This is a genomic window from Paraglaciecola sp. MB-3u-78, assembly GCF_002835935.1.
Lineage (GTDB): Bacteria > Pseudomonadota > Gammaproteobacteria > Enterobacterales > Alteromonadaceae > Paraglaciecola.
In genome coordinates this window covers 57,672-115,342 of sequence record NZ_PJCF01000005.1, presented here as the reverse complement: position 1 = coordinate 115,342, position 57,671 = coordinate 57,672, and the positions used below count along the sequence as shown (strand labels likewise).

50 protein-coding genes and 1 pseudogene (1 of these 51 only partly in view) are annotated in these 57,671 nt (G+C 42.1%); 28 read left to right on the top strand and 23 right to left on the bottom strand.

The window, feature by feature from the left end; translation table 11 throughout:
* Nucleotides 1–636: the end of a glucose-6-phosphate isomerase gene (gene pgi, locus CXF95_RS11545; RefSeq protein WP_101198854.1), read on the top strand. It extends 1,008 nt beyond the left edge of the window; the window shows 636 of its 1,644 coding nt (coding positions 1,009–1,644); its start codon lies off the left edge, out of view; the stop codon is at nt 634–636.
* A gap of 412 nt (nt 637–1,048) precedes the next feature.
* The gene (locus tag CXF95_RS11540; protein ID WP_101198853.1) at nt 1,049–1,219 is read left to right on the top strand and encodes a DUF3545 family protein; all 171 of its coding nucleotides are present in this window, start codon (nt 1,049–1,051) and stop codon (nt 1,217–1,219) included.
* A gap of 448 nt (nt 1,220–1,667) precedes the next feature.
* Here the strand turns inward: CXF95_RS11540 and CXF95_RS11530 are convergent, their stop codons facing one another.
* The 5 genes from CXF95_RS11530 to thrA all read right to left on the bottom strand — a co-directional run bounded on the left by CXF95_RS11530 (nt 1,668) and on the right by thrA (nt 8,936).
* Nucleotides 1,668–3,305 (bottom strand): FMN-binding glutamate synthase family protein, encoded by a 1,638-nt coding sequence (locus CXF95_RS11530; protein ID WP_101198851.1) that lies wholly within the window; start codon nt 3,303–3,305, stop codon nt 1,668–1,670.
* A 135-nt stretch (nt 3,306–3,440) separates the two neighbouring features.
* Entirely contained in the window at nt 3,441–4,100 is a 660-nt protein-coding gene (gene ung / locus CXF95_RS11525) for a uracil-DNA glycosylase (protein WP_101198850.1), read from the bottom strand.
* Nucleotides 4,101–4,109: 9 nt separating this feature from the next.
* Nucleotides 4,110–5,393 (bottom strand): threonine synthase, encoded by a 1,284-nt coding sequence (thrC, locus tag CXF95_RS11520; protein ID WP_101198849.1) that lies wholly within the window; start codon nt 5,391–5,393, stop codon nt 4,110–4,112.
* Between the two features lie 85 nt (nt 5,394–5,478).
* Nucleotides 5,479–6,474, bottom strand: a complete 996-nt coding sequence (gene thrB / locus CXF95_RS11515; protein ID WP_101198848.1) for a homoserine kinase — start codon at nt 6,472–6,474, stop codon at nt 5,479–5,481.
* The gene (thrA, locus tag CXF95_RS11510) at nt 6,474–8,936 is read right to left on the bottom strand and encodes a bifunctional aspartate kinase/homoserine dehydrogenase I (protein ID WP_101198847.1); all 2,463 of its coding nucleotides are present in this window, start codon (nt 8,934–8,936) and stop codon (nt 6,474–6,476) included. Before thrA ends, thrB begins: the two co-directional genes overlap by 1 nt.
* Before the next feature lie 399 nt (nt 8,937–9,335).
* Between thrA and CXF95_RS30550 the strand changes: the two genes are divergently transcribed.
* A complete protein-coding gene (locus CXF95_RS30550; protein WP_232787796.1) occupies nt 9,336–9,524 on the top strand; it encodes a hypothetical protein in 189 nt (62 codons plus the stop codon).
* 133 nt (nt 9,525–9,657) lie between these two features.
* On the opposite strand, the gene soxR is transcribed toward CXF95_RS30550, so the two are convergent.
* Together soxR and CXF95_RS11495 are read right to left on the bottom strand one after the other, a co-directional pair.
* Nucleotides 9,658–10,098: a redox-sensitive transcriptional activator SoxR gene (soxR, locus tag CXF95_RS11500; protein ID WP_101198846.1), complete on the bottom strand. Its 441-nt coding sequence runs from the start codon at nt 10,096–10,098 to the stop codon at nt 9,658–9,660.
* A 249-nt stretch (nt 10,099–10,347) separates the two neighbouring features.
* The gene (locus CXF95_RS11495; RefSeq protein WP_101198845.1) at nt 10,348–10,734 is read right to left on the bottom strand and encodes an MAPEG family protein; all 387 of its coding nucleotides are present in this window, start codon (nt 10,732–10,734) and stop codon (nt 10,348–10,350) included.
* A 55-nt stretch (nt 10,735–10,789) separates the two neighbouring features.
* Between CXF95_RS11495 and CXF95_RS11490 the strand changes: the two genes are divergently transcribed.
* From CXF95_RS11490 to nspC, 5 genes are all read left to right on the top strand, one after another.
* Nucleotides 10,790–11,707: a 1-aminocyclopropane-1-carboxylate deaminase/D-cysteine desulfhydrase gene (locus CXF95_RS11490; protein ID WP_101198844.1), complete on the top strand. Its 918-nt coding sequence runs from the start codon at nt 10,790–10,792 to the stop codon at nt 11,705–11,707.
* 175 nt (nt 11,708–11,882) lie between these two features.
* Nucleotides 11,883–12,512: a nicotinamide riboside transporter PnuC gene (gene pnuC, locus CXF95_RS11485; RefSeq protein WP_101198843.1), complete on the top strand. Its 630-nt coding sequence runs from the start codon at nt 11,883–11,885 to the stop codon at nt 12,510–12,512.
* Complete coding sequence (locus tag CXF95_RS11480; RefSeq protein ID WP_101198842.1) at nt 12,509–13,051, top strand: AAA family ATPase; 543 nt, start codon at nt 12,509–12,511, stop codon at nt 13,049–13,051. The genes pnuC and CXF95_RS11480 overlap by 4 nt, the downstream gene beginning before the upstream one ends.
* A 123-nt stretch (nt 13,052–13,174) precedes the next feature.
* Complete coding sequence (locus tag CXF95_RS11475; RefSeq protein WP_101198841.1) at nt 13,175–14,377, top strand: saccharopine dehydrogenase family protein; 1,203 nt, start codon at nt 13,175–13,177, stop codon at nt 14,375–14,377.
* Between the two features lie 219 nt (nt 14,378–14,596).
* Nucleotides 14,597–15,736: a carboxynorspermidine decarboxylase gene (gene nspC, locus CXF95_RS11470; protein ID WP_101198840.1), complete on the top strand. Its 1,140-nt coding sequence runs from the start codon at nt 14,597–14,599 to the stop codon at nt 15,734–15,736.
* A 145-nt stretch (nt 15,737–15,881) separates the two neighbouring features.
* On the opposite strand, the gene istB is transcribed toward nspC, so the two are convergent.
* Nucleotides 15,882–16,646, bottom strand: coding sequence for an IS21-like element helper ATPase IstB (istB, locus tag CXF95_RS11465; RefSeq protein ID WP_101198245.1), 765 nt, complete (start codon nt 16,644–16,646; stop codon nt 15,882–15,884).
* Nucleotides 16,647–16,665: 19 nt separating this feature from the next.
* A complete protein-coding gene (gene istA, locus CXF95_RS11460) occupies nt 16,666–18,210 on the bottom strand; it encodes an IS21 family transposase (protein ID WP_101198246.1) in 1,545 nt (514 codons plus the stop codon).
* A 270-nt stretch (nt 18,211–18,480) separates the two neighbouring features.
* On the opposite strand from istA, the gene CXF95_RS29590 reads away from it, so the two are divergent.
* The 3 genes from CXF95_RS29590 (at nt 18,481) to CXF95_RS11445 (ending at nt 20,814) form a co-directional block, all read left to right on the top strand.
* Nucleotides 18,481–18,903, top strand: a complete 423-nt coding sequence (locus tag CXF95_RS29590; protein WP_157828134.1) for a hypothetical protein — start codon at nt 18,481–18,483, stop codon at nt 18,901–18,903.
* Nucleotides 18,900–19,100, top strand: coding sequence for a helix-turn-helix transcriptional regulator (locus tag CXF95_RS11450; RefSeq protein WP_101198838.1), 201 nt, complete (start codon nt 18,900–18,902; stop codon nt 19,098–19,100). Before CXF95_RS29590 ends, CXF95_RS11450 begins: the two co-directional genes overlap by 4 nt.
* A gap of 193 nt (nt 19,101–19,293) precedes the next feature.
* On the top strand, nt 19,294–20,814 hold the full coding sequence (locus CXF95_RS11445; RefSeq protein ID WP_232787795.1) for a Na+/H+ antiporter NhaC family protein: 1,521 nt from the start codon (nt 19,294–19,296) through the stop codon (nt 20,812–20,814).
* A 61-nt stretch (nt 20,815–20,875) separates the two neighbouring features.
* On the opposite strand, the gene CXF95_RS11440 is transcribed toward CXF95_RS11445, so the two are convergent.
* The 6 genes from CXF95_RS11440 to CXF95_RS11420 form a co-directional block, all read right to left on the bottom strand.
* Nucleotides 20,876–22,174 carry a ribonuclease J gene (locus tag CXF95_RS11440; protein WP_101198837.1) on the bottom strand — a complete coding sequence of 433 codons (1,299 nt, stop codon included), beginning with the start codon at nt 22,172–22,174 and terminating at the stop codon, nt 20,876–20,878.
* A gap of 144 nt (nt 22,175–22,318) precedes the next feature.
* Nucleotides 22,319–22,798, bottom strand: a complete 480-nt coding sequence (locus tag CXF95_RS11435; RefSeq protein WP_101198836.1) for a thioredoxin — start codon at nt 22,796–22,798, stop codon at nt 22,319–22,321.
* A gap of 101 nt (nt 22,799–22,899) precedes the next feature.
* Entirely contained in the window at nt 22,900–23,118 is a 219-nt protein-coding gene (locus CXF95_RS11430) for a VOC family protein (RefSeq protein ID WP_101198835.1), read from the bottom strand.
* A 20-nt stretch (nt 23,119–23,138) separates the two neighbouring features.
* The gene (locus CXF95_RS11425) at nt 23,139–23,960 is read right to left on the bottom strand and encodes an MBL fold metallo-hydrolase (protein ID WP_101198834.1); all 822 of its coding nucleotides are present in this window, start codon (nt 23,958–23,960) and stop codon (nt 23,139–23,141) included.
* Entirely contained in the window at nt 23,960–24,082 is a 123-nt protein-coding gene (locus CXF95_RS31135) for a hypothetical protein (RefSeq protein WP_255418914.1), read from the bottom strand. The genes CXF95_RS11425 and CXF95_RS31135 overlap by 1 nt, the downstream gene beginning before the upstream one ends.
* Before the next feature lie 330 nt (nt 24,083–24,412).
* Entirely contained in the window at nt 24,413–25,951 is a 1,539-nt protein-coding gene (locus tag CXF95_RS11420; RefSeq protein ID WP_157828133.1) for a PDZ domain-containing protein, read from the bottom strand.
* A gap of 358 nt (nt 25,952–26,309) precedes the next feature.
* Here CXF95_RS11420 and CXF95_RS11415 point away from each other — a divergent pair, with 358 nt between their 5' ends.
* From CXF95_RS11415 to CXF95_RS11405, 3 genes are all read left to right on the top strand, one after another.
* Nucleotides 26,310–27,788 (top strand): hypothetical protein, encoded by a 1,479-nt coding sequence (locus CXF95_RS11415; RefSeq protein WP_101198832.1) that lies wholly within the window; start codon nt 26,310–26,312, stop codon nt 27,786–27,788.
* 199 nt (nt 27,789–27,987) lie between these two features.
* Nucleotides 27,988–29,100: an efflux RND transporter periplasmic adaptor subunit gene (locus CXF95_RS11410; protein WP_101198831.1), complete on the top strand. Its 1,113-nt coding sequence runs from the start codon at nt 27,988–27,990 to the stop codon at nt 29,098–29,100.
* Between the two features lie 14 nt (nt 29,101–29,114).
* Nucleotides 29,115–32,282 (top strand): efflux RND transporter permease subunit, encoded by a 3,168-nt coding sequence (locus tag CXF95_RS11405; protein WP_101198830.1) that lies wholly within the window; start codon nt 29,115–29,117, stop codon nt 32,280–32,282.
* Between the two features lie 73 nt (nt 32,283–32,355).
* Here the strand turns inward: CXF95_RS11405 and CXF95_RS29585 are convergent.
* From CXF95_RS29585 to CXF95_RS11385, 5 genes and pseudogenes are all read right to left on the bottom strand, one after another.
* A pseudogene (locus CXF95_RS29585) lies at nt 32,356–32,496 on the bottom strand (hypothetical protein); the annotation flags it as partial.
* A 25-nt stretch (nt 32,497–32,521) separates the two neighbouring features.
* Nucleotides 32,522–34,138: an IS66 family transposase gene (locus tag CXF95_RS11400; RefSeq protein ID WP_101197785.1), complete on the bottom strand. Its 1,617-nt coding sequence runs from the start codon at nt 34,136–34,138 to the stop codon at nt 32,522–32,524.
* 35 nt (nt 34,139–34,173) lie between these two features.
* Entirely contained in the window at nt 34,174–34,539 is a 366-nt protein-coding gene (gene tnpB / locus CXF95_RS11395) for an IS66 family insertion sequence element accessory protein TnpB (protein ID WP_101197784.1), read from the bottom strand.
* On the bottom strand, nt 34,536–34,838 hold the full coding sequence (locus CXF95_RS11390) for a hypothetical protein (RefSeq protein WP_101197783.1): 303 nt from the start codon (nt 34,836–34,838) through the stop codon (nt 34,536–34,538). Before CXF95_RS11390 ends, tnpB begins: the two co-directional genes overlap by 4 nt.
* 31 nt (nt 34,839–34,869) lie before the next feature.
* Nucleotides 34,870–35,418, bottom strand: a complete 549-nt coding sequence (locus CXF95_RS11385) for an OmpA family protein (protein WP_232787794.1) — start codon at nt 35,416–35,418, stop codon at nt 34,870–34,872.
* Between the two features lie 813 nt (nt 35,419–36,231).
* Here CXF95_RS11385 and CXF95_RS31130 point away from each other — a divergent pair.
* The 8 genes from CXF95_RS31130 (at nt 36,232) to CXF95_RS11350 (ending at nt 46,296) form a co-directional block, all read left to right on the top strand.
* The gene (locus CXF95_RS31130) at nt 36,232–36,366 is read left to right on the top strand and encodes a hypothetical protein (RefSeq protein WP_255418913.1); all 135 of its coding nucleotides are present in this window, start codon (nt 36,232–36,234) and stop codon (nt 36,364–36,366) included.
* 359 nt (nt 36,367–36,725) lie between these two features.
* Complete coding sequence (locus CXF95_RS11380; protein WP_157828151.1) at nt 36,726–37,583, top strand: glycosyltransferase family 9 protein; 858 nt, start codon at nt 36,726–36,728, stop codon at nt 37,581–37,583.
* 314 nt (nt 37,584–37,897) lie between these two features.
* Nucleotides 37,898–39,097 carry an efflux RND transporter periplasmic adaptor subunit gene (locus CXF95_RS11375; protein ID WP_157828131.1) on the top strand — a complete coding sequence of 400 codons (1,200 nt, stop codon included), beginning with the start codon at nt 37,898–37,900 and terminating at the stop codon, nt 39,095–39,097.
* Nucleotides 39,098–39,120: 23 nt separating this feature from the next.
* Entirely contained in the window at nt 39,121–39,840 is a 720-nt protein-coding gene (locus tag CXF95_RS11370) for an ABC transporter ATP-binding protein (RefSeq protein WP_101198827.1), read from the top strand.
* A 12-nt stretch (nt 39,841–39,852) separates the two neighbouring features.
* Nucleotides 39,853–42,270, top strand: coding sequence for an ADOP family duplicated permease (locus CXF95_RS11365; protein ID WP_101198826.1), 2,418 nt, complete (start codon nt 39,853–39,855; stop codon nt 42,268–42,270).
* An 84-nt stretch (nt 42,271–42,354) separates the two neighbouring features.
* Nucleotides 42,355–43,380 carry an IS630 family transposase gene (locus CXF95_RS11360; protein ID WP_198556590.1) on the top strand — a complete coding sequence of 342 codons (1,026 nt, stop codon included), beginning with the start codon at nt 42,355–42,357 and terminating at the stop codon, nt 43,378–43,380.
* Nucleotides 43,381–43,575: 195 nt separating this feature from the next.
* Nucleotides 43,576–44,931, top strand: a complete 1,356-nt coding sequence (locus CXF95_RS11355) for a sigma-54 dependent transcriptional regulator (protein ID WP_101198824.1) — start codon at nt 43,576–43,578, stop codon at nt 44,929–44,931.
* A 30-nt stretch (nt 44,932–44,961) separates the two neighbouring features.
* A complete protein-coding gene (locus tag CXF95_RS11350) occupies nt 44,962–46,296 on the top strand; it encodes a PAS domain-containing sensor histidine kinase (RefSeq protein ID WP_101198823.1) in 1,335 nt (444 codons plus the stop codon).
* Nucleotides 46,297–46,598: 302 nt separating this feature from the next.
* Here the strand turns inward: CXF95_RS11350 and CXF95_RS11340 are convergent, their stop codons facing one another.
* Both CXF95_RS11340 and CXF95_RS11335 read right to left on the bottom strand, forming a co-directional pair.
* Nucleotides 46,599–46,853 (bottom strand): type II toxin-antitoxin system Phd/YefM family antitoxin, encoded by a 255-nt coding sequence (locus CXF95_RS11340; RefSeq protein ID WP_101198821.1) that lies wholly within the window; start codon nt 46,851–46,853, stop codon nt 46,599–46,601.
* Between the two features lie 326 nt (nt 46,854–47,179).
* Nucleotides 47,180–48,595, bottom strand: a complete 1,416-nt coding sequence (locus CXF95_RS11335) for a PLP-dependent aminotransferase family protein (protein ID WP_101198820.1) — start codon at nt 48,593–48,595, stop codon at nt 47,180–47,182.
* A gap of 473 nt (nt 48,596–49,068) precedes the next feature.
* On the opposite strand from CXF95_RS11335, the gene CXF95_RS11330 reads away from it, so the two are divergent.
* The 4 genes from CXF95_RS11330 (at nt 49,069) to CXF95_RS11315 (ending at nt 54,456) form a co-directional block, all read left to right on the top strand.
* A complete protein-coding gene (locus CXF95_RS11330; RefSeq protein ID WP_101198819.1) occupies nt 49,069–49,659 on the top strand; it encodes a carboxymuconolactone decarboxylase family protein in 591 nt (196 codons plus the stop codon).
* 82 nt (nt 49,660–49,741) lie between these two features.
* Nucleotides 49,742–50,062, top strand: a complete 321-nt coding sequence (trxA, locus tag CXF95_RS11325; protein WP_101198818.1) for a thioredoxin — start codon at nt 49,742–49,744, stop codon at nt 50,060–50,062.
* A gap of 207 nt (nt 50,063–50,269) precedes the next feature.
* The gene (locus CXF95_RS11320) at nt 50,270–51,490 is read left to right on the top strand and encodes an aromatic amino acid transporter (RefSeq protein WP_101199275.1); all 1,221 of its coding nucleotides are present in this window, start codon (nt 50,270–50,272) and stop codon (nt 51,488–51,490) included.
* 512 nt (nt 51,491–52,002) lie between these two features.
* A complete protein-coding gene (locus CXF95_RS11315) occupies nt 52,003–54,456 on the top strand; it encodes a TonB-dependent receptor plug domain-containing protein (protein WP_369809313.1) in 2,454 nt (817 codons plus the stop codon).
* Nucleotides 54,457–54,703: 247 nt separating this feature from the next.
* On the opposite strand, the gene CXF95_RS11310 is transcribed toward CXF95_RS11315, so the two are convergent.
* Complete coding sequence (locus tag CXF95_RS11310) at nt 54,704–55,615, bottom strand: LysR family transcriptional regulator (protein WP_101198816.1); 912 nt, start codon at nt 55,613–55,615, stop codon at nt 54,704–54,706.
* Between the two features lie 145 nt (nt 55,616–55,760).
* Here CXF95_RS11310 and CXF95_RS11305 point away from each other — a divergent pair, with 145 nt between their 5' ends.
* The gene (locus tag CXF95_RS11305; RefSeq protein ID WP_101198815.1) at nt 55,761–56,447 is read left to right on the top strand and encodes a type 1 glutamine amidotransferase domain-containing protein; all 687 of its coding nucleotides are present in this window, start codon (nt 55,761–55,763) and stop codon (nt 56,445–56,447) included.
* 32 nt (nt 56,448–56,479) lie between these two features.
* Entirely contained in the window at nt 56,480–57,637 is a 1,158-nt protein-coding gene (locus tag CXF95_RS11300; protein ID WP_101198814.1) for an iron-containing alcohol dehydrogenase, read from the top strand.
* Nucleotides 57,638–57,671 lie beyond the last annotated feature (34 nt).

The following is a 57,671-nucleotide window of genomic DNA, read 5'->3' as shown; positions in this document are numbered from 1 at the left end:
TATCACTATTTACGTGGTTTCCCCGCTTATGTGCAACAGCTAGATATGGAAAGTAACGGTAAACGTATCGCCGGTAGTAATACGCAGGTAGATTATGCAACAGGACCAATTATATGGGGCAGTGAAGGAACTAATGGTCAACATTCGTTCCATCAACTGATCCACCAAGGAACGGTGTTAGTGCCAGCTGACTTTATGTTACCCCTGAAAGTTCCGAATCAAGATGCTACTCACCATGCCATGTTGGCCTCCAACTGTTTTGGTCAAACCCAAGCCTTAATGCAAGGTAAAACCTTCGAAGAATGTAAAACTGATTTAGCTTCAAAAGGTTTAGACGAGGGCACGCTTGAATCACTTGCTACCCATAAAACTATGCCCGGTAACAAACCAAGTAATACTTTATTATTCAAACAAGTTGATCCTAAAACCTTAGGTGCGTTGGTTGCGATGTACGAGCATAAAGTCTTTGTACAAGGTGCCATATGGGGTGTGAACTCATTCGATCAATGGGGCGTGGAACTAGGTAAAGAACTGGGTAATAAAGTGCTTGATAAATTGGTCAATACTGAAGCTAACTTGAACTTTGATGCATCAACCAATCAGTTGATTGGTAAATTTAGACAAGCGAACGGATAAACTCAGCTACGAGCTACGAGCTACGAGCTACGAGCTACGAGCTACGAGCTACGAGCTACGAGCTACGAGCTACGAGCTACGAGCTACGAGCTACGAGCTACGAGCTACGAGCTACGCAGGTATTGTTGTACTGTAACTTGTATTGTCAACCAAAAAGGGTGTCATTTTAATCAAATGACGCCCTTTTTTTATCTTTTTTTTAAAGCTAGAAGCTCCCTGCTCGAAGCTCGTAACTGCTCTTTCCTTGTCACTAAATATTCACTGTTTGTTAATAAGAGGGACAAATACTTATACTATTCTAACGTTCTGTATGGTACATAGTCTATAAGCTATTGTTTTATGTCGATAATCACAAAAGCTTGAAGGGTATTGTTGTAATCACTGCGCTATAAAAATAAGGAAGGAGAGCAAAATGGATAAGTCCGAATTATTGTCTACCTTAGATTCAGAAACCAAGTCGTCTAAAAACAAAGCAAATAAACGCAAATGGCGAGAGATTGAAGCCATCCACGACAGACAACGACTCAAACAAGAATTACGAGAGTTGGGAATGTCACCAGAAGATGATTTAGAATTTTTGTAAATGTAAATGCCCTGAAAATTCAGGGCTTTTTTATATGTGTATTCAAGGCAAATCTAAGTATCAATTGATTTGTAAGCTAGCTTCGAGCTTCGAGCTTCGAGCTTCGCAAAAATAATAAGTCTTTAAGTTAGTTGTATATCAACTGGATTTTTTCGTTTTCACTTCCAAATTTAAAAAATAAAGATCTTAAACCACCGAGGTCACAGAGCGCTTCGCTGCACAGAGGAACAGATTTCAGACTGGTTTTGTCTTTTCCTCTGTGTCCTCCTTTTCCTCTGTGGTAATAAGCTTTTGATTTTGCTTCGAGATTTACAAAAATGACCTTATGAATAATTATCCGGTTAATCAATAACGGCAGCATTTTTCATATTGTTTTTAGCTTTTTCCTAAAACTCGAAGCTCGTAACAAATAACGCTTCTTGACCAATTTATCTAACCTGATCTCTGGTTAACTAGCTACTTTTTCTAACCCAGAGTGCCCCTCGACTATATACTGCTTAGGCATAAAACTATCAGTTGATGACTCTTTCATCTCTTGGCCAAAAATATCTGGCTGACAGCTTTCTTGCAATAAACAACCCTCTGTTAAATTGAGATAAATTTCATCATAACGTTTAATGTCGGTTTGACTGACCCTTCTGTAGATGTGAGAACGATTTAACTGGTTTGGGTTCGATAAGCCAGCAGAAGAAACCAGATCAAAAGAAGCGTACACTGTCTCTTTGTGAAAGCGGGCAATACGTGTCGCTTTATCGCCCACAACCAATCCAGAAGCTAAAACGGGATCTTGGGTAGCAATGCCTGTGGGGCACTCATTAGTGTGGCACACCAAGGACTGAACACAGCCAAGCGCAACCATCATGCCCCTAGCGCTATTACACATATCGGCACCCAAAGCTAAATTTTTAACTAAGTGGAAACCGGTAAATGTCTTTCCGCTTGCAATCACTTTAATTTCTTTTTTTAGACCAAAGCCAATGAGTACGTCAACCACAAAGACCAGCGCCTCCCGCAGCGGCATGCCAACTGAATTAGAATATTCTAATGGCGCAGCACCTGTGCCACCTTCCCCACCGTCAACCGTTATAAAGTCAGGTTGGATATTCGTTTCGATCATTGCCTTACACAAAGCAATAAACTCACTTTTTCGGCCGATACATAATTTAAAACCTATTGGTTTGCCACCAGACAAATCCCTAAGCTGCTTAATAAAATGCATCATTTCCAACGGAGTAGAAAACGCCGAATGAACCGGTGGTGAGTCAACCTGAGTGCCCGGCTCTACCTGTCTGATATTGGCTATCTCGATAGTATTTTTATGTGCGGGTAAAATACCACCATGACCAGGCTTCGCACCTTGTGATAACTTGATTTCAATCATCTTGATATTATCTTTTAAGGCCGTTTTAGCAAAACTCTCAGAATCGAAACCTCCTTGTTTAGTTCGACAACCAAAGTATCCAGTCCCTATCTGCCAAACTAAATCACCGCCATGTTTTAGATGTGCAGGACTAACGCTACCCTCACCGGTATTATGGAAAAAGCCGCCTTTTTTTGCGCCTTTGTTCAACGCCTCTATCGCATTACTACTCAACGAGCCATAACTCATCGCCGATATATTAAACACACTTGCAGAATAAGGTTGTAAACAAGCTGGCCCCCCTACTTGTATTCGTTGACTTGGTGTCTCTTTATCTGCATGAATAGCGGCTAATGAGTGGCCAATCCATTCATATCCTACGGCTTGGGTATCGAGCTTAGTTCCATAAGGCACTGCATCCTGGGCACCTTTAGCACGCTGATAAATAACGGATCTGAACATTCTGTTAATCGGTACTCCATCAGTTTCAGACTCAAAAAAGTACTGACGTAAAAAAGGGCGCATAAATTCCATGATCCAGCGCCCTCGACCAACGACAGGAAAATTTCGCCATAGAGCATGTTTAGTTTGATACATGTCGTATAGGCCGATGAAAGAAATCGGAATGAGTAATAGGCTGAACCAGATAATAGTAGGCCATTTAAAACTCAGCAATAACATCACTACCCAAGCAGTGATGTTAAGGATGACAAAATTGTTTCTCATTGTATGACCTTTTTGTGGTGACTAAGAAAATGCTCTTTAGCGTTGTTATAAGAGAACTGGGTTGATAGCACTATCTTACAATAGAATGTGATGGTGATAAAAAGTTGCGCAATAATCAATTAGCTGAATAGAAAGTTATAGCTGCCAATTAATGGGACTTTTACCTTGCTGTTTTAAAAGGTCGTTGCTGTCAGAGAAATGTTTACAGCCCAAAAAACCTCGATACGCGGATAGTGGCGAAGGGTGCGGAGCACTAAGCACATGATGTTTTTGTGTATCTATCACTTCACCTTTTTTCTGAGCATGACTACCCCACAGTAAAAACACCAGACCATGACAATGTTCACTTAGTCGTTGAATAACAGCATCAGTAAATCGTTCCCAACCTATCTTTGCATGAGAGTGAGCTTGCCCTTGTTCCACTGTGAGCACAGTATTCAGTAGCAGCACTCCTTGCTCTGCCCAACTTTGTAAACAGCCATGTGGCGGTATAGTCAATCCGGATATGTCAGAGGCTAATTCTTTATATATGTTAACTAATGAAGGGGGCGTTTTAACATTGGGTAATACCGAAAAACATAAACCGTGGGCTTGATTAGGGCCGTGATAAGGATCTTGGCCTAATATCACCACTTTTACTGTATCCAGCTCAGTTAAATTGAAGGCATTAAACACATCTTCACTAGGTGGATAAATCGTTTTTCCAGCAGCCCTCTCACTTTCAACAAATTTCATCATTTTTTGAAAGTAAGGCTGCTGTTTTTCTTGATCTAAAATATCTGCCCAAGTGCTCATTAGAACTATTTAGCCCAACAAACTGAACAAGTGCGCTTTTAACACTTGGTAATCACAAGCTAATTCAACTGATAGTCCCTCTTTACCTGCACAATCTGCGAGAGGTTTTGGCAAACTGATGGGTTGGCCTAAAACATTTTCTACCGTTTCACGAAATTTAGCTGGGTGAGCGGTACCTAAGAAAATACCTGTCTGACCTTCTTCCATTTTTCTGACTAATGCTTTGTAACCAATAGCGGCATGGGGTTCACTTACGTAACCTAATTGTGCTAATTGACGCATTGCCACTTGCGTGTACTCTTCATCTACTGTGGCGCCCGAAATATCAGATTTGTCGACCAAACCATTCTCAATCATGGCTTCAATTCGCGGCCAATTGTTTGGTTGACTCACATCCATCGCATTAGACAAAGTGGCAATGGTGTCTTTAGGCTCCCATTCGCCGGTTTTTAAATATCGTGGCACAGTGTCGTTTAAGTTGGTGGCGGCGACAAAATGTTTGACGGGTAAACCCATCACTTTAGCAATAAGACCTGCGGTCAAATTACCAAAATTACCACTGGGTACTGAAATCACTAAGTCTGCACGTTCAGTTGGAGTAAGCTGTGACACTGCTTCAAAGTAATAACACACTTGCGCGGCTAATCGGCTTATATTAATAGAATTTGCAGAGTTTAGATGCAATCCGTCACGTACTTCAGGGTCATCAAAGGCGCTTTTTACCAGTTGCTGACAGGCATCAAAATCGTCTTCAATCGCCACGGTATGGATATTGCCACCAAGAGTGGTGAATAACTTCTCTTGGAGCTGGCTGATTTTTCCTTTTGGATACAAAATCACCACATTGATATTTTCGATGCCATAAAACGCATGGGCAACAGCGGCACCGGTATCTCCCGATGTAGCAGTTAAAATAGTGATCGGCTGACCATCTGAGATTTCAACTAAACACTGAGCCATAAAACGGCCGCCAAAATCTTTGAACGCTAATGTAGGTCCATGGAAAAGCTCTAAAGCATACACATTGTCGGTAACCTTAGCCAGAGGAGCGCCAAACACAAAAGCTCGCTCAACTATGCCTGCAAGCATTTCGCGCGGTAGTTCATCACCAATTAAGGTGGCTAAAACTTCTATACTGCGCTCAACAAAAGGCATAGCCAGGATTGACTCAATGTCATCAAACTTGGGTAATTGTTTAGGGAAAAACAACCCTTGGTTTTTGCCTAAACCTTTTTTTACTGCTTCTGCAAACGTGACTTGCTCAGAGGCATCTTTTAAATTTACAAGTTCCACTTTATGACCTTTTTAATACTTAAGTGTTGCACTAGTAACAGGGGGGTTGGCCTTATGTTAGTAGCTCCGATGAAAGCTATCGCTTTCAAGAATGGCTTATAGATGCGCCACTCGTGTCTAACTGACAAATATGACTAAAACCTGTGTCATTTTGAATATAATTATCGGCTAGCCATTGATTAATAATTTTAGCATTTTGTATATTATCGCACACTGCAAATACTGTTGGTCCAGAGCCTGAAATACCAAAAGCCAGCGCGCCATGTTGTTCTGCGAATTCACGAGACTCGTCAAACCTTGGCAATAATGATTTGCGATAAGGTTCGGCAATCACATCTATCATCATGGCCGCGGCGAGTTTTTCATCCTTTCGGTACAAGGCATCAGTAAATACGGCTAACTGTCGACCAAACTGAATGGTATCAGCCATGGAAACCTGTTTCGGTAAAATATTCCGCGCGGCGGCTGTCGACACACTCATACCAGAATAGCAGGACACCCAATACCAGTTTTCAAACATGGGCAATTGCAATGCTACTTGTTCTTTATGCTCGGCCATTAAGGTTAAACCACCGAGGAAGCATGGCGCAACATTATCATAATGTACACTACCGCTTATTTGCCCTTCCAGTTCACCCATCACTAACAATAATGCATTGTCTGTGAAAGGGGCCTTACCAAAATACTCAGTAAAAAACTGATTCAGGCCATGTAATGCTGCCACAATCGAGCTCGCGCTTGAACCTAAACCACTACCAATAGGTAAATGTTTATGCAGTGTCATTTTAAGTGCGGGAATAGCACTTTTTTGATGACCTTGCTGTTCTAACTCTGCAATAAAGTGCTGATAACAAAGGGTGACAATATTGCTGTTTGGATCAGTTGGCAATTTGTCAGCATAACGTCCTTTGACGTGCAAACTAAACTGCTCTGCCACTTCGATATCGACTTCATCACCTAACAAACTTCCGTCTATTGGTTTTAAAGCCGCGCCAAGTAAGTCAAAACCTAAGCTGACGTTACCGATAGAAGCGGGCGCATAGGCTCTTAGGGTCGATTTTTTGATTTTAGCGTCTGACATTAGATAGATTGCTTCCAGGGCATAGTGCGCATGACATCTGCGAATACACCTGCGGCAGTCACCGCAGCACCGGCGCCGTAACCTCGAATAACATAAGGAATAGGTTGGTAATAGTGACTATGAATGGCCAAGGCATTTTCGCCCTCTTTTACCATATACAGGGGATGAGACTCATTCACAGCTTCGATACTGACCACACATTTACCATGATCAATCGAGCCTACATACCGCAATACTTTACCTTCATTCTTCGCGGCGGCTACTTTTTGAACGTAGTAACTATCTAATTCAGGCAAACGCGCCATAAAATTTTCAATACTGCCACTGGCATCAAAATAGGATGGTAATACTGGCTCTATGGTGATGTCAGATAGTTCAAGGGTTAGACCTGATTCACGGGCCATAATCAGAAGTTTTCTGGCTACATCCATACCACTCAAATCATCACGAGGGTCAGGCTCAGTAAAACCATTCTTTTTAGCAATTTCGGTTGCCTCTGACAGACTCAAACCTTCATCTAACTTACCAAACACAAAGGATAATGAACCAGACAATATGCCCTCAAAGCGAACTAATTCGTCGCCGGCATAAAACAAGTTTTGTAAATTATCGATAACCGGTAAACCCGCACCTACTGTGGTTTCGTACAAAAATTGACGATTAGTTTTTTGAGCTGTTTCTCTTAAAAGCTTATAAAACTCAGTACTGGCGGTGTTGGCTTTTTTGTTTGGTGTGACAACATGAAAGCCATCTAACATCATCTGAGGATATTGATCAGCAATATTAGCGCTACTAGTACAGTCGATAACAACAGGGTTAACCAAGCTGTTGTCGTGTACAAAAGCTTTCAAATTATCGATAGAGAATTGTTTATCACTTTTATCTAAGTCTTCCTGCCAAGGTGCACTCAAATCAATGCCGTTTGATTGAAGCAATAATTTTTTACTATTGGCAATACCGTACACTTTTAAACTAATATTTTTTTCAAGCAAAGCAGTTTGTTGGCGAGCAATTTGGGCTAACAACTCTTTTCCAACACTACCGCAGCCTACTAAAAAAGCATCGATAGCATGTAGGTTAGAGAAAAAATTCTGATGCACAACTTTAACCGCTTTCTTAGCTTTGCTGGCTTCGATGACAGTGGAGATGGAGCGTTCAGAAGACCCCTGAGCAATAGCCACGTTATTCACTCTTGCTTGTGCCAAGGAGCTGAAGAATTTAGCCGCCAAACCTTTAGAATGGCGCATCCCATCGCCTACCAAAGTGACAATGGCCAATTCATGACGTACTTCAATAGGGTCTAGCAAATGATTGCTTAGTTCTAAAGCAAATGAGTCTTCTAATAAATCCTGTGCGCGACTGGCATCTCTACTGTGAATACAGAAACTAATGCTGTATTCAGACGAAGACTGAGTAATCAAGCTAATAGAGATATTCGCGTTAGACATAATTTCAAACACACGGCTAGCCATACCCACCATGCCTTTCATGCCAGGACCTGCCACGTTGAACATAGTCATATCATCTAAGTGTGAGATTCCTTTTACGCTAGTCCACTTAGTACTCGCTTCGTTACTAATTAAGGTACCTGGCGCTGCTGGATTGAGTGTATTGCGAATTAAACAGGGGATATGGTGTTGAGCGATGGGGCCAATTGTTTTAGGGTGTAACACTTTCGCACCAAAATAAGACAATTCCATCGCTTCTTGATAAGTCAGCTTATCAAGTAATACGGCACCATCTACTTGGTTTGGATCAGCATTATAAACACCATCTACGTCTGTCCAAATCTCACAACACTGTGCACCAAGACAAGCAGCCAAAATAGCAGCTGAATAATCTGAACCATTTCGACCTAAGGTGACTTTTTCACCCGCCGCATTCACCGCAACAAACCCAGGCATAATTAATATTTTGTCACCTGAGATATCTACATCACTAAAGCGAGCCTTACTAGCAGATACATCGGCAATGCTGTCTAAGTAATCACCTTCAGCAACAATATATTTAACCGGATCAATAATACAATTGGCATGACCTAGACTGGTCAAGATTTCACTAAATATATTCACACTCACATATTCGCCAACGCTTAACACTCTAGCGACAACCTGCTCAGGGGCACACCGCAACAATGCAAAACCTTCTAAATGCTGATTGAGTTCATTTAAAGTATGTTGAAGAAATTCACCTAATCTAGCTTGAGAAAAATTTGGAAGGCTAATTTTCAAGTCATCCAAAATACCAAACAAAACCATATTTAATTTGGCGAACAATTCGCCGTAATCTTTGCCAGATGCTGCTTCATCACACAATAGCGACAAGGCATTGGTGACGCCCTTTGGAGCAGACAATACAACTGCCGCACCGACATCGGTGTGACATGCGATACTAATGTCTTTTACTCTCAAGTAACGCTCTGCATCAGCGAGAGACGACCCGCCAAACTTCAATACCTTCATTTTTTACTTCCTTAACTGTTTTCAACACACTATGTTTATCACGTATTTTTAGCATCCAGATAACAAAAAAGCCCGCGGTGGTTGCGGGCTTTTAATGTGTAATGCGAATGCACTAGCCAGCGAACACCTTTTCAAAGGTAATAATTATCATGCCGGTTGTGAGTGATTTTATTGTTTTCATGTACGCAATTTGCCGTATAGACATCTATAAGTCAACTAGCACTTAGAGTTGTTTTGTTATTTGATATTCCTGCACCACACAACGCGCCATTATTTGAATTTTAATAGCGACAGTTATGTGGTGATTTTCACATAGCAAACAATAAAAACGAGGCGCTCGAATTCGCCGAATTGGGTAAGAATCTTGAGCAGCAGTTGCAACCGATTTCGGTCTAAACTATGCCTGCCAAATGGGTTGTCGGTATTCGGTGTTTTACCTGTTTAGCTGGATTACTGTTTCTTTCTGTCAGTCAGCTAGACGAATTTGGCCCTGAATCAAAACTCTCAATGGCTATCGCTAAAATCGAATTTGAACAAAACTTCGTCAATCAATTACAAAAAATCACTCTTCTGTCGGGCAATCGATAATACATTTTTCAGACAACAATGGCTGTTTACAAGGCACTGAGTTAGTAGACACGCTTCTACCCAAGATAAATAGCACGGCTACTGAAAACACGATTCTCATAACAGATGCTAAAGGGTATATTGCGAAACGTAATCAGTTTCTATCTAAAATAACCGGCCCTGGACCTTCTCCTTCAAGCACATCATCAGGGTTATAGATAGGACAACTTTGCATAGATAAGCAGCCACAACCTATACAACCATCGAGTGAATCTCGAAGCTTAGTCAACGCAGTAATTTGCTGATCCAGTTGTTGCTGCCAACGCATTGACAATTGCGCCCAGTCCTTTTTATCTGGAGTCCGACCATTTGGCATATCTAAGAAGGTTTGATGGATGCTGCTCAAACTTATCCCTAACTTTTGCGCTGCTTTTATGACAGAAATTCTGCGTAATACATCTCGCTTATACCGTCTTTGATTACCTTGATTGCGCCAACTTCTAATTAATCCCTTTTGTTCATAAAAGTGCAAAGTTGACACCTTCACCCCCGAACGTCTGGCGACATAACCTACTGACAAATTGGCTTCTTCCATCCCCACCACCTCTTATTAAACAAGTATTTTAAATATAGAGAAAAAAATGCTTTACCTCAAGTTAACATGAGGTTTTAAGATTCCTCTATCGAAAACAGCAAACGTTAACCAATCGAGGTAAATATGATGAAAAACCTAATAACCACTATCAAAAATCACCTTAAAAACAGCATCGAAAAAATCCTAGAAACATACAATGGCACTATGTATTTCAAGTAATGACCTACCTTATTAATAAGCAGCAGCACACTAGGGAATAGCTAACCAAACAAGTGACAAGGAAGATATAAACCCGATGCCCCAAAATGTGCTGCGTAACACATGTTTATCAAAGTAGTAGGCAACTAGGTAAACTAATCTTGAGGCAACAAATGCAATAGCAAAATATTCTGCTAATTGCTCTGCATTATTAGTGACCAGCACTGCTAGGGCGCCAGGGGTAAACATGATTAACGCTTCAAAACAATTTTCGTGAGCCGCTTTTGCTCTAGCGCCAAAACCCGATAAAGATTTTTGTTGCTCACGGGGGTTTCGATTATCATAGCCACCAGCCTTATTCATAGCCAAAGCCAAGGGCGCTTTAGCGAGAATGGGCATTAAGGTTGCTATAAATAAACAGATTATAATGATGCTCATTGTGATTCCTTTATATTAACTGTTATTTAAATAACGAGGTTAAAACAGAAATAGATTGAATAAAAATAATTTATTATCACAGTTAACAATAGCCACCTCTTCAGCTGAATCTATTATTCAACCTGATTGGGGAGCAAAAAACGGCATAACACTAGCGGTCAAGCGGGATGATTTACTGCACCCAATCATCTCGGGCAATAAGTGGCGCAAGCTAAAGCATGCTTTAATGCCTGCTATTGCCGCCAAGACAAAACATATCATCAGTTTTGGTGGCGGGTTTTCAAATCACGTGCACGCCTTAGGTTATTGCTGCCAACAACTCAATATTCAATTTACCGCGATTATCAGAGGGGATTATTCACACAACCCTAGCCCTATGTTGCAAGATTTAATCTGTTGGAAAACCAATATCCAGTATGTTGACCGACAGACATATCAACAACGAACGAACGTTACCTACCTGCAAACAATGCAACGACAATACCCAAATGCTTTGATTATTCCTGAGGGTGGTTCGCAGTTACCTGCACTCAAAGGTGTCGCTGAAATTATTGATGAACTGCAAAATTCCTATGACTATGTGTTGGCGCCGGTTGCCAGCGGAGGCACTCTTGCTGGGTTAATCACGGGGTTAATCCAGCACGGCAAACTAACAGAATGTAAAATATTAGGCATTGGTGTGCTTAAAGGTGAAGGTTACCTAGAACAACTCGTCACAGACTTATTAGAAAAGGATACACCCTCAAAAAGCTGGCACATCAATCACGATTATCATTTTGGGGGATATGCTAAGTCTAATCATGAACTCAGACAATTTTGCCAAGACTTTTATCAACAAACAAAAATTGAAATTGAGCCGGTGTATAGTGGAAAACTATTTTTTGCATTACGAGAGCTGATTGCAAAGGGATACTTTCCACAAAAAAGTCGTATTTTAGCATTACACACAGGAGGTTTGCAGGGAGCTAGATAAGTCATCATTGCTTTATTCATCAAATATACGGTAAATTGTTTGTTATGAAGTCCCGCTACTCAAATCACTTTATATATGGCTGTTTATTGTTTATACGAATTACGTTTTCCTATCCCAGCTCAAAATCATTGTTTGTTAATCTGGTGACAGCTTTCAAAAATTTTTACCCGTTATTATGAACTGGATCGAATGGCTTGAAGGTTTTGCAGGCGCTTCACCACAGGAATGGATAGCAACCCTATCAGGCTTTATCTGTGTTTATCTTGTTATCAAACGCAATATCTGGTGTTTTGCTTTTGGTTTTGTACAAGTCAGTATTTACGCTTGGATTTTTTATGACGTGAAGCTGTATTCAGATATGGCATTACACCTATTTTACATTGGTTTTCAAATCTACGGCTGGATGTTGTGGAAAAACGCTCAAGATTCAATGGGTCATGTGATAGTTAACCAAGGTACAACCAAAGAATATGGTTTATGGGTTATCGCTATTGTTGTTAGCACAATGGTACTCGGTACCATAATGACCCAATACACAGATGCTAGCTTCCCCTATCCTGATGCCTTTACGACTTGTGCTAGCTTGGCAGCACAATGGCTGCTGTCACATAAAAAATTATTGAACTGGATGTTATGGATTGTCGTAGACATTGTTGCCATTGGAATATATTGGCAAAAAGGTTTATTCCCAACATCAGCTCTGTATGCTTGTTTTTTAATAATGGCTATTATCGGTCAATGGCAATGGTATAAACACTCAACCTCTAATCCAAATAAATCAAATAAAGGACAGCGCATTTCGTGATCAAAAAAATTGTCTTTTTAGGTGGCCCTTCCACAGGTAAAACCACCTTATGTGAAGTGTTGGCCGATGAGCTAAATAGCATAACAGTACCTGAATATGGTCGAGATTACTGGTTACAACATCAAGTCGACCGTCGATTGTCGCCCAAACAGTTGTTGCATATTGCGCAAACTCAAAACCAATGGGAAGACATTGCATCCTCTAGGGCTAACAAATATCTATTCTGTGATACCAGCGCTTTTACTACTTGGCACTTTGCCATGCATTACCACCAATCAGCATTGCCAGAGTTATCGCAGCTTGCGACTCAATGTTGGCAACGTTACGATTTAGTGGTGCTCTGTGATGATGATATCCCTTACGACGATACATGGGAGCGTTCAGGCGATGCCAATCGTCACGAATTTCAGCTATTTAATCGTCAATACCTTAAAGAACATCGCATCAAACACATACTGGTATCCGGTGACATCGCACAAAGAAAACAAACGGTGCTGAAGTCACTAGGTCTGGTATCAGTTGAAATGTGCACATATTGATACAACAAACCCCACTGGGGATTAAGCAAACTCAGCTGCGTTTTTCAATATTCAATTTGCACCACAATAAATTACTGCTAGCATTCAACTTTTATATGTAATCTTGTTTATTAGGAACTCACTATGTCTCGCGTTCTAATCATCGGTGCTGGCGGCGTTGCCGCTGTCACCATAAAAAAATGTGCTCGTTTGCCTGAATTATTTGATGAAATATACCTAGCAAGTCGCACGGTTTCAAAATGTGCAGCACTACAAAAAGAAGTCGGTTTAGACCGAGTAAAAGGCGTATTTGCTGTTGATGCCGATCATGCCAGTGAAGTGGTTGCTGTCATCAACCAAGTCAAACCTGATTTGGTGGTTAACTTGGCTCTGCCTTACCAAGACTTAGCCATAATGGATGCTTGCTTAGAAACAGGTGTGGATTACATGGACACCGCTAATTACGAACCCAAAGATGTCGCTAAATTCGAATATTCCTGGCAATGGGCTTACCAAGAAAAGTTCCAAAAAGCCGGCTTAATGGCCTTATTAGGAAGCGGTTTTGATCCCGGTGTGACCAATGTTTACACCGCTTATGCGGCCAAACATTATTTTGATGAAATTCATTATCTAGATATAGTTGACTGTAACGGCGGTGATCACGGTCAAGCCTTTGCAACTAACTTCAACCCAGAAATTAATATTCGCGAAATCACTCAGCGTGGACGTTTTTATGAAAACGGTGAATGGAAAGAAACAGATCCATTAAGCGTACGGGAAGACTTGGACTATCAAAATATCGGAGTCCGGGCTTCGTACTTGATGTTCCATGAAGAATTGGAATCACTGGTCAAACACTTCCCTACCCTTAAACGTGCACGTTTTTGGATGACCTTTGGTGACGCTTATCTGACCCACCTCAAAGTACTTGAAGGTATCGGCATGACAAGTATCGCGCCTATCGACTTCCAAGGTCAGCAAATTATACCTTTAGAGTTTTTAAAAGCGGTGTTACCTGATCCCGGTTCATTGGCTGACGGTTACACGGGGCAAACCTGTATCGGTACCTATATAACCGGCATAAAAGATGGCCAAGAAAAAACCATCTTTATCTACAATAATTGTGAACATGCTAAGTGCCATGAGGAAGTCGGTGCCCAAGCAGTGTCTTATACAACAGGTGTACCAGCCATGATAGGTGCGGCACTTATATTAAACGGTACTTGGAAAAAACCTGGCGTGTGGAATATGGAACAATTCGATCCAGACCCCTTTATGGAGATGCTAAATACTCATGGCTTGCCTTGGCATGTGATCGAATGTGACGCAAGTCCGTTTATGAGATAACAGCAGCTTTGAACCTCTAGCTGCGGGTAGCGAGCTAAAAACTCTCGTAGCTCGTAGCTCGTAGCTCGTAGCTCGTAGCTCGTAGCTCGTAGCTCGTAGCTCGTAGCTAAAATTATCAAGAGGCTTTGTCTCATTAGTAAAGCCTTTTTTCTTTAATTCCCAGATTGGCAAAGTTATCCTTATCCGCCAATTTATTTTGTGAGCAAAAGTAGCCTTTTTATGCAAGATCCTATGTTAAACCCAGCTATTCCTTCACCTTGTTATGTTTGTGAAGAGGCCAAACTCGAAGCCAATTTGCAGCTAATGCAGCACGTACAAAAAGAAAGTGGCGTAGAGATAATACTGGCCCTCAAAGGATTTTCTATGTGGTCAACCTTTGAAATGGTGGGTCAATACCTACAGGGGTCGACCGCCAGCGCGGTATGGGAAGCCAGATTAGGAAAAGAAGAAATAGGCAAACAGGTTCATGCCTATTCACCCGCCTTTAAACCTGCAGACATTGATGAGTTGGTTAACTTAGTTGACCATATTTCCTTTAATAGTTTGGGCCAGTGGCAAAGATATAAACAACAAATTCTTGATTCAAGAGTATCTGCGGGTCTGCGAGTTAACCCTGAACATCAAGAAGCCGAGACTGAGCTGTACGATCCTAGCGCCCCAGGCTCACGTCTTGGTATCCGCGCACAAGACTTACACAGTGCAGATATAAGAGGTATAGAAGGTTTACATATCCACAATTTATGTGAATCTGATTCATTTGCAACCGAACGCACTATCAAAGCGGTAGAAGAGAAATTTGCAAAATGGTTACCAAATTTAAAGTGGATTAACTTTGGTGGTGGGCACTTGATGACTCGCCAAGGGTATAACGTTAATCATTTAGTCGATACGTTAAAAGCCTTTAGAGAACGGCATCCTCATTTAACCGTGATCCTTGAACCAGGTTCGGCAGTGGCTTGGCAAACGGGCACTTTAGTAGCAGAAGTGGTAGATATAGTAGAAAACCAAGACAAAATAGCCATCTTAGATATCTCAGCCACGGCCCATATGCCTGATGTATTAGAAATGCCCTATCGGCCTGATGTTCGCGGTGCAGGCAAAGCAGGCGAGAAAGCTTATACTTATAGATTCGGTGGCAACTCCTGTTTAGCCGGTGATGCCATTGATTTATACAGCTTTGATCACGAATTACAAATAGGTGAACGGATAATATTTGAAGATATGATGCACTACACTATGGTCAAAACCACCTTCTTTAATGGCGTTGAACATCCCTCCATCGGTATTATTCGCAAAGAGGGTAATTTTGAGCTGGTGCGTAAGTTTGAGTACCAAGACTTTAAAGACAAACTGTCTTAAATGTCACGTAAAGCGTTCTTTTTGTAAAATACACTTGACATAACATATCTAGACGTTAAACTAAGTTGCGTAATAACATGAAACCGATCGGTCAATAACATTGAAGACGATCACTTTTTTGTCTTCCAGTAGAACTCAGTAAAATCTAACTTGTGTGATCGGCTTCAGTCAAGGAATTTAGTTTTTTTCGCATGGATTCGCCTTTTAATTCTAACTTAATTGCCCCGTGAACAAGCCGATCTAGGATCGCATCTGCATGCGTGGATTCCCCGATCATATCGTACCAATTTTCTATCGGTAATTGACTCGCAATCAGTGTCGATTTTGTGTCATACCTCGCATCTATTAACTCAAGTAAATCACTGCGTTGTTGCCCCGTTAATGGCTCTAATCCCCAATCGTCTAAGATCAGTAAGTTCGCTGATGTGAGTTTGTTAATAAACTTTCGATAACTGCCATCCGCTTGTGCCATAAACATCTTTTCAAGCAATTCTTTGAGCCTAAAGTAGTAAACGTTTTCTCCCTGCTGGCAGTGGTTATGGCCCAACGCACAAGCAAGGTAGGTTTTACCGCAACCTGTTGCTCCTGTGATCAGTATGTTTTGGTGAAGACGAAGCCATTCACCTTGCGCTAATGAGCGGATCTGCGTTTTGTTTAACTGCCTCGACGCACCATAATCCAACTGTGCTAATGTCCCGTTCACTCTAAATTTGGCTTGGCGGGTCAGTCGGTCAATTTTACGTTGATCTCGCTGGGTTATTTCATGGTCAAGCAATAAACATAACCGCTCTTCGAAGCTTTGTTCGACGTATAGATTGGGTTGTTCACTTTGTTGTGATAACGCATCACGTATGCCGCTTAGCTTTAGCATGACTAATTGAGTATTGATTTGTTGCGTCACTGATTGCATGTTGTTTCCTTAGGTTTTATTAGTGGTAATAATGATTGCCACGGATATTTTGATGGTCTATCTCACTTAAAAGATCCAGCTGTTTTTCCGGTAGAGGTTGGCTATCTAACCCTTTCTCTAAGATAGCTTTCACTTGGTTTACTCGCGTAACACCTGTTGCTAACGCTCGGTAGCAGGCGGCTTCAAGTCGTTTGTCTGTGAACTTTTTTCCTAAACTCAATATGCCCATACAGGCACGGTAACTTTGCTCGGGGTGTTTTTTGGTTTGCATGAGTTGAATGACAAATTGCTCGGTTGATTTTCCGAATTTTCTGGCCCAACTTTCAAATCGTTCGGGGGTCCATTGCTGCTGTTTTTGATGGGCGATGGGCATATGGATATCCAGGGTGCTGTGACCTCCCACGCGGTATGATCTTGGATGAACGGCCACTTGTACCCCTTGATGATAAAGTGTGACCAGTTGCCCCGTAGCATGTGCTTCTAGCTTTTTCTTGATCAAGGCGTGTGGCACCGAGTAGTAATGTTTTTCAATCTCGATGTGATAATCAATATGCACTTTGACCTGTTTCACTAAGGTGTAGCGATAAGGTTGTGACGGCAAAGGTTTCAGTGCGGGTTTATCTATCGCTTCAAATTGGGATAGCCTTGAGCCTGGATGCTTTTTCATTTGCCTTTGATTCAAATCGGTTAAAAGTGTCTGTATTTTTAGATTTAACTGTCGCAAGCTAAAAAAGCTTTCCTTGCGAAGTCGCGCCATTATCCAACGTTCAACGATTTGAACACCCACCTCAGCTTTCGATTTATCCTTGGGTTTATAAGGTCTGGCAGGCACGATAACGGTATCGTAATGGGCGGCGAGTTGTTGGTAGGTTGGGTTCAGATCCGGCTCGTAACGACACGCTTTTGTCACGGCACTTTTTAAGTTATCTGGGATGACCAATTCAGGTACGCCACCCAGAAATTCAAAGCATCGTGCATGACTCATCACCCAGTCTTCGAGTTTTTGGCTAAACGTAGCCTCTGCAAAGGTGTAGTTAGATGCGCCCATGACTGCCACAAAAACCTGTGCTGTGCGGCATTCACCCGTTGTTGAGTCCACAATATTCATAGTGGGTCCACAATAATCAACAAACAGTTTTTCACCTGCTTTATGGTTTTGACGCATGGACGGTTTTTGACATGTTAGCCATGTTTTATATAGACGACAGAAGTGGTTGTAGCTGTAAAAACCTTCTGGATACCGCTCACCATATTCTTCCCACAATAACTGCAATGTCATCGTTTTCGGCCTCAGCTCTTGCTGGACGACAGACCAATTAGGGATGATGTAGCCCTTGCTCTTAGGTTTGGTTTTGAAGAATGCTCGTTGAAGCGTCTCATCATTCCATTTTTCATCAAGCGGCCAACTAGTGATCCCAAGAGAGGTGGCACGAATGGCATAAATAGACACGATTGACGCTGAAACAGATAAGCTTTTGGCTATTTTTCGATGGCTGAGCAAACAGCCGTATTTGAGTCTTAAAATCTCTTTTAACTTACGCATTGAAATAGGTGCCATTGGCATAGTTATTCTCACCATCAAAAATGAAAAGAATAACGGTTAAAAACACCTACTGGACAGACAAAAAAGAGTAAAAGTTGGGCAATAACATTAAGCCGGTCACTGAATAACATTTTAACCAAAAAGTGATCGGCTTCGATGTTATTGAGTGATCGGGATGGATGTTATTAGGTGATCGGCATCAATGTTATTAGGTGATCGGGTTGGATGTTAATATGCAAACTAAGTCATAAAGTAAAGCCTATTTTACTTTATGACTTAGGAGTTTGACTTATGAGCACTGTAAAACACAGCGACACAACCTGTACACAACACAACAAATCCAAAACTTTACATCTAGGGTTATGGACCTTGGCTTGGGTAGCCAGTACTGCGTTATTGAGATTTGGCGCAGAATACATTTGGGATTATCAACCAGCCTATTCGATTACTGCCTTGATCACTCATCTCGCGTTGGGTGTGGCCATGATAATGGTGAACGTCAAACATTTAGCAAACCTTGACGAGTTGCAACGCAAAATCACTATGGATGCCATGGGCATAACCTTAGGTGTGGGTTTGATAGCTGGTATTGCCTACGAGCAATTGGAAGATATAAAACTGATAACCTTCGAGCCAGAAATTAATCACCTTATAATCCTCATGGCCATCACATACATCATCAGTATTTTAATCGGTAATAGGAAATACCAATGAAAAACCGCTTAAAAGTACTTAGAGCTGAACGCGACTGGACTCAAGCGGATTTAGCCAATGCTTTGGACGTATCAAGACAAACGGCTAATGCCATTGAAAAGGGTAAGTTTGATCCCAGTTTACCCTTGGCATTTAAAATCGGCCGGCTGTTCAATTTAAGTGTTGAAGAGATATTTATCGATGAGCAGATGACTTAACGCCACACTTAACTTAAGTCAGAAGTGTGTGAGAAAAATATATTCCTGCAGCGCACTAACAAGCAACTGAGAATGTTAATTCTATTATGGTTTACATTGGGACAATGGGTCGTTTATGCTAAGTATGTCAGCTTAGTTAAATTTGATTTAAGCACGCAAATATCCAAAGAGATACATCATAGTGCTCAACATAATGACCAATACAATGCCCCATGCTGATATCACTTCTATTATTCCTATCGCCATTACCCTAGGGTTATCACTAAGTACCCGCAACGTTGTAATTGGTTTGTTTGCAGGTGTGGTGAGTGCCGTCGTCATGCTGGTAGGCTTTAATCCTTTAGACGTTATGTCTACCTTAGTCAAAGATCATTTAGTGACCACACTCAGCAATAGCTATAATGCAGGGGTAATAGTACTGCTGGTATTTATTGGTGGATTTGTGACCTTGATGGAAAAATCAGGGGGCGGACCAGCTTTTGCGCTATCTATCGTACGCAAGATTAGTAGCACAGGCCGCGCACAACTAGCGGCTTGGTGCGGAGGGATTTTCATTTTCTACTCTGACTTAGGCACCCCGCTGATTGTTGGCCCGGTGTTTCGGCCATTATTCGATAAACTCAAAATATCACGAGAAAAACTGGCGTTTATTGTGGACTCCACGTCTTCCCCTGTCGCAATTTTAGTGCCTTTTATCGGGTGGGGCATATACATCATTAGCCTGATACAAAAAGAATTTGATGGTGCTGGGCAAGATTTATCGGCCTTGGATAGTTTTATTCAGGCCATACCTTTCCAGTTCTATGCCATTTTGGCCATCTTTATTGTACCGGTACTTATCTATACAAACCTTGATTTTGGTCCCATGGCCGAGGCAGAAAAAACAGCCAAACGGGCGACAGAGCACAGCATTAGTGAGCAAAACAAGGACGCTATACAGGCATTCAGTCACAGTAAAGCTCGGGCGTCATTTGTGTTTATTCCATTATTGATTATGGCCACAGTGCTGTGTGCAATCTTACTTCCCTTAGGTTTCCCTTTTGAAAATGTTGCTGGGTCGACCTTTCGCGCCGCATTATCCAGTGCCTACTTTTTTGCCGCCGTCAGTTTAATGTTTATGATGGCTTACTATGGCGTCAGAACGTTAACTGAAGGCATTGGCCTGTATTTGCAAGGTATGGGTAATATGATGCAAGTCGCCATAGTACTGATTTTAGCGTGGACATTCAGTGGGTTAGGCAAGGAACTCGGCACGGCCACTTATATCGCCGAGCAGGCTCAACAAGGTTTTCCCTATTGGTTATTGCCGGCAGTGGCTTTTGTGTTGTCTGGCATTATTTCTTTTAGCACTGGCTCGTCATGGGGCACCTTCGCCATTATGTTCCCTTTAATGATCCCAACTGCGTTTGCCATAGAGGCTTCCCTTGTAGTGAGCATTGGTGCAGTTTTATCTGGAGGCTTATTTGGTGACCACTGCTCACCTATTTCAGAAACCACCATACTCTCCTCCACTGGCTCAGGATGTCAGCAGTTTGAACATTTTAGAACCCAGCTGCCTTATGCTCTCACCAATGGCGCCATTGCCTTATGCTGTTTTATCTTTGCGGGATTTAATCCACAGATTTACTGGGTATTCATTGCCCTTGCAGCACAAATTTCAGTTCTTTATCTGATCGTAAACCTGCAAACATTTAGGCTGCAACAGGTTAAATAAAAGTAGCTAACCTGAAAGCAAGTTTGATCTCATCTTGCTCATCTGGCTATAAAGGGCTCCCCTAAGATTGTTGCAAAGCAATCCTGCCTGCCCTCACAGCCTGTTTAACTAACTTTACTTCTGGTGCCAACTTAAACAGGTCGCCGTTCAATCCTGTGAGACTACTGGGTACATGACTTAAACGGGCTATTTCTGCGTTGGCTTGTAAATGCTCGGCTTCTCCGTGTGTGGGAATAGCAATTTGTGGGCGCACCCATTCGTACATTTGTTTTAGTTCTTCCTGACATGGATGGCCTGAGGCATGAATAGGTAGCTCCGAGTCATCGGCCATTAGGGTTTGAATCTTGCGGGCTTTGTAGGCTTTAAGCAGGTTCTCGATTGATGTTTCATTGCCGGGTATCACAATAGAGCTGAAAATCACGAGATCCCCCTCATCCAGAGACACATTGCGATAGGTGTCTTTGGCCAATTGATTTAATGCGGCCCTTGGCTCGCCTTGACTACCTGTTGCTACCGCCAACACTTCTTGTGGTAATAAATATCCAGCATTAAAAGCATCTAGCACCGGCAAATCATCTGGCCAATGCCCTGTGGCTTTGGCGGCGCCAACAGTGTTTTGTAATGACCGACCGAACAACGCAAAGTAACGGCCTGTCTCTTTAGCTATTTTTGCTAGGGTAATCAAACGGGCAATGTTACTGCTAAAACATCCCACTACTACCCGGCCTTTTGCGTTGGCGACGGCTTGCTTTAAGCCCGTATAACATTGTTGCTCAGACACAGAATGTCCTCCGCGAGTGGCATTGGTTGAATCACAAACCATGGCTAAAATATTTTGTTTGGCCAATAGTTTAAAAGCATGGGCGTTGAAGGGTTTATCTGTCACCGGCGCTAGATCAATTTTCCAGTCCGCGGTATGAAAAACGTTGCCCGCTGAAGTTCTGATCACAAAAGCGTGGGGCTCTGGTAAGGAATGGGTAATCAACATCCATTCAACGTTAAATTCACCAATATCCACACGCTCGCCACTGTCTATTTCGATGATCGGAATGTTGTCACCTTGACCATCACGAGCAAGCTTTCGCCGCAATATTTCTGCGGTGTATTTGGTAGTGTAAACTGGGCATTTAAAGCGACGCCATAAATAAGGCAAAGCCCCGATATGATCTTCATGGGCATGGGTGATCACAATACCCGCTAGCTGCTCTTTACGCTGACTAATAAACCAGGGGTCGGCAGCCACAACGTCATGTTTATGCAGCCCACAAGTTTTTGCTTCAGCTTCGGGGCAAAGTGGACTATTAAAAGTTATGCCACAGTCCATCATCAACCACTGCCCAGCATGACCATACAGGTTCATGTTCATGCCTATTTCGCCGGTTCCACCTAGTGGAAGAAACCACAGGTCTTTATCGCTGGGTGTGAGTGATTGAATAGTTAATTCCTACTATAGATTGTTAGATGAAAAAATCGAGTACGCTACTTGCACCACAAAATGGTTCAATCACTCAGTAACAAAGCTGGCTAAATCTTCACCCAAACTCAGCATAGGTTTTTCAACAACCCGTCCCAACTCATTTTCACCTTGCATCAGGATAAAGGTTGGCGTGTATTTTAGGTCATATTGCTGATGCAAATTATTTGGCTCCTGTTTGTTGTAATTGACGCCATGTAACGACAAGCTTTCCAATTTAACACCAGACAAATCCAACAATTTCAACAGTCTCGGCACTTCACGCTCACTGTCATGGCACCATGTGCCAAGCAATACGATCAGAGACTTACCTGACAAAGATTTGACCGCTGCAATTTCTGAGGCGCTCGGTTGATATTGTTCATAATAGGAGCGAAATTGCGGATATTCTGTAAGCAGTTGGCTAGCTGAAATCTCCCCGGTAAAAGGCTCAGATTTCGCCTTCGGCTGTTCTGTCGAACCACAGCCTACCGACACAATCACCAATAGTGCCCAAAATAGCGACTTCATATTTATACCCTAGTAATTTTTGAAGGCACTAGACTACCTAAAAAGTGGATAAATAAGAATACGTTAACTTGATTAGACCTAGATAGCCTGAGCTCAGGTTATTAACTTTTCATCACATTTAACATCCATTGAATGCCAAATTTATCGGTTTTAAATTCTGCATGCATCACGTTATCTTTCTTCTCTTGTGACATATCGTCGACCCTAGCATCAGCAAATGTTTGCATAGATAGCTCTAAATCGTCAAAACAGCTTTGATAAAAATGCAATGCCTCTTGGCACTGGCCGTTAAAGTTAAGATAAGGGACCAACTGTTTCATGATGGATTTGCCTTCTATATTTAATGCTCATGAGATTCATCAAGCTTTCGAAGCTCACCGGGCTTGGAAAAATAGTCTTGACCGCTAGATTTAAGTCGATCGGGAATTTTAATGGGCACATGGATACCAATACTGTTTTTAACGTTGAGAATATTAGTCAAGATATCCCTACCCTCGGCTGAAAAATAGAACCAGTAGGGCGGCAGAGCTGCATCGCTAACACGCTTTTGCCAATGGTCTTTGTACGGCAGGAAATGATCGTCATCGGGATCAGCATCGCCCATATGCATAACAGTGGTAGATGTACCTTGGTTGTTTAACGTTACCCTAAACACTAAGTTTTCAACCTCTGCGCGACTGGGCCAACCCGCATGAGGAATGCGCACGGCGTCAATCATTAAGCCTGCCACTTCAAAGGTTTTAGGTGCCTGATTAAAGGCCAGTTTAACGCTAGTCACTTGAGTAAGTATTGGCTTCGCCCCAGTCAATGCCATAAGTTCTGTGACCGCTTGTTCAGGTGCAATTAACTGGGTAGTTGGATGTTTCAGCATATATTTCAACACCTCATCAGCGGCAAAATGATCACCATGTGCATGACTGATAACAATAGCAGTAAGCTTGTCAAAAGGAGGCGCTGCGCTAAAAATGGCCTGTTTAGTCTCTGCTGGCACCAACTGATAAGTACCAAATGCTTGATGAAAAAACGGGTCAAACAATACTTTTTTATCACCGTTTGTTATCAATACCGCTTCATTTGCCACATAAGTTATAGAGCTTTGATGTGCTAATGCTAAAGATTGACCACATATAATTGTCCATATTAAGAAAATCAATTGTTTCATTAATTATCCTTTTGGGCTGTTTTGGTATTGAACTGCTCAGTTTCGCTATACAGGTGCTGCATGTTTGTTTGCAGAGGAGTCCAAACTAGGGCCTGTTTACCTTTTTGTAGATGTGATTTCACAGATTATTCCTGAGCCACGAGAGAAGGGTCTATTACGATATTTAAAGGCCAAGGCACCAAATCAAGGCACGCTGATAAACCAAACATGAGGCTAGCACGTTTAACTGATATTTCGTATGCAGACAGTTCAGACGTGATTATAAATCTCTAACAAATAATTTTTGTTCACTTTTTTATCACTTTAACTGTGACGCACCATTGCGAGTGTCCCGTTAGAGGATTTAGTTGCGTCTGCGCCCAATAATAATTTGGTAATAATGAATGAACTCCACACGCCATATAACAGGCTGAAAAAATATAAACTTGAGTCACAATAATCTGTCGTTTGCATTACTCTACCAAGAGCTCCAATTCAAGCTCCTGCTTTTGTCGTTTGATGGTTAAAGGCAGTGATGTCCCTGCTGTAAAATTACTAAGTATGCGATATATGTCCAGTACTGATTTTACTTGACGATGGGCCAGCATCAACACTCTATCTCCTTCTTGCACACCTGCTTTCGAAAAGGGGTAACCACTATAGGCTTTAATCACTAATAACCCCTGCTGGCTGTCGCTATCAGCTTTCTTTTCAACTCGTAATCCAATTTTGTAGCGGTGTTCACCTTCCACGCCTGTTTCCAGCGCTTCCTCAAAACTTAAAGCGTCTTGATAATGTGAAAACGCCAGTTGTATTTCATGCAATTTTTCAGGGTTGTTACCTGTGTTCAGAAGGATGTTTCGATACAACTCGAATTGCTCTAAATAATAACCTCTAATAACTTGCTTCAAATCCCCATCAGATATTGACTTGTTAATGGCCTCCTCTGCCAATTTATATTGTTGATTAGCGAAGTAAAAACGGGCAGCAATGAAGTTAATACTGCGATCATTCTGACGTTCCTGTAACACTTGTTCTATCAGTTCTTGTCTAGCCTGCATATTCAAACCATAAAATTCTCCTGTAGAAATATCCTGAGTTCTATCAGCTTCAGTAAGTAACTTCCTGAGTTCCGCTTTGGAGTAGTTTGAGGCTCTTATTCGCTGCAACTCACGCTGTTTGGGTAGCAGATTGATCGAACGTCGCAGTAGCAGTAATGCCGGCTCGAATTCTCCTTTTGCTCGTAATATTCTGGCTAATTCGTGGGGGTATAAAGCGTCATTCGGATCGAGCTTTACAGCTAGGGTGATCAGTTCAATACCTTTTTCAGCGTCAAGCTCAGTGTTTACCAACCATTGTCCATATCGAAATAACACTTCAGAGTCTGAAGGGTGTATAGCGTAAGCCTGAGTAAATAAATGAGAAATAGCATCATCATCATTCCAATATTGGTCATGGGGTAACAACCTGGCAACCATAGTCAATAACTGAGTTCGATCTTCATCAGCCAAATTTGTTTGCAACAACCGATAACCGTCTAAGATCATCTCCTCAATAACCTGCTGATGTTGTGGTTGAATACTAGTGCTCCACTCGATTTCTCTAAGTAGTTCATGAGCACGTAAAATCAACAACCTGCGCTGCAGGTCGATGTCACTAGGAGCTAAAGCCAAAGCTTTAGTTAAAGCTTGTTGGGAATATTTCAGAGAATCTAAAGACTCAAAATACTTCGCTACCTGCTTATAAGAACTTAACTCTGTCCGTTGTTGCTGTTTTTGTTGCAGGTAGAAGTAACCTTCACGAATGGGATAGAACACACTCAATGCAGCAGTAAGCAAACCCACTACTCGGGCCATTTTGCTCCATTGGTTTTGCTTGCGAGATTTTTCGTCGACAAACTCATTGCAGTGTTTGCACTTTTTCGCGGTACACGAAATAAATTCTGCACAGAAAGGGCACATTTTTTTCGAAGAACTTAACTCTTCTGAGCGTGATATTGAGGTATCTGACATAGTCATTACGCACCTTTATGCAATTTACAAAAGCATAGGTCAAATACAACAAAGGTCTACTTCAGCACTTATTGTTTTGCTAGTGAAATAAAAAAGATAGGTTTTTCTACATGTAAAACAATTTTACTTATTGAACAAAAATAATGCGATTGCTCAAGTCTCTACTATTATTATGAAATCAAAAAAGTTGTTACCTACACCGTATGCCAATAAGGATAAATGATGTACTTCACAGGCAACGAACACCACCAATTTCAACAAGCATTTTATTCCCCCCGGCCCATCAATCCAGCATTTGCAAAAGTCTCGCATACTGATGCCATGGTAGCGACAAAAATCACATAAAAGGAAGCTAGAAATGAATATCGTCGATTTCCTAACCAATACTTCAGAGTGGAGTTTGGTGTTTCATAAGGTTAGCCAAAATTCGGTGGAACTTTGGGCAGGCACTTTGTTTGGCACATTACGCAAACCTAAACTTGCAAGGTTAATTGTAAGCTTAGATGGCAATGAAATCAGCACAGAAGATATCACCCTAAAACAATGGCAACGGCCATTCAGCAGGTTAAGTCAGCGTTTTTATGACACTCGTTTGGTATCCGGCCTACAAACAGGGCAGAACTACACTGTGGACTTTTATCAACGCTTAGAAGGGGATGAACATCAAGGGTTAGACCAATGGCAATTATTACGCAGTGGTACCTTTTCAACCTTACCTGCAGCGCTACCAACAAATAAAAATAAGGCCTTTACTGTGGCGCTGAGTAGTTGTTTTTACGAACACCGTGATTGTGGTCAGGCCGCTCGTGCGTTTAAAGCTTTATACGAGCGTGGCGATGAATCCGTCAAACCTGATATTAAGTTTATGGTGGGCGATCAGGTGTATTTAGATATCGGCCTAGACTCACTGTCGCCGCTAACCAACGAAGTACGTCAACGAGTAGCAGACGACTACGCCAAACATTGGCAAGCATTGGGTAGCATATTGGCCCGTGGCGGTGCTTGGATGTTGCCAGATGACCATGAATTTTGGAATGATTATCCGTTTTACGACAGCTTGTTGCCCACATTATTTATGTTAAAAATAAACAAAATTCGCAACGCTTGGAAAGGTGCTTCCCGAGATGGCGTGTTGAATGTGCAGCAAAGTAGTAAGGTTGATACTTTTGAAATTGGTGGCGACCTGTCTTTTTGTGTGGCCGATTTACGCTCCTATCGCAGTAAAACGCAATTTATCGATAAGCAAGGCTTTGATAAATTGGTTAGCTGGGCACAAGGATTAAATAAACCTGGCGTGTTAGTGATCCCACAAGTCTTGCTCGCAGAAAAAAATAAGTTGGAACGAAATCTACTGAGTTTCAAAAAACAATATGCACAACTAATTACAGCCATGGCCAGTTCTGGGCATGACATAGTGGTGATGTCGGGTGATGTGCATTTTGGACGTATCGCACAGGTGAAAATGGGCGTCCATGGGGGCAGATTGATTGAAGTAGTGTCGTCGCCTATGTCGAACTTAACCGGGTTAAATAGCTTGGCTTCGGATAAAGCCAAAACCACTCCTAAACACTTTCCCGACCCATCAGCCATCGACATTCCCGGTTTTGAACCGCAGTTAGTGCAATACGATAAAAACTTTAATGTGCATACAAAAAAAGGCTTCCCTTTTTCGGCCTACTGGAAAGCACGGACTCGGGAACATTTTATGACAGTAAGTTTTCACAAGAATACAGCAAGCGTGGGCATGTCAGTGCAGGCTTGGCGTATTCGTCAGCAAGACAGTGATAGATTACCTGTTAAAGACTTTAAACAGGCATTTACTGTTAATTTGAAGTAAGCGCGACAGTCAATTATTTCTTTTTGCGATATCGCAACACTTTTTGTTTGCGATATCTGCTTATTTAGTATGTATGATTGCAGCAAGCATAAACACATTTGGCGTTTAATCTTCTACTGAATTTTTAGCAACAACACCTTCAATTCTGTTTATATATTCTAGATTACACCTCTCTGCTCGACCATTAAAGGACACTACCATGCGTTTATCTATCTTTTTGTATTCGTTGCTATTTTTGCTAACTCTGGCAAGCGGTTGCTCAGAGCCTGTAAAACAAGCCCAGCAACAATCGGCCCCAGAAGTGGATGTCAGCCAGCCCATTCAAGCTGTGATCACTCAGTGGGATGAATACACCGGCAGATTTGCTGCGGTCAACCAAGTACAAATCAGATCGCGAGTGAGTGGATATTTACAGCAAACAAAATTTCAAGACGGCCAAGCAGTCAAAAAGGGCGATGTATTGTTTGTAATAGACCAACGTCCGTTCGAAATCGCCCTTAAAAGCGCGGGCTCTAGGTTCGAATTAGCTAAAAAAGAGCTGGAACGTGGTAAAGACTTACGTAACAAAAATTCCCTGTCACAAGAAGAAGTCGATCGCAGAACCAATGAATACGATCTCGCTTGGGCAGCCCTTGAAAGTGCCAAGCTTGAAATGGAGTTCACTGAGGTCAAATCACCTATAAATGGCGTCGTTTCAAGGGACTATGTGAATGTAGGTAACCTTGTTACCGGCGGTGCATCCGGAGCAACATTGCTTACTACAGTTGTATCAGTTGATCCCATTCACTTCTATTTTGATGCTGGAGAAAGGGATCTTTTAAAATATATACGTCTAAGTCAGTCTGACAAACGTGAAAGCTCACGAACTAAATCCAATCCAGTGCAAGTACGCTTACAAGACGAACAAGAGTTTAGCCATCTAGGTGTCATGGACTTTGTTGACAACCAGATAGACCCGGGTACAGGCACTATACAAGGCAGAGCTATTTTGGATAATCCAGGTGGTTTTATTTTACCCGGTATATTTGGTCGTATGCGTTTGTTATCCCAAGAAAATGTATCTGTAACCTTAGTACCCGATTTGATTGTTGGCACAGATCAGTCACGCAAATTTGTCTACGTGGTGACAAAGGAAAATAAAATAGAGCGCAAATTTGTTTCCTTAGGTGAATTGCACACCCAAGATTTGCGCATTATTACTGAAGGTCTACTCCCCGATGACAATATAATAGTCAACGGCATTATGCGCGCTCGACCGGGGGCTGTTGTGTCACCGAAACAAGTCGATATTGCTAGCCAATACAGCTACTAACTGGGAGTAGACCAATGAATTTCTCTCAGTTTTTTATCTCCAGACCCAAATTTGCCTCTGTTTTAGCCATAATAGTGTTGATTATTGGTAGTCTTGCATACCAAACATTGCCAATCGAGCAATACCCACAAGTTGCCCCGCCGACTATTCAAGTAACGGCATCTTATCCCGGGGCCAATGCCGAAATAGCCGCGCAAACAGTAGCCACACCTCTAGAACAGCAGATAAATGGCGTTGAGAACATGCTGTATATTTCTTCTCAATCTACCGCTGACGGCAATGTCAGTATCACTGTTACCTTTAAGCTAGGCACTGATTTAGACACCGCTCAAGTACAAGTGCAAAACCGCGTAGCCATTGCAGAACCGCGGCTACCAGAGCCTGTGCGACGTATTGGTGTCACTACTATTAAAAATTCACCTGACTTGATGTTGGTAGTGAATATGTTTTCACCCAATGGTACCTACGACCAAACCTATATCGCTAACTATGTCACCTTACAGGTCCGTGACCAATTGGCGCGTATTGAAGGTGTGGGCAATATCTTAGTCTTTGGGGCCAGCCAATATTCAATGCGTGTCTGGCTTGACCCAGACCGCGTAGCCTCAATTGGTATGACAGCAGGCGAAGTGATTAGCGCCTTACAAGGACAAAATATTCAAGTGGCCAGTGGCACACTAAATAAGTCACCTATTTCCCAAGGTCAGACAGCATTTGAATTAAGTGTACAAACCCAAGGTCGGCTAATTGAGCCGGAACAATTTAACAACGTTATTATCAAAAATACTGACGGCAGAATTGTACGCTTTAAAGACGTTGGCAGAGTCGAGTTAGGCGCAGAAAGTTATGCCACTAGAGGCTATTTGGGTGATAAAAAAGCGGTGGCGATGCCTATTTTCCAGCGTCCCGGTACTAATGCTTTAGAAACTGCAGCGACTATTCGTAGCATCATGGAGAATTTATCAGCCAATTTCCCACCGGATTTGGCCTACGATATTGCCTACAATCCCACAGAATTTATAAGTCAGTCTATCGATGCGGTTGAAATCACTATCTATGAAGCCATAGGGTTAGTGGTTTTAGTGATACTGGTATTTTTACAGAACTGGCGAGCGGCCATTATCCCTATTATCGCCATTCCTGTTTCTCTAATCGGAACGTTTGCAGTGATGAGTGCACTAGGCTTTTCACTGAACAACCTCACACTATTTGGTTTAGTGCTCGCCATAGGCATAGTGGTAGACGATGCCATAGTGGTGGTAGAAAACATGGAGCGTTTGTTAGCCCAAGGTCAAAAGCCTATGCAAGCCGCGCGAGAAACGATGCGCGAGGTAGGTGGCGCAGTAATGGCAATTGGCTTGGTGTTGGTAGCCGTATTTTTGCCAACGGCTTTTGTTGGTGGCATTTCAGGACAGTTCTATAGCCAATTTGGCATCACCATCGCAGTGGCTACCCTGATTTCCGTGGCAGTATCATTAATCCTAAGCCCTGCCCTATCAGCGGTGTTGCTTAAATCCCATAAGCCTGCAAAAGAAAAAGCCGGATGGTTAACGCGCTTAGGCAATGCTTTTAACCGTATGATGAATAGAGCGGCGGAGTTATACGGAAAGTTAACGTCCAAGCTTATACGATTAGGGGCGCTCATGTCTTTGGCCTATATCGGACTCATGGTATTAGCGGGTTATGTATTTACCTCTGTTCCCCAAGGTTTTATCCCAGCGCAAGATCAAGGCTACTTAATTGTGAGTATTCAATTGCCTGCAGGTGCTTCTTTGTCACGCACCGATGACGTAGTCAAAGACGCGGTAAGCAGGTTATTAGAAATCGATGGCATTCGAACCTCTGTGGGTTTTGCTGGTTTTTCTGGCGCTACCTTTACCAATGCTTCTAATTCTGCTGCTATATTCACAATGATGGACTACTTCGATGATCGCTCAGCCAAAGGTCTAACCTTTGAACAAATTTTAGCTGACGTACGCAGCCAAATGGCACAAATAAAAGAAGCCTTTGTAGTGGTTATTCCTCCCCCTGCAGTGCGCGGCATTGGTAATGGTGGTGGCTTTAAAATGATGATTGAAGACAGAGCTGGCCGTGGTCTTCCCGTTTTAGAAGAAGCTATGTGGCAATTGGCAGGTGCGGCGAATCAAGCACCTGCGACTGAGTCTGTTTTTAGTTTGTTTGAAACCAATACGCCGCAACTCTATGTGGATATAGACAGAGAGCGAGTAGAACGTTTAGGGGTGCCAGTATCAGAAGTATTTAGCGCCTTAGAAATATATTTGGGTAGCGCTTTTGTAAATGATTTCAGTTACTTAGGCAGAACCTTTAGGGTAACAGCACAAGCCGATGCCCCCTTTAGAATGACCCCTGATGATATTGGCCGTATACGGGTTAAAAATGTCTCCGGGGATATGGTACCACTGAGTTCAGTGGTGACCTTTAAGTACCAATCTGGCCCGTCGCGCGTACCTAGATACAATCTCTATCCAGCAGCAGACTTATTAGGTAGCACCGCACCTGGATTTAGTTCAGGCGAAGCAATAGCGAGTATGGAAAAACTCGCAGCAGAAATATTACCTGATGGCATTAGCTTTGAATGGACAGATCTAGCCTACCAACAACAAATAGCTGGGAATACAGCAATCATGGCATTTATCATGGCAGTCATCTTTGTGTATTTGTTATTGGTAGCGCTATACGAAAGTTGGACCTTACCTTTATCGGTTATTCTGATTGTACCTATGTGTTTGCTCAGCGCGATTACGGGGGTATGGGTGATGGGTATGGATAATAATATTCTGACTCAAGTAGGTCTGATCGTTTTGGTGGGCCTTGCCAGTAAAAATGCGATTTTGATTGTTGAGTTTGCCCGGCATTTAGAACAACAAGGCACACCTTTACATGAAGCTGCGGTTGAAGCGGCAAAACTCAGGCTACGACCCATTTTAATGACCTCTTTCGCCTTTATTCTTGGCGTCATCCCATTAGCAATTGCGACGGGCGCAGGAGCAGAAATGCGTCAGGCATTAGGCGTCACTGTATTTAGCGGCATGTTGGGCGTGACTTTCTTTGGCTTAATGTTTACCCCCGTTTTTTATGTGTTATGCCGGAAACTGTCAATGTTGGTCAAGGGACAACAACTTGATGAAAACGGTTGTGTACCGATAAAAACCCCCGAATAATTTGATGTTATCAACAACAAAAAAAGGGCTGTATCAAACAGCCCTTTTTTTGTGTTGTTAGGTTATTTTTTGATTAGCTGGATAAAGGTATAACACGCAGTTCAACCCGTCTATTTTTTTGACGTCCTTGGGCACTATCGTTACTCGCTACTGGTTGGCTCTCACCCATACCAAGGGTCTGTAAACGGTTGGCATCAACATTTGTTCCTTGCAAAGTAAGCGGCTAATCAACCCACGTATCAAACAGTCGTAATACTGCGCTTATAGTTCCACGGCAATAACGCTTCAAAATCTTCCACCGTTTCCGCATAGGGTATCGCTTTGAATATAGTATTGAGATATGCGTATGGCTCAATGCCATGTAACCGAGCGGTTTCAATCAAGCTGTAATGTGCGGCACTGGCGTTTGCGCCAGCAGGTGTGTCGGCGAATAACCATGCACGCCTCCCAACGGCAAAAGGGCGAATGGCGTTTTCAGCCATAATGTTACTGATGCGAAGCTGCCCATCTGTGCAATACACAGTGAGTTTATCCCACTGATTATGCAAGTAGGTCATGGCCTTGCCAGTTAAACTGTCGGTGGCCACGCGCGGTTTGTTTGCCGTGAGCCATGCCTGCAGTGTGTTTAATATCGGCATGCTCTTAGCTTGGCGAACGGCCAGTCTTTTCTCATTGCTAGCATGTTTGATGGTGCGCTCAATCCCATAGAGCTTGTTAATCAGGCTCAAGGCCATGTCGGCTTTGCTGGCTTTTATTTTTTTCCCTTTAGGTTGTGATTGCTGTGCCTCGATGAATTTGCGGCGAGCGTGATCCATACAGCCTAATTGAATGAGCTGGTTTTTGCGGCACACTTCGTTGTAACCTGCATAACCGTCGGTTTGCAGGTAGCCATGAGTAAATCCATGTAGCAAGCGCATAGGCACATGGCGAGCACGCGATGGGTCATAGTCAAACAGCACGCTTTGTTGGTCGGCTTTACCGCCGAGTGTCACCCACATAAATTTATCGCCCGTGGGCGCAAGCCCTGGCTCTTTTAATACCTGAATGCGGGTTTCATCCGCCATAATGAGTGAGCCGGCATGCTGAGTCTCCCTTAATAAGTTAATTAAGGGTTGGATTTGTTTGCCTAGCGCAATGACATAGTTGGCGAGTGTTGTTCTTGATATGCTGCCCCCGTATCGTTCGATAATCCCCTCTAATCGATAAAGCGGCATGCCATCGGCGTATTTAGCAATAATGATGTAGGTCATTAAGTTGATACTGCCCATGGCTTTGGGTACAGGGTGTTTAATGACCTCAGCCGCTTTCATGGTGGTTGTGCCTTGTTCGTCTTTAAACACCGCCTTTTCCTGCATGTACTCTAGTACCTGTACTTTGGCAGGGATAATATCTAGCTCTTCTCTGACTTTCACAAAGAAGGTATTGATTGCGCCTTCTTTTTCAGTATCTGACAAATACGCAAACACTTGGGTGCGTGGTAGGTTTTTAGCAAAGGGTTTGCGACCGGTTTTGGCTTTAGGCTCGCTTGTGGTCGGTAACTCAGGCTCAGTTTGTTCTGGCTCACTGGTCGCTTCGGCTTCGTTGAACAAGTTACCTTGCTCTGGCGGGGTTTGTTCAGAGCTGCTGCCAAAGCGTTTGCTATTAGATAAGCGTAAATACTCTTCGAGTAACTCAACGCGCTTTTTAAGTGAATCGATGACATCAGACTTCTTTTCGATGATGTCACTTTGCTCTGCAATCAGTGTTTCTTTTTCCCCAATCACCCCGTCTTTTTCAGACAGCATAGCTTGCAACCTTGACATGGTATCGGTGTCGCTAAAAGCCTTGTTTTTATGGGTGTTGGGCGGTAATTTCATGCCCGATATTATACTAAACTTGAGGCTAAAAAGCCCTAAAAAACACTGTCGAAATGCAACTTTTTATGGCCCTTCATGGCACTAATATCAAGACCATCAAGTAGCCAGTTTATTTGCTGGCCGTTGAGTGTTATCACCTCCTTTTCACACCTCGGCCAAATGAATCTATCTTCCTCTAGGCTTTTGTAATACAGCACGAAACCATTGTTTTCCCAGAACAGACATTTGATTTTAGTGCGCCGTTTATTGGTGAACACATACAAGTGACCCGAAAAAGGGTTGTGACCCAACTCACATTCGACAATGGCGCTAATGCCTCGAAATGACTTACGGAAGTCAATTGCCTGCGGATATAGATAAATATGCGTAAGCGACATGCACGGGCGCATCGCACTTGTCATGACAATGCCGCCGTTAGCTGTTTCACCACATCGATATTATTGGGCGCAATACCCGATAACGACAGGCCATTGGCGAAGTGCAGCGTTAATAATTCTGGCTTGGGTAAATACTCTGGAATAGGCAATGCAATGAAACCCGTTTTGACCGGTGCTGTTTCTTGCGTTTCTAATCTACGCTTATGGTGACTTAGTCGCTGCGGGTTTAGTTGATGCTTTTTACAATACTGCGTTTGTGTTAATGCTGAATCCTTCCATTGGCTTACGTGTTGCTGCCAAAAGATGATGGGTTGTTTTGACATGTCATTTCCTCACTTGATTTCAGTGACGAAATTATGCACCAGCGGTAATGGTAAAATAAGACCGTGGGTTTATTTGGCGCTTACCTTGCAAATAGTTGGCTACACTGTTCGCTCGTTGCATCGATAACTGCGTATTATAATTTGCGTCACCTACAGAGTCGGTGTGACCTTCAATACTCAACCTAGTTTTATCGTAACGGTTAAGGACTTTTGCAACATCTTCAAGTACCGGATAAAAACCCGTTACAAGCGCGGCACTATCATTAGCAAAAGTAATATTACCGGGGATCGATAAACGAATACTGTCTCCTTCCCGGTACACTTCGACCCCACTATCAGCGAGTTCTTCACGAAACTCTTCTTCTTGTTTGTCCATATAGCTACCTATGGCACCACCAGCTAATGCGCCTAAAGCAGCGCCCCAAACATAGCGTTTTTTATCATTGTCGCCGGTACCTTTTCCTACTAATGCTCCTATAACGGCGCCTATTCCAGCGCCTTTTTGAGTATTACTAACATTAGACGCACACCCAGATACAATAAAGGTAGATAACGCCACTGCAATCATAGTTTTTTTCATGTCTATTCCTAATTAACGAACCATCTGAATCCTATAATAATCTAAATCCTATAATAGGAGGCAGGATTTATTCCAATAAAATCAATTCAAAGAAAGAATCGATTAAGTGCAAAGTTTGCCCAAGGGCTGTGTTTTTTTCACTCGCAAGGCAGACTTCTGTAGTGATGAACGTATAGAAATCAAGCGTAAAGTAGCGAACTATAATAATTGAATCTAGTGGTAATTGACTGGCTCTAAGCATTGATTACTCAACCAGAACACTGACAATGGCTTAAGATAATAAGGACAACACCATTAGTCTTTTATTAGAGATGGGGGTGAGTTTTGTTAAGTAAAACCATAAACAGAATAAAAGCCAATATTGGTGTGGTATTCAAATAATGTTGGAAAATATTAGCCCCTTAATGAGCTAAACACAGAATCTGGCGTGCTCTATTAGTTCGATTTGTCTGGGACTGATAGTCATTTTTACTGTTCGCTAAAACGAGTCGCATTGCAAGATCACTAACCGAGGCTTGACTGGGAAGTTTGTGCCCAGACTGTGTAAAAACTAATTTTCCGCCGTTGACAATGCGTTGCTGTGTCAATGAAACAAAGGATTAACCGCAAATCACTATCAATATTCATTGTAGAGAAGGTTTTTAAGTCAAAGTTAAAGACGAAAGTTTACCCTGCCCCAAGATACTAAGTTTGCACAGTACTTCTTTAAACGGGGAGAAAAGTCTAAATCTAAAGGAGAGAGGGAGATTTTGAGTTTATTGCTGGTCCATTGCTGGACTTAAGCAGGCTTGAGCCGTGTGCTGGGAAACCCGCATGCACCGTTCTGAGGAGAGTGAGCAGCAGCAATGCTGTTTACTTATCCGACCACCCTACCGTGGTGGCACCACCGGTGACCGGTGCAGTCATGCCATCTTTGAACCGCTGAATTTTATTGCCCCCACAAAGTAGAGCACCGCCTCAGATAAGTCTGTTTGAATAAAATCACTTCATCATCATCATAATCAAAAGCAATATTCAAAACTGGTTTGCACAACAGCGCAAAGCGCTTGTCCTGAGATAAAAGAATTAAGCCCGGCATACGTTTTTGATCCCGGAATCAACATAAAAGAATGGGATTCAGCACAGAGCCCAAAAGGCTGGATTTCACAGAGAAAAGAAAACGTCAGTAATTAGATAACATCTGTTAACAGTAGCTTGAAGAAGTGGGTTCCTATTTCTCATCCCCTTTGGCAGCTAACGATTCACATAGTCAAAATCCTACAAAATCGATGCATGTTGTATAGATCCGACATCTAGTTTAATCTTAAATTCTTTCAGAACAAACCAAAATAGATGTAATCATTTTAGTCGATAAGACTTCATTAAAGTCATTACTGGCGTTATTGAAACTGACTCATCTCATGATGCCGCCTGATACAGAGCCAGCTCATATGGCAATGACCGTTGGGACACCATTCATTGGGCTGTTTGATTTAATTGAGGTAGGTGGCGCTATTATAGAACAATGTAGTACTTCTTTTATTCCCTGGATAACCGACTGTGATCTTTTGTTAGGAATGACGACAGAGTTTACAGGTATGTTTATTGAATTGATCATTATTTTTGGCGGCTTTGAGGCACTTCGTCGGCGTCGTGAATACAAAAAATATAAAAAGCTAAGAGAGAACACTCGTCAGTTATTTTCAACATATTCACGTAATATAGTCACAGAGTTAAAAAGTGGGATTGAGGTATTAGAGCAATTAAAAAGCGCAGAACATCAGCAAATTCAAAACTCTATCGCGAATAACCCTTTTCAACGAGTGCAGGAATTATATACAAACTTTAGTCGTGACTTATTTGATCGCTATCACCTGCTAGACTTAAATACCATTCACATCGGAGAACTGGTATTAAGTCAGGTGGAACAGTTAATGAATATATGGTGCATTGCCAAAATGATTGATGCTGATAGTGAATTAAGTTGGAAAGCTAATACCAAAGAATCATTTACTAAAAGTCTAACCAATGACATGACAAAAATAGAAGATATTACGGCTGAAATATCATTAATAAAAACAATTTTATCTTCAATCAAGTTCCGCCGTTTAAGCTTTGCTAAGGCCTCTAAACTGATCGCTAGCAAAATTAAACAAATAGAGGAAAAAACGGCTCAGAATCTGTGATACCTCACTAGAGCAGAAGATTTAAATCAGCATATATACCTGTTCCATCTCGGCTCAGCTTAGCTTCATCGATTAACTCACAATATTTTCCCATTCATGGGACTTTCACCAAATTTAGCTTTCCCATTTCAGGGAAAGCTAAAGTGCATTAGCATGAATAATATAAATTATTACTAATAATCATATAGATAACTACTTGGCATGCTCACTGCAGTATGGTTTTAAACTAAACTGAATTTTGTATATGAGGCTCAACCTTGGATATACTGCGCAAAAAGACTCAGAGCACATTACTGAGACGCTATTGGCCCTGGATGATAGGCCTAGCAATTGTGTGTGTCGCACTTAACTACTTGTGGTTACTGTCTCAGGCAGATTTCAGTGTTGATGCAAAAAGTATTGTTACTGATGAAGTAAAGCGCGGTGAATTCTCAGTCAGTGTTAGGGGAAGCGGTGTTCTGGTGCCTGACAATGTCCAATGGCTGTCAGCAAGTGTTGAGGCCAGAGTAGAAAGGGTTGTTGTTAAGCCTGGCACTCTAGTGAAACGTGGAGATTTAATTGTTGAATTAAGTAATCCGCAACTTCTGCAATTATTAGAAGAAACCCAATGGGAATTAGAAGCCAGAGTAGCTGAGGCTACTGCCAGTCAGGTGGTACAAAAATCAACATTTTTGATGCAAAAAGCAGTGATGCTAAACGCTAAGCTTGATTATGAGAGCAGCAAACTAAAATTAGAAGCACACACGCAATTGTTAAATAGAAATTTGGGCGTCGTAGCAAAAATTGACTATGAGCAAACGCGTTTAGAAACTATCCAATCAAAGCAACGTTGGGATATTCAGCAAGAAGTACTGTCTACCATGCAAGAGAGTATCGAAGCACAAAACAATGCGCGCATTGCCCGTCTTAATAAAATGCGCAAAGAGTTAGAACGAGCTCAACAACAGGTTGAAAACTTAAAAATAGTTGCCTCTATTGATAGCGTTGTACAAGAAGTGCCGGTTGAACCCGGACAGCGTATAAGCATGGGCGGAAATATTGCAAAACTCGCTCAACAGGACTCACTGATTGCAGAAATTAACATCCCTGAACTTGAAATTAGGAATGTTGTTATCGGTCAAACAGTGATTATCGACACCCGAAACAATAAAGTCACTGGCCGTGTATCCCGTATTGATCCTGCAGTGGTCAATGGCAACGTGCAAGTAGACGTAGAATTCATTGGTAAATTACCTTTGGATGCCCGACCTGATCTTGCGGTTGAGGGAGAAATAAAAATTGCCGAAATTTCTGACACGCTTTTTGTCAACCGGCCTCTTTTTGCCCAAAGCCAAAGCGAGACAGCCGTTTACAAAATCAGTCTAGATGGCAACTTTGCCCAGCGTGTAATGGTAACACTGGGCAAAGGTTCGATTCACCAAATTCAAGTGATGGACGGTTTGTCATCAGGCGACAAAATCATCATTTCCGATCCCAGTAGTTGGGATAGTTATCAAAAAATTCGCATTAACTAAAAACAATAGTGATAGGAAAAATTATGAGCACAGCATTAATTAAACTCGACAATATCGAAAAGATTTTCTACACCGAAGAAGTCGAAACACATGCCCTTAGTAATATTTCACTGACCATTGATAAAGGTGAATATGTCTCAATTTCTGGACCTTCTGGGTGCGGAAAATCGACACTTCTTTCATTGTTGGGATTATTGGATACCAACACCAGTGGTAAATATAATTTAGCCAACCATGATGTGTCAGATATCTCCAAATCAGAACGAGCCCGCATTCGCAATATGGAGATAGGCTTTATTTTTCAATCATTTAATTTAATCAGTGATCTGAATGTTGAAGAAAATGTTGACCTTCCGCTGAGTTATCGCAAAGACTTAAGTAAAAACCAACGTCAGGCTTTGGTGCAGGATGCGTTAGCCAAAGTCGATATGTCGCATCGAAGCAAACATTTTCCTTCTCAATTATCCGGTGGACAGCAGCAAAGAGTGGCGGTCGCTCGTGCTATTGCCGGCAACCCCTCAATCATTTTAGCCGATGAGCCTACCGGAAACTTGGACTCAAAAAATGCACAAGCAGTGATGGATTTGCTCGACAAGCTTCACAGTGAAGGGGCAACCATTTGTATGGTTACCCATGATCCTAGATCAGCAGAAAAGGCTCATCGCAACATAACAATACTTGATGGTCAGGTAATATCAGACCAGCTTAATACTATTCATGATCAGCAAAGTCTGGTTGGTTAGGGGGGACAATAAATGATTATTCAAGATTTTAACTACGCTTTGAGATTATTAGCTAAGAAACCCGGTTTTACTGCTTTAACTACCTTAGTTATGGCCGCAGGTATAGGCCTTAGTGTTTATATGTTCTCGTTTTTTAATACCATAATTTACAAAGATTTACCTTTTCAAGATGGCGATTCACTTGTGCTTGTCAGCAGCTCACAAAATGGAAAAAGAGAATCTAATGGTATTAATTTACTCGATTATGCGGAAGTAAGAAGTAGCGTCTCGGGCCTGTCTGAATTTGGTGCCTACCAAAACGCTAGTGTCAATGTCTCGGGCAGAGATGGTGCAAGACGCTACAAAGCCATTTATACCGAAGCTAACATATTCGCCATAACCCGCACCAAAGCCACTGTTGGAGGTGGGTTCAGCCCAACTGACAATCTAATCGGGGCAGAACCGGTGACGGTTATTGGCTATAATATGTGGCAAAATCAATTTGGCGGAGAACCAAATGTCATTGGCCAATCATTGCCAATTAATGGTAGTAGTCACCGTATTATTGGGGTAATGCCTCAGGGCTATCTTTTCCCAAATAACACCCAGTTATGGCTTCCCTTAAAAGTTGATTATGGTCAAATCACCCGCGAATCAGCCCAAATTGCACACGGCATTGCGCATATACATGACAGTTCAACGCTGGCCCAGGTTAACCAGCAATTGCAAGTAGTCATGCAGCGCTTGGAACTAAAACACCCTGACACCAATAATGGGATCAGTGCCTATATCGACTCTATTCCCGGATCAAGGGAGGGGGAAGCCTACTCAGTGATTTATTCCATGCATATAGTCGCGGTGCTAATTCTGTTACTGGCGTCGATTAATGTGGGTAATTTATTATTGTCACGAGCCGTTGAGCGCGGCAAAGAGACGGCTATTCGGGTTGCACTTGGCGCCCCTCGATCACGCCTGATCAGTCAAATGTTGTGGGAAAGTATCATCATTTGCAGTTTTGGTGGGCTCATTGGTTTACTGGTACTGGCGTGGGGTCTAACAATCACACAATCCATAGTTGCGACCTTTTTTGTTGACCCTCCTTCTTTTTGGTGGACGTTTGGGGTTGACGCTTACACCATGAAACTTTTCTTTACTATATTGATAAGTACCATTTTAGTCACTGGATTATTACCCGCTTGGAAAAACTCAGGAGGGGACTTTAACAGCGTGCTGCGTGACGGCACCCGCGGAGCACTTGGCAAAAAAGCGGGGAGATTAAACCGTATATTAGTCATCAGTGAAATATTTATCTCTGTGACAGTATTAATTGCGGCCGGTGTTATGGTGGTTGCGGCCTATATGCAAAGTAATGAAGATATTGGGGCTGATATCCAAAACACCTTAATCGCTAAAATACTGTTATCAGATGACAACTATGTGTCTGGTGAGAAAAAGGTTCAATTTGCTCAAACCTTACAAACCAGTTTAGCCAAAGGTGTTGGCATTGAAGACGTGATGATCTCTTCAGCTTTGCCAGGTGATTGGAGCCGTCGAACAAAATTTTTGTTAGCCGGTAAGGAGTATACTAAAGACAACAATACCAGTTATCCCAGAGCTAACTACATTGCAATAATGCCCGGAGCTTTAGGCACATTAGGTGTGGAGCTAAAGCAAGGTCGCTACTTTGATTCAAGCGATAGTGGACTGGAAAAGAAAACCGCATTAGTGTCAGAAAACTTCACGAAATTACACTACCCCAATGAATCCCCGATCGGAAAACAATTACGTTTGAGCGATGACGATCCAGCTGATTGGATAACCATTGTGGGTGTGGTTGAAAATACCATTCAAGGTAGTCGAGAAGACAAACATATTCCAACCATCTTTAGACCTTTTACCCAAGACCCTCGCCAACAGCTTACCGTTGCTATGCATATGAGTGCTGACGTCGCTAAAGTCACAGATACATTGCGCCAAACGTTGATGTCAATTGATCCACAACTTCCGTCATTTCAAATTGAAACCTATGAACAAAATAATGCACGCTTTACTGCTCCCATACAATTTGTCAGTAGCCTCGTTGCCCTATTCGCCCTTGCGGCCTTGGTTTTAGCTGCTAGCGGCATATATGGTGTTATGGCCAATACTATCAGTCAAAGAACCCAGGAGATCGGTATCAAACGTGCTTTGGGTGCAAGTGAAAAAACGATCACAAGGGAATTCATGATCACCGGTTTCACACAATTTTTGATTGGTGGAATACCCGGATTATTGGCGGGTTGTACTATGGGTTTTGCGATGTCGCAAATATTCGGCACCAGTAATTTAGCAGTGTTCATCATTGCCTTTATTATGACCTTTTTAATTGGCGCTGTGGTGATGCTGGCTACCTATTTACCTACAAGAGCCGCACTTAGCATGGAACCAAGCGAAGCATTGCATTATGAATAATCCCATTCGCGATAAATCGATGTATACCCGTGATCAATGAAAATGCTTGATTTTGTCTGATTTGAGGATCAGGCTGTACCTATGATTGATATTTCCCTTACACCCGACCAAAAAACCGCGCTAGAAGCGAGACATACGAAAGCCCGTGATGGAAGGGAGCGTGACCGTATTAAAGCGGTGTTGTTACGCAGTGAAGGGTGGACCGTCGCTAGAATTGCACAAGCCTTGCGTAAGAGTGAAGCCAGCATTACACGCCATATCGGTGATTACGCCAAACGTCTGAAGCTCAAGCCTGCGGGTGGTGGCTCTGCCAGTCATTTAAATACTGAGCAAACCCAGCAATTGGTTGCACACCTGTCAGATATCACTTACTTACACACCCATCAAATAGTGGCCTACATTCAAAAGACGTGGAAGATTACCTATTCAGTGTCTGGGTTAAATAAATGGCTCCACCAAAACGGCTTTAGTTACAAACAGCCTAAAGGTGTGCCTCATAAATTTGATGAGCAAAAGCAAGCTGCGTTTATCGAAGAATATGAAACGTTACGGGATAGCGTATCGGATGATGAGCCTATTTTATTCATGGATGCAGTGCATCCTACTCAAGCGACCAAGGTGACATCTGGATGGATACGTAAAGGGGTAGATAAACCCATTGAAACCACAGGCAGTCGCACCCGAATGAATGTTGTAGGCGCGATCCGGTTAAATCATTTAGCTGAAGCGGTAGTGCATGATTACGAGACTGTAAATGGCAGCACCATCATGGATTTTATGGAGCACCTAAAGCAGAGGTACTTAGCAAATAATACGCTTCATTTAGTGCTGGATGGGGCGGGTTATCATCGTTCCAAGGAGGTGAAAGACAAAGCGGCTGAATTAGGAATTACACTGCATTATCTGCCCCCATACAGCCCTAATCTGAACCCCATAGAGCGATTATGGAAAGTCATGAATGAATATGCTCGCAATAATCGATATTTCTCTAGCGCAAAGGAATTTCGACAACACATTCGGCATTTTTTTAACGTCACCCTTCCGGATATTGCTGACATATTAAACAGTCGGATAAATGATAACTTTCAGGTACTAAAACCTGCAAGTTGAAGTAACTTGGGTATATATTGGGATAAACTCCTCCAGAAGATAAAAAATATCACCATGGTTATTACCATATGGTTATAATGTCGGCAGGGAAGCCATTTTTGACGCGTAGATTTAAATAATAAATGCATTGATTGAAAAAATCATATTACTTTAGCTCCCAGAGCTGAACATCAATTAGGTAGGAATATCCTTGTCATGAAAGAGAAAATTTTACTGGTTGACGACGACAACGACGTGCTCTATGCCTTAAAGATATTGTTAATCTCTGAAAATTTTGAGGTGAGCTTATGTCAAACACCAGAGTCTGCTATTGCACTATTGGCAAAGGAAAATTTTAGTCTGGTATTGATGGATTTAAATTATTCGTTGGATACCACTTCAGGCAATGAAGGATTACGTTTAATTACTGACATTAGAAAGTTAGACGAAGATTTGCCCATTGTTGTGATGACAGGTTGGGCCAGCATAGAAGTCGCGGTTAGTACCATGCAAAATGGCGCCAATGATTTCATTCAAAAACCGTGGGATATAGACCGCCTGATAGCCATAGTAAACAATCAAATAAAACTGGCAAACAGTGTGAAAAACTCGAACAAGCTGTCTCAACAAAATCAGCTATTGCAGCAACAGGTGAATAGCGAATTCAGTGGTGAACTTATTGCCAACTCTGCTGCTATGCAACAAACCATGGCCATAATCAATCAGGTGGCTAACAGTAACGCCTCCGTTTTGTTAACCGGTGAAAATGGTACCGGTAAAAGTATGTTTGCACTCTATATCCACCAGCACTCTGCTCGTAATCAAGCCAATCAAATAACGGTAAATATGGGAGCAGTCACTGAAGCTTTGTTTGAAAGTGAAATGTTTGGTCATGTAAAAGGCGCATTCACAGACGCAAAAAGTACTCGTATTGGCCGATTTGAACTTGCGGATGGTGGCACATTATTTTTAGATGAAATTGCCAATACCCCCTATTCTCAGCAAGGTAAACTCTTGAGAGTATTGGAAGATAGTGAGTTTGAAAAGATTGGCTCCAACAAAACTATATCGGTAGAGATTAGACTGATAAGTGCCACTAATGCGAACTTAGATGAAGCTGTCGCTCAAAATGAATTTCGTAAAGATCTACTTTACCGAATAAATACTGTCACCATAGAGATCCCGCCTTTACGGGACAGAAAAGAAGATATTATCCCCCTTGCGGAATCTTTTTTAGCAAAGACGAAAAAAAACGTTCTGACACCCGCAGCGCAAAAAGCTCTGTTAGATTATGATTGGCCCGGCAATATCAGGGAGTTGAGTCACGTGATCGAACGGGCACAAATACTTTGTCAAAATCAACAAATTAAATATGAAGACTTAGGTTTGACTAGCACCACTAAAGTCGCAATACAAACCCCATTCACGGCAACGGAACTGGCCACATTAGAGGCAATTGAATTGGATATCATTGACCAACGTCTCAGCTTTTTTGATGGTAATGTATTAAAGGCGGCCAAATCTCTTGGATTGAGCCGCAGTGCCTTTTATCGTAGATTGGAAAAAATCTAACACTCAAAGCCAGTTGTATAAAGGACTACAATGCAGACAAAAAAATCGAGTGAAGCTAAGCTCGCTCAGCTAGCACTGCTTGCATCATTACCCGTATTTTCATTACTTATATGGGTAATGATCTACGCTAAAATATCGGTCTACTTAATTCTTCTGACTGTACTGTTAGCGACAGTGACGATTATTTATGCCTATATAAAAATTCAACAAATATCCGCTTTCCAATTTCGCAGTTTGAGTAATCTACTAGATGCGATGAATCAAGGGGATTATAGTCTCAGAGCATCTTCAGTTAACGGTGATAATGCCCGAAACGAGCTCGTAAACTCGATCAACAATCTAGCCAAAAGGTTAAATAGGCAACGTTTAGAATCAATTGAGAACCAGTTATTATTAAGGACAGTTATTGACCATATAGACGTAGCTATTATAGCGGTCAACGATAACAATGAATTAATATTAAGCAATCCTGCGGCGAATAAACTGTTGCGGATACCCACATCATCACACACAAATAATCTCTCTCAACAACTATCCTCATTTGATTCCCTTGTTAGCGGCCAAAGTAAAGTAATGAAATTGACCTTTGCAGAGCATCCGGCAAAATATAATGTTCATGTTGAAGCATTTCGTTATGCGGGACAACAGCAAAAATTACTCTTTATCACTGACGTTAGTTTGTTACTCAGGACTGAGGAGCGTAATGCCTGGCAAAGCCTGGTACGTGTTATTAGCCATGAAATCAATAATTCGCTTGCGCCCATAGCGTCTATAAGCGAAACCTTAAAACGCGCTTTGGCTAAACAGCAAAATACTAACCAAGACAGCAGTAATTTACGCGAAGGATTACAGGTCATTTCGCAGCGAGCTAACAATTTAAAAGATTTTGTCAGCAGTTATAAACAAATAACTACCTTGCCTGAACCCCAAAAGAATGTCATATCAATTGCAACCTTGGTTGAAAAGGTCATTCCCCTGTTTCAAACCGACAAGATATGGGTTGGCTCATCACCAGAGGTAAGCTTATGCCTAGACCCAATATTGATAGAACAAGTGCTGATAAACCTAATTAAAAACGCGTTAGAGTCGATGCAAAAAGCGCCCGCTGATGCGCAAGTGCTCATTTTCTGGCAACTCCATCATCAAAACCTTAAGTTAACTATCGATGATAAAGGGGTGGGTATCGACAACTACGATAATCTTTTTGTCCCTTTTTATACCACTAAGAAACAAGGTTCCGGTATTGGATTGGTATTGTGCCAACAAATTTTAGAAGCCCATGATGGACGATTAACCTTAACCAATAAAGCAGACCAGTCAGGATGTTTAGCCTGTATCGAACTTCCACTTATCAGTAATGAATAGGTATATTGACTGTAGACTTAATGTTCAGCTAGCCACAAAACCCCTTTTTTACTAACTATTAGTGTATAGGTAGAATAAAACGTCATTTTTCATAAAATGACAATACATGATGCCTAATATTTACCTCTCTTTTATATCCTTTATGTAGTGAAAGTCGGCTATATTTCGTCTATTAATCAATGTCTTCAAAAATGCATCAATAGAATCAAGATATTGGTCTACACTTTCTGCGCCCCAATTCATTTCCCCATATAACCATATGTCTATGAGGTCTTCCCTAGAGAGGTTTGTTAAAGCGATACTCAAGGTTGCGTGCCAGATTTGGCTCGTGCCAATGCCTTTATAGAATTAATATCTATTTTCCCAGCATCACCACTTGATATACCAGCGCTTATAGCTGTTTGAAGAGCTTGTTGTTTAATTTTGAAATACTCTTTAGCAGATAATAGAACGCCTTGTTCTTTACCATTGCGGGTTATCGCGATAGGTGCTGATTGCGCATTCATTAACAAATCACCAAAATTATTTTTAGCTTCTGTTGCAGTTACACTTTTCATAATGCTTCCTATACAAAGGGATAATAGTTAGGACAATAGCTAAATTAGACAATATATATCATTACTGTAACGACCGCTTTCTCAGTAGAACTTGTCATACGCCATAGCTGAGACGTATTACCACCAATCGCTCAAAGGAGTAGATTCTTGATGACCTTGGTTTAATGATAATTCGCACAGATTAAGAAGTATAATTAGACAAGTGACTTGCCCCCTATTTTTTGGAACAGTGTGAAATTATATTTGTGGGGTTGCTTAGACGCTCACTGCTGTTCTAAACAGGCCGTTTTTTTTGCGGACAGAGTATAACCAACGCGCTAAGGCCTTTAAATAATATCGTGCGCAATCTGACCCAGTACGGCGATTGCCTGTTCAGTTTTACTATTCCAGGGAATAGCTGCATTGATCCGCAGAAAAGAGTTGTATTTTCCTGATGCTGAAAATAGTTCACCGGGGAAAAAGGTTATATTTCGGTTAAGTGCCAGTTGATACAGCTCCCAAGTATCGGCATTATCTGGCAAGCCCACCCATAATACATAGCCACCAGTAGGGCGGGTTATTGTAGTGCCTTTAGGGAAATACTCCTCAATACAGTCTGATATTAATTGGATTTGCCGCGCAAAAGTATTACGAAGATATCGAATGTGTCGATCATAACCGCCAGTGGTCATAAATTCGTCGACTATCATTTGTTCAAGTGTTGGTCCGCTGATATTGCGAAATGCTTTTAAATACTTAACCTGTTCGAAATAACGACCTGGACATGTCCAACCAACCCGCAGGCCGGATCCAAGGGATTTAGATACCGACGAACAGTAGAGCACCAGGCCTTCTTTATCAAACGACTTCGCAGCTGGAATACGGTCTCCACTGAAATTCAGATCAGCAAAAAGATCGTCTTCTATCAAGGGAATTTGATGTTTAGCCAATAGTGAAACCAGTGCTTTTTTGTTCTCAGCGGGCATTGAGGATCCCAAGGGATTATTGAACGCGGGTACAAGTGCACATGCTTTGACTTGCCACTGGTCAATTGCCAGTGCCAGTGCCTCTAGGCTGATGCCGTGTTGTGGGTGCGTAGGTATCTCCAGTGCTTTCATTCCGAGGGATTCTATGGTCTGAAGCAAACCTGCAAATGTCGGAGACTCAATCACGATAATATCACCTGGCTTCGCTACCGCGTTTAAACACAGAGAAAAGGCATCTTGGCAGCCCCCGGTTACTATAACGTCATTGGGCGATAGTTCACAGCCAGCGCTAACGAGCCTTTTTGCTATTTGTCGACGTAACCCCTCATTGCCCGTTGAAAATTCCGCCGTTGTTATTTCTCTAATATTGAAGCGGGCTAATCGCGAGATAATGCGCTGTAATTGTTGTAAGGGAAGAAAGTCGGAATGTAGTACCGCCGTTCCAAGGTTAATCAACCCAGGTCGATGACTTTGTTCAAGTACCTTGAGCATGGTTTTATTGATACTTACTTCGCTTGGAGAGTTTGATGTCGTCAACATATTGGGCTCGGAAATAGCGCGAGTATCATACCTGACATAATATCCCGACTGCGGCCTAGCCTCGATCAATCCTAAATCTTCCAACTCCCTGTACGCTTGTTGGATAGTGGAGACGCTCGCAGAAAACTGCTGGCTTGCTGCGCGTATTGGTGGCAGCTTTTCCCCGTTTAAATAGGTTTTATTGCGTATTTGTTCGGCTAGGGTTTCAGCTATTTGTCTGTAGCGAGTCTGGCGCATGGTGAATTTCCGGTTATTTTTTAGGCAAATATTGTGACCAAAAGTGAGCTGCTTCCCAACTATTACAGGTACACATGTGCTAATTGGAAAAATTGTACCTACAAATTAGCAGTTTAGATCATTTGTATCTACGAATATTTCCTAAGGAGCAAATGGATTGAATAACTGCGCTAAAACGACAATTTTGCATATATTTAATATAAAAATAAGTTTCTATTGGTTATGTCTTAGCTGTTGGCAGATATACAGCAATACAATTATTCACTTTTGTACCAGCACAATTATCTATTGCCATTAATTGTACTGGGCAAATATCTAACTTTTGGCTATGTATTAAAAAAAGTCTGTTTTCTATACTGGATACACGTTTAGAGCCCGATTGATTTGTCTTTAGATGGACGAAGCCGTCATAGCTACTTAAATTAAATAATATAGTTTTTAAACAGAAAAACTCTCCACTAAGGAAAATTGTTATGCCATTAATCACGCCATTATCACAAGATGCAAACCCGCAAGTTGCCGAGCTAGCACAATTTTTTAATGAAACTCTGGGGTTTTGTCCAAATAGCGTGTTAACCATGCAGCGCCGACCCGCTATCGCGAAGGCGTTTATTAATCTGAATGTGGCCGTTATGGAAAATCATGGTCGTGTGACTAGCGATCTTAAGCGCTTAATCGGTTATTTATCGAGCTTAACAGCAGGTTGTCGCTATTGTCAGGCCCATACTATTCGCGCTGCTGAGCGTTACGGTGCTGATGCTGAAAAAATGGAAAACATTTGGGAGTATCAGAGTCACCCTGCATTCTCTTTGGCGGAGCGAGCAGCACTTGATTTAGCCATTGCAGCTTCAACGATACCCAATGGGGTAACAAAGGAAGTATCGGACAATCTTCGCGAATACTGGGACGATGGTGAAATCGTAGAAATTTTAGGTGTTGTGTCCTTATTTGGTTATCTCAACCGTTGGAATGATTCTATGGCAACGACATTGGAAGATGACGCCAATGAATCTGGCGTAAAATATCTGGATGGTCAGGGTTGGTCTAAAGAAAAGCACCAGTGATATTGATATAACCGGTCAATACAAAATGGCGGGATTTTTAACCGCTACTTTCGTCATCCCCTCTTTATAATAGGTATTGTTTATGGAACCCATAGATGTCAAAGATGAAAATTTTGATGAGTTAGTATTACGCTCCCCACATCCAGTGGTAGTGGATTTTTGGGCGCCCTGGTGTGGACCTTGTAAAATGCTCGGTCCAATGTTGAAAAAGATAGCCGTGAAATATTCGAATATATTCACTTTGGTCATGGCAAATCAGGAAGATAATCCACTGACTGCAGTAAATCTCAATGTCAAATCCACGCCAACATTGCTGATTTTTAAGGACGGGAAATTGCTCGATCGGCGTTCAGGAGTCATGTTAGAAAGCCAAATTACCAATTGGTTGGATCAACATCTCTAGTCTTCTAGTCATTAACTAGCAATTTAAAAATTATGTTTACTGACAAAAGGGTGTAAGAGTTAAATCGAAAAACACGAGCGCCTATCCAATAAAACTGCATTACATTTTTTGGTAACGACTGGAACAGAAATGTAATTTATTTTATACAGAGGAAATAAAAGAGTGCAAATCACTGAACTGACAGAGAACACCAAGAAACCCACCTCAATGCTAAGTGGTATTATGATTACTGCAGGTTCTGCGGTGGGTGCAGGCATGTTTTCTTTGCCCACGATCTCCTCTGGTATGTGGTTTGGTTGGTCCATTGTCTGCATGTTATTGTCTTGGTTTTGTATGTACCATATTTCCTTAATGATTTTGGAGGTGAACCTTAACTTTGAGGAGGGGGAAAGCTTCGATACGCTGGTAAAGAATACATTGGGTAAGTACTGGAATGTCATTAATGGCTTACTGTTAGTTTTCATACTCTATATTCTGGATTATGCCTATATCAGCGGCGGAGGCTCAATTGTAAATCATATGCTGATGTCCACTTTTGGTTTTGCGCCACCGCAGATAGTGGCTGGGTCGATTTTCGCATTATTTTTGGCTTTTGTGGTTTGGATGAGTACCAAGGCGGTGTCCCGTGTTATCACTATTCTTGCCGTCGGGATGTTAATAACATTTTTGATGGCAGTTGTTGAATTCACCCCTATTGTTGATTTAAGCGGGTTGTTAAATTCGGGCAACTCAGAAAACCAAACGCATTATTTCTATTATATTTTCGCTGCCCTGCCATTTTATTTAACTTCCTTTGGTTTTTACACCAATGTGCCCAGCCTGATTAAATATTATGGTAAAAAACCCGAGTTGATTGGCAGAAGTATGTTGATTGCATCTACTTTTTGTATTGCGATTTATATCTTATGGTTGATTGTCACTATGGGGAGTCTGCAACGGGAGTCGTTTCTGTCAGTTGTTGCTGAGGGCGGCAATATTGGCGTACTGCTTAATGCCATTAACCATGCGGTCACCAATGTATGGCTGGTAAAATTTTTAACTATGTTCGCCAATATGGCAGTCATCTCCTCTTTTCTGGGGGTAAGCTTAGGCTTGTTTGATTTTATCGCTGATAAATTCAAGTTTAATGATAAACCCTTAGGTCGATTCAAAACAGCTCTTGTAGCATTTGTACCTCCGTCTATTGGTGGGTTGTTTTTCCCCGATGGCTTTATGTACGCAATTGGCTTTGCAGGCTTGGCCCTAGCGGTCACTGCGTTGATTATCCCACCGTTAATGCTACGAGTGAGTCGTAAAAAATATGCTTCCTCGGGCTATCGGGTGTGGGGAGGTGATGCTTTGATCTATTTTATGATTTTAATGGGATTATTCTATATTGGTTGCTATATCCTGGCCATGTTGGAGATATTGCCAGTCTATGGAAAATAAAAATAGGCGTAACTAATCATCCCATTGCCATTTGTCACAACGTTGTGAAAGTGTTCATCATGCATATATGCTCCGTGCTTTATTCTAAAATTTGCGTCAATTGGCTGCGAGATTGAATAGCATCATAAGATGCTCAATAGATATAAATCGTCACACTTAAAACTCAACACAATTTCCTAACTTTTTACCGGTACAATTTTCTGATTACTTAAATTGTACCGATCATAAATAAATACATTGTCTCTGTCTTAAAGATTACCGTTTTCCTATATTGGGGATCAAGTTACGAGAGGTGGGTTGTCAACGTTCTTATCTGGCTAGGTATCATCTATTTATGAGGCTTTCATATATAGATGCACTCACCCTGTAGATGAATGACATTGTATTTACTCCCATTTGTCGGGTTGACGCGAATAAAAGAGGTTTATAAAAATGATAATTAAGCGGAGACAAGTAATATGAGAAAACAATTTTTATCCCATAAAATAGCCAAAAGACGTTTGAGCGCTGTTATTGCCAGTCATACTTTGACCGGGGCGGTGCTTATCGCAGGAACCGGATTTTCCCACTACTCACTGGCTCAATCAGATAAAACTGAAAAAACTGAAGAAATCACTATATTAGGCACTCGCGTGGCGGGCCGCACTGCTACAAAAGCCTCTTCCCCAATCGATATTATTCAAAGCGATGAGTTGAAAAAAAGTGGGTTTAGCGAATTAGGACAATCGCTGCAAGCCGTAGCACCTTCATTTAACTTTTCACGCACGCAGGTTTCAAATGGCTCAGACCTCTTTCGTCCAGCCACGTTACGCGGTTTACAGCCTGATCAAACTCTGGTGCTGATTAATGGCAAACGCCGCCATAACCAGTCTATTTTTCAAGCGGGTGGAACTGTTGGAGAAGGTGCTGCCGGTACGGATATGAACTCCATTCCACTGGGAGCTCTGCAGAGAGTGGAAGTGCTACGCGATGGCGCCGCTGCGCAATATGGCTCTGATGCTATTGCCGGTGTTATCAACTTGAAACTCAAAGATACTGTTGATCTAACCACCATCAGCATGCGATGGGGCGAGACCTCAAAGGGGGATGGCGAAAACATGACCTTGGGTATTAATACCGGAGTAGCCTTGGGTAAAGAGGGGGAATTTCTCAATCTAACTGCAGAATATCGAGATTCCGATCGAACTAATCGAGCTGATAACCCGGCCTGGCATCAGGGCGATGCCGGCAGTGAATTTACTTCGCTTTTTTACAATGCAATGATCCCTGTAGGCAGGGATAGTGAACTGTATTCTTTTGGTGGCTACTCAGAGCGAACCGCTTTAGGGTCAGGGTTTTATCGCGGTGCCACTGATGATAATAACGTTTCCCAGGTTTACCCGGATGGTTTTCTTCCCAATATTGACAACACGGCAGAGGACACCTCATTTGCCTTTGGTTACCGCCATGATATTAATAATATCTGGCGCCTGGATGCATCGGTAGTCTACGGTAAAAATACTTATGACTTTGATTCCAGTAATACCATCAACTCTTCGATTGCGGCTGAGTATTTAGCCAACAATCCAGCTGCTACAGACGCTGACATTGCAGCCAATGCAGGACCTACAGCAGGCTATTCTGGTGGTTTTGAATTTGACCAGATGACAGTCAATTTTGATTTGGCAGGTTCTGTCGATTTGGGTATGTCATCGGAGCTATATATTGGTCTGGGGGCGGAATATCGGGATGAGTCATACAGCATCAACCAGGGTGATCTCAATTCATATTCATGTGGTTTAAGTAATTCAGGTAGTTCCTTCCCCGCAGTCAACAGCGCTAATTCCGCTTTTGCTGCTTGTGGCTTTCAGGCCTATCCTGGCTTGCAAAAAGATACCGACGTCGGGCGCGATAGCTTTGCCCTGTATGTTGACCTCGAACAAAACCTTAGTGATGACTGGTTAATGGGTCTTGCCATTCGCTATGAAGACTTTGACGTTGCAGGAAGTGAAACCATTGGCAAGCTGTCTTCACGATATGATTTAACCGATGATTTTGCCATTCGTGGTGCTATTTCAACAGGTTTTCGTGCCCCCTCCTTACAACAAACAGCTTACACTGCAATATCCACCACCATTGATGGAAACGGTCTCTTGGGGCAGGTTTTCGTCGCAGCAACTGGAGATGACTTTCCTAGCACTCTGGGGGTGGAGAGTCTTAAGAGTGAAACCTCGGAAAGCCTGAGCTTTGGTATTATATGGAGTCCAGTTGATAGTGTTAACATCACACTCGATACCTACCATATTAAAATAGATGACCGCATCACATTGGGTCAACCGTTGACAACGACTGATGTTGCCTTTAACCCTAGTGCGGTAGCATCGCTACAAGCGTCCGGTGCAAACTCTATCAATTTTTTCTCGAATGCGGCCAATACCACTACCACAGGTGTTGATCTGATCACCACCTACAATACGGTTTTTGCCGGTGGTGAACTGAAAGTTACCTTTGCAGGAAACATCAACGAAACCGAGCTGGACAGCGTTAATGCTCCTCCGGGCATCAGCAAAAACATAGCATTTAGCTCCGTTTCACAGTCGATCCTCGAAGGCGGGCAACCGCAAGAGAAAGCCACTTTGTCTTTCGACTGGGTTAAGGATGATTGGAGTTCAATACTGCGTCTGCAGCACTTCGGTGAAACCGAGGTCGATTATTTTGCCCAGAATCACATTCCAATCCCTAATACCCAGAGTACCAGCGTAGTTGAAGCGGCCACATTGGTGGATTTGAATATTGGTTATCAAGCTTCGGAAAATCTGATGTTTTCTGTTGGTATCAATAATATCTTTGACGAAACCCCCGATGAGTTGGAAAACGATGAAGTGCTGGAGATAATCAGTGGCGGCGCATTCCGATTTCCCTTGCGAGCTGTTCCCTATGGTTTCAACGGCACCTCATATTACGTGAACGTTAACTTCAGCTTTTAAATCATTGCGTTGAGGATCCAATATCAATTGGATCCTTTATTTCTTTTTTCGCGGCTTAAAACCTACATTCCGCCAATTGCCGATTAGCCAACCGTACATAAGGTTTGTACGAAATAGATCACAAAACCAATCGTCAATCGCCCAAAGACAAATCGCTTAGGCCGTTGTTTAAGGTTGATCAACGTGCCTTAATCAAACATCAGGAATACGTTGTCTTAGTTCGCCATCACAAGTGGCGCCAATATATCTAAGGCGCTTTTACATGAATTTGACTGATGAAAAACTCTTTTAAATAATTAAGTAATAGTCTGAGTTTTTTTGCGTTGGCGGTACCAGGAGGAAAAACACCATACACATTGATATCGTTAAAGGTGTAATCATCAAGTACGGTTTCTAAGGTGCCAGCTTTTACTTTTGGCCAAGCATCATAAGTAGGAATACGACCTAGGCCATGTCCCGCTTCAACAAACGCAGTGCGTGCAGCAGCATTATTAGTACTAATACTGCCTTTTGTCGTCACGCTGAACGAACGACTGCCTTTGGTTAGGGTGACAACACCCGAGGTTAACTTATAAATCACCCATTGATGATGACTTAAGTCAGCAGGTTTTTTGGGCCGTCCATATTGAAGAAAATATTCAGGGGCAGCACAAAGACAGGTCTGTAAGGTGGCAAGTTTAGTTGCTTGTAAACCTGAATCAGGTAAGGGGGCTCCACGAATGGCTAAATCGATACCTTCTTTCATGATATTAACGACTTCATCGGTCAACATCACATCAAGCTCAATTTTAGGATAAATTTTCTTAAACTCATTCAGTGCTGGCACAACAGTCTGCAAGCCAATATTGACCGGGCAGGTGATTTTAAGTAGTCCAATCGGCTCGTTTTTGAAATTTTCAATTTGCTGATTGGCGGCACTCGCTTGCTCAGCAATAACGCGACAGCGTTCATAATACCCTTGGCCTGCTTCAGTCAGGTTAATCGAACGCGTAGAACGGTTGAGTAGTTTTACGTCAAGTTGAGCTTCAAGTTTTTTTAAATGATAACTGACTACCGCTCTAGAGAGTCCTAGATGTTTGGCCGCGGCACTTAAGCTGCCTTGTTCAATGACTTGAGCAAAAACAACCATACTTTTGAGCTGTTCAAACGAAATATCCATAAACTACACCAAGAATTAACAACACGCCTATTGTATCAATTATTAATACAATGATGTCAGTTTTATCTGCATTGTTCATGTAAGTTTATAAGCCTATAGTGGGCTCATCAACAATTACTACACGCACTTATATGGAGCATTCATAATGAACAAAAAAATATTAATGGTACTCACTTCACACGATGAACTGGGCAATACAGGCAAAAAAACGGGTTTTTGGGTTGAAGAATTTGCAGCACCTTATTACGCATTTATCGATGCCGGAGTTGAAGTGATTTTAGCTACTCCCAAAGGTGGACAAGCACCTATTGATCCAACCAGCACACTCGCAGACTTCCAAACTGCAGCGACTGACCGTTATGATGGCGATGATGTAGCACAAGCTAAAATTGCGACAACTGTCACATTAGCTTCTCTTAACGAAGCCGATTTTGGTGGGGTGTTTTATCCAGGTGGTCATGGTCCGTTATGGGATCTGACGGATAACACCGACTCTATTACCTTGATTGAAAGCTTTCTTAAAGCAGGCAAGGCCGTTGCTACTGTTTGTCATGCTAGTGCTGCCTTACTCAATGTAAAACAACCTTCTGGTGAATTTGCCATTAAAGGCAAAGCCATCACTGGCTTTACCAACAGCGAAGAAGAAGCGGTGCAATTAACAGAAGTGGTGCCTTTTTTACTTGAAGACGAGCTGATTAAACGTGGCGGCGATTACCAGAAGACTCAAGACTGGGATGTATTTGTAGTCCAAGACGGTCTTTTGATTACCGGTCAAAACCCAGCCAGTTCAGCATTAGCGGCTGAAAAATTACTGACTCACCTTTCAGCTTAACTAACAGATTAGTAATAACTATAGGACTACCTTTGTTAAATTTTAGTTTTCAAAATCCAACAAAAATTCATTTTGGCGCAGGACAAATTAAGGCGATTTCAAAAGAGATCCCTTTAAACGCAAGGGTATTATTGGTTTATGGTGGCGGCTCAATTAAATCAAATGGCGTATATCAACAAACGGTTGATGCCTTAGCTAAACATACTTGGTTTGAGTTTTCAGGTATTGAGCCCAACCCAACCTATGACACCTTGATGCAAGCACAAGGGGTCATTAAAGCAGAAAAGATTGATTATTTGCTTGCAGTCGGTGGTGGCTCTGTTGTTGATGGCGCCAAATTTATTGCCGCGACTGCATTGTTTGAGGGCGATGATCCTTGGGACATTCTTGCTAAAAATCAATCGTTTACAAAAGCGCTGCCTATTGGCGCGGTATTAACCTTGCCTGCAACAGGCTCTGAAAGTAATGGCAACGCTGTGGTAACCAGAGAGGGTAATAAATTACCTTTCGCCAGTCCTTTAGTTCGTCCGTTATTTGCAGTGTTAGACCCTAGTGTGACCTTGTCATTATCAGATCGTCAAATTGGAAATGGTGTGGTTGATGCCTTTGTGCATACTATTGAGCAGTACCTAACTTATAATGTTAATGGCAAAGTGCAAGACCGCTTCAGTGAAGGTTTATTGCAAACGTTAATCGAAGAAGGGCCAAAAGCGTTATTGCCAGACACTAAAGATAACGTAGAAGTCAGAGCTAATATCATGTGGTCGGCAACGATGGCATTAAATGGCCTAATTGGCGCGGGTGTACCCCAAGACTGGACAACGCATATGATAGGCCATGAATTAACCGGTGCTTTTGGTATCGATCATGCGCGTACTTTATCCATTGTGTTACCTGCGGTAATGAAAGTACGCCGTGAACAAAAGCGTGAAAAGCTACTACAATATGCATCTCGCGTTTGGTACATAAACGAAGGGGATGATAACGCCCGTATTGACCAAGCGATCGGTCTAACAGAAGCGTTTTTCAAAAAGATGCAACTACCAACACGTTTATCTGATGTGGACCTTGGCATCAATGACATTGAGTTACTGATTGCTAGATTAAAACAACACGGCATGACCGCACTTGGCGAACAAAGCGACATCACAATAGACATAAGCCACGAGATATTAACTCAAGCGTTATAAACACTAAAAAATACCTGTGGCGTGTTGATATTTA

Coding starts and splice junctions, on each gene's coding strand:
- CXF95_RS11540 (WP_101198853.1), top strand. CDS start 1,049: ATGGATAAGTCCGAATTATTGTCTACCTTAGATTCAGAAACCAAGTCG.
- CXF95_RS11530 (WP_101198851.1), bottom strand. CDS start 3,305: ATGAGAAACAATTTTGTCATCCTTAACATCACTGCTTGGGTAGTGATG.
- ung (WP_101198850.1), bottom strand. CDS start 4,100: ATGAGCACTTGGGCAGATATTTTAGATCAAGAAAAACAGCAGCCTTAC.
- thrB (WP_101198848.1), bottom strand. CDS start 6,474: ATGTCAGACGCTAAAATCAAAAAATCGACCCTAAGAGCCTATGCGCCC.
- thrA (WP_101198847.1), bottom strand. CDS start 8,936: ATGAAGGTATTGAAGTTTGGCGGGTCGTCTCTCGCTGATGCAGAGCGT.
- CXF95_RS30550 (WP_232787796.1), top strand. CDS start 9,336: ATGCCTGCCAAATGGGTTGTCGGTATTCGGTGTTTTACCTGTTTAGCT.
- soxR (WP_101198846.1), bottom strand. CDS start 10,098: ATGGAAGAAGCCAATTTGTCAGTAGGTTATGTCGCCAGACGTTCGGGG.
- CXF95_RS11495 (WP_101198845.1), bottom strand. CDS start 10,734: ATGAGCATCATTATAATCTGTTTATTTATAGCAACCTTAATGCCCATT.
- pnuC (WP_101198843.1), top strand. CDS start 11,883: ATGAACTGGATCGAATGGCTTGAAGGTTTTGCAGGCGCTTCACCACAG.
- CXF95_RS11475 (WP_101198841.1), top strand. CDS start 13,175: ATGTCTCGCGTTCTAATCATCGGTGCTGGCGGCGTTGCCGCTGTCACC.
- nspC (WP_101198840.1), top strand. CDS start 14,597: ATGCAAGATCCTATGTTAAACCCAGCTATTCCTTCACCTTGTTATGTT.
- istB (WP_101198245.1), bottom strand. CDS start 16,646: ATGCAATCAGTGACGCAACAAATCAATACTCAATTAGTCATGCTAAAG.
- istA (WP_101198246.1), bottom strand. CDS start 18,210: ATGCCAATGGCACCTATTTCAATGCGTAAGTTAAAAGAGATTTTAAGA.
- CXF95_RS29590 (WP_157828134.1), top strand. CDS start 18,481: ATGAGCACTGTAAAACACAGCGACACAACCTGTACACAACACAACAAA.
- CXF95_RS11450 (WP_101198838.1), top strand. CDS start 18,900: ATGAAAAACCGCTTAAAAGTACTTAGAGCTGAACGCGACTGGACTCAA.
- CXF95_RS11445 (WP_232787795.1), top strand. CDS start 19,294: ATGACCAATACAATGCCCCATGCTGATATCACTTCTATTATTCCTATC.
- CXF95_RS11440 (WP_101198837.1), bottom strand. CDS start 22,174: ATGAACCTGTATGGTCATGCTGGGCAGTGGTTGATGATGGACTGTGGC.
- CXF95_RS11435 (WP_101198836.1), bottom strand. CDS start 22,798: ATGAAGTCGCTATTTTGGGCACTATTGGTGATTGTGTCGGTAGGCTGT.
- CXF95_RS11430 (WP_101198835.1), bottom strand. CDS start 23,118: ATGAAACAGTTGGTCCCTTATCTTAACTTTAACGGCCAGTGCCAAGAG.
- CXF95_RS11425 (WP_101198834.1), bottom strand. CDS start 23,960: ATGAAACAATTGATTTTCTTAATATGGACAATTATATGTGGTCAATCT.
- CXF95_RS11420 (WP_157828133.1), bottom strand. CDS start 25,951: ATGTCAGATACCTCAATATCACGCTCAGAAGAGTTAAGTTCTTCGAAA.
- CXF95_RS11415 (WP_101198832.1), top strand. CDS start 26,310: ATGAATATCGTCGATTTCCTAACCAATACTTCAGAGTGGAGTTTGGTG.
- CXF95_RS11410 (WP_101198831.1), top strand. CDS start 27,988: ATGCGTTTATCTATCTTTTTGTATTCGTTGCTATTTTTGCTAACTCTG.
- CXF95_RS11405 (WP_101198830.1), top strand. CDS start 29,115: ATGAATTTCTCTCAGTTTTTTATCTCCAGACCCAAATTTGCCTCTGTT.
- CXF95_RS11400 (WP_101197785.1), bottom strand. CDS start 34,138: ATGAAATTACCGCCCAACACCCATAAAAACAAGGCTTTTAGCGACACC.
- tnpB (WP_101197784.1), bottom strand. CDS start 34,539: ATGACAAGTGCGATGCGCCCGTGCATGTCGCTTACGCATATTTATCTA.
- CXF95_RS11390 (WP_101197783.1), bottom strand. CDS start 34,838: ATGTCAAAACAACCCATCATCTTTTGGCAGCAACACGTAAGCCAATGG.
- CXF95_RS11385 (WP_232787794.1), bottom strand. CDS start 35,418: ATGAAAAAAACTATGATTGCAGTGGCGTTATCTACCTTTATTGTATCT.
- CXF95_RS31130 (WP_255418913.1), top strand. CDS start 36,232: ATGCACCGTTCTGAGGAGAGTGAGCAGCAGCAATGCTGTTTACTTATC.
- CXF95_RS11375 (WP_157828131.1), top strand. CDS start 37,898: ATGATAGGCCTAGCAATTGTGTGTGTCGCACTTAACTACTTGTGGTTA.
- CXF95_RS11370 (WP_101198827.1), top strand. CDS start 39,121: ATGAGCACAGCATTAATTAAACTCGACAATATCGAAAAGATTTTCTAC.
- CXF95_RS11365 (WP_101198826.1), top strand. CDS start 39,853: ATGATTATTCAAGATTTTAACTACGCTTTGAGATTATTAGCTAAGAAA.
- CXF95_RS11355 (WP_101198824.1), top strand. CDS start 43,576: ATGAAAGAGAAAATTTTACTGGTTGACGACGACAACGACGTGCTCTAT.
- CXF95_RS11350 (WP_101198823.1), top strand. CDS start 44,962: ATGCAGACAAAAAAATCGAGTGAAGCTAAGCTCGCTCAGCTAGCACTG.
- CXF95_RS11340 (WP_101198821.1), bottom strand. CDS start 46,853: ATGAAAAGTGTAACTGCAACAGAAGCTAAAAATAATTTTGGTGATTTG.
- CXF95_RS11335 (WP_101198820.1), bottom strand. CDS start 48,595: ATGCGCCAGACTCGCTACAGACAAATAGCTGAAACCCTAGCCGAACAA.
- CXF95_RS11330 (WP_101198819.1), top strand. CDS start 49,069: ATGCCATTAATCACGCCATTATCACAAGATGCAAACCCGCAAGTTGCC.
- trxA (WP_101198818.1), top strand. CDS start 49,742: ATGGAACCCATAGATGTCAAAGATGAAAATTTTGATGAGTTAGTATTA.
- CXF95_RS11320 (WP_101199275.1), top strand. CDS start 50,270: ATGCTAAGTGGTATTATGATTACTGCAGGTTCTGCGGTGGGTGCAGGC.
- CXF95_RS11310 (WP_101198816.1), bottom strand. CDS start 55,615: ATGGATATTTCGTTTGAACAGCTCAAAAGTATGGTTGTTTTTGCTCAA.
- CXF95_RS11305 (WP_101198815.1), top strand. CDS start 55,761: ATGAACAAAAAAATATTAATGGTACTCACTTCACACGATGAACTGGGC.